The 57,671-nt window shown below is 40.3% G+C and carries 47 protein-coding genes, 1 pseudogene and 1 riboswitch (1 of these 49 running past the window's edge); of the genes and pseudogenes, 36 read left to right on the top strand and 12 right to left on the bottom strand.

Going from position 1 to position 57,671, the window contains the following annotated elements; translation table 11 throughout:
• From Q0779_RS10960 to Q0779_RS10945, 4 genes are all read left to right on the top strand, one after another.
• Window positions 1-591, top strand: partial view of a Gfo/Idh/MocA family oxidoreductase gene (locus tag Q0779_RS10960; RefSeq protein WP_298772547.1) — the 3' portion only. The gene continues 423 nt to the left of window position 1, outside the view; only the last 591 of its 1,014 coding nucleotides appear in the window; its start codon lies beyond the left edge, outside the window; it ends in the stop codon at window positions 589-591.
• Between the two features lie 379 nt (window positions 592-970).
• Entirely contained in the window at window positions 971-2,698 is a 1,728-nt protein-coding gene (locus Q0779_RS10955) for a hypothetical protein (RefSeq protein WP_298772545.1), read from the top strand.
• 123 nt (window positions 2,699-2,821) lie between these two features.
• Window positions 2,822-3,238, top strand: a complete 417-nt coding sequence (locus tag Q0779_RS10950) for a DUF3010 family protein (RefSeq protein WP_298772543.1) — start codon at window positions 2,822-2,824, stop codon at window positions 3,236-3,238.
• 53 nt (window positions 3,239-3,291) lie between these two features.
• Window positions 3,292-3,825 (top strand): redoxin domain-containing protein, encoded by a 534-nt coding sequence (locus Q0779_RS10945; RefSeq protein WP_298772541.1) that lies wholly within the window; start codon window positions 3,292-3,294, stop codon window positions 3,823-3,825.
• A gap of 41 nt (window positions 3,826-3,866) precedes the next feature.
• On the opposite strand, the gene Q0779_RS10940 is transcribed toward Q0779_RS10945, so the two are convergent.
• The gene (locus tag Q0779_RS10940; protein WP_298772539.1) at window positions 3,867-4,859 is read right to left on the bottom strand and encodes an MBL fold metallo-hydrolase; all 993 of its coding nucleotides are present in this window, start codon (window positions 4,857-4,859) and stop codon (window positions 3,867-3,869) included.
• Window positions 4,860-5,103: 244 nt separating this feature from the next.
• Between Q0779_RS10940 and Q0779_RS10935 the strand changes: the two genes are divergently transcribed.
• From Q0779_RS10935 to Q0779_RS10900, 8 genes are all read left to right on the top strand, one after another.
• Window positions 5,104-5,847 carry a carbonic anhydrase gene (locus tag Q0779_RS10935; RefSeq protein WP_298772537.1) on the top strand — a complete coding sequence of 248 codons (744 nt, stop codon included), beginning with the start codon at window positions 5,104-5,106 and terminating at the stop codon, window positions 5,845-5,847.
• A 352-nt stretch (window positions 5,848-6,199) separates the two neighbouring features.
• The gene (locus Q0779_RS10930) at window positions 6,200-6,907 is read left to right on the top strand and encodes a DUF3581 domain-containing protein (protein WP_298772535.1); all 708 of its coding nucleotides are present in this window, start codon (window positions 6,200-6,202) and stop codon (window positions 6,905-6,907) included.
• Window positions 6,908-7,131: 224 nt separating this feature from the next.
• Window positions 7,132-10,812, top strand: coding sequence for an ATP-binding protein (locus tag Q0779_RS10925; protein ID WP_298772533.1), 3,681 nt, complete (start codon window positions 7,132-7,134; stop codon window positions 10,810-10,812).
• Window positions 10,812-11,465 (top strand): hypothetical protein, encoded by a 654-nt coding sequence (locus Q0779_RS10920; protein WP_298772531.1) that lies wholly within the window; start codon window positions 10,812-10,814, stop codon window positions 11,463-11,465. The genes Q0779_RS10925 and Q0779_RS10920 overlap by 1 nt, the downstream gene beginning before the upstream one ends.
• Window positions 11,466-11,522: 57 nt before the next feature.
• A complete protein-coding gene (locus Q0779_RS10915; RefSeq protein WP_298772529.1) occupies window positions 11,523-12,743 on the top strand; it encodes a phosphoenolpyruvate carboxylase in 1,221 nt (406 codons plus the stop codon).
• Complete coding sequence (locus Q0779_RS10910; protein WP_298772527.1) at window positions 12,731-12,895, top strand: hypothetical protein; 165 nt, start codon at window positions 12,731-12,733, stop codon at window positions 12,893-12,895. Before Q0779_RS10915 ends, Q0779_RS10910 begins: the two co-directional genes overlap by 13 nt.
• Before the next feature lie 372 nt (window positions 12,896-13,267).
• The gene (locus Q0779_RS10905) at window positions 13,268-14,530 is read left to right on the top strand and encodes a dicarboxylate/amino acid:cation symporter (protein WP_298772525.1); all 1,263 of its coding nucleotides are present in this window, start codon (window positions 13,268-13,270) and stop codon (window positions 14,528-14,530) included.
• A gap of 344 nt (window positions 14,531-14,874) precedes the next feature.
• Window positions 14,875-15,555 carry an alpha/beta hydrolase gene (locus Q0779_RS10900; protein ID WP_298772523.1) on the top strand — a complete coding sequence of 227 codons (681 nt, stop codon included), beginning with the start codon at window positions 14,875-14,877 and terminating at the stop codon, window positions 15,553-15,555.
• Window positions 15,556-15,589: 34 nt separating this feature from the next.
• On the opposite strand, the gene Q0779_RS10895 is transcribed toward Q0779_RS10900, so the two are convergent.
• Entirely contained in the window at window positions 15,590-16,624 is a 1,035-nt protein-coding gene (locus Q0779_RS10895; RefSeq protein ID WP_298772521.1) for a class 1 fructose-bisphosphatase, read from the bottom strand.
• 313 nt (window positions 16,625-16,937) lie between these two features.
• Between Q0779_RS10895 and Q0779_RS10890 the strand changes: the two genes are divergently transcribed.
• Window positions 16,938-19,127, top strand: coding sequence for a S9 family peptidase (locus Q0779_RS10890; RefSeq protein ID WP_298772621.1), 2,190 nt, complete (start codon window positions 16,938-16,940; stop codon window positions 19,125-19,127).
• Window positions 19,128-19,254: 127 nt separating this feature from the next.
• On the opposite strand, the gene arcA is transcribed toward Q0779_RS10890, so the two are convergent.
• Complete coding sequence (gene arcA / locus Q0779_RS10885) at window positions 19,255-19,971, bottom strand: two-component system response regulator ArcA (protein WP_298772520.1); 717 nt, start codon at window positions 19,969-19,971, stop codon at window positions 19,255-19,257.
• A 585-nt stretch (window positions 19,972-20,556) separates the two neighbouring features.
• Here arcA and Q0779_RS10880 point away from each other — a divergent pair.
• The 3 genes from Q0779_RS10880 to Q0779_RS10870 all read left to right on the top strand — a co-directional run bounded on the left by Q0779_RS10880 (window position 20,557) and on the right by Q0779_RS10870 (window position 24,023).
• The gene (locus Q0779_RS10880; RefSeq protein WP_298772518.1) at window positions 20,557-20,979 is read left to right on the top strand and encodes a DUF3293 domain-containing protein; all 423 of its coding nucleotides are present in this window, start codon (window positions 20,557-20,559) and stop codon (window positions 20,977-20,979) included.
• 206 nt (window positions 20,980-21,185) lie between these two features.
• A riboswitch (Lysine riboswitch) is annotated at window positions 21,186-21,378 on the top strand.
• Between the two features lie 141 nt (window positions 21,379-21,519).
• The gene (gene lysC / locus Q0779_RS10875; protein ID WP_298772516.1) at window positions 21,520-22,884 is read left to right on the top strand and encodes a lysine-sensitive aspartokinase 3; all 1,365 of its coding nucleotides are present in this window, start codon (window positions 21,520-21,522) and stop codon (window positions 22,882-22,884) included.
• Between the two features lie 20 nt (window positions 22,885-22,904).
• Window positions 22,905-24,023 carry a succinylglutamate desuccinylase/aspartoacylase family protein gene (locus tag Q0779_RS10870; RefSeq protein WP_298772514.1) on the top strand — a complete coding sequence of 373 codons (1,119 nt, stop codon included), beginning with the start codon at window positions 22,905-22,907 and terminating at the stop codon, window positions 24,021-24,023.
• 73 nt (window positions 24,024-24,096) lie between these two features.
• Here the strand turns inward: Q0779_RS10870 and Q0779_RS10865 are convergent, their stop codons facing one another.
• From Q0779_RS10865 to Q0779_RS10845, 6 genes and pseudogenes are all read right to left on the bottom strand, one after another.
• Entirely contained in the window at window positions 24,097-25,302 is a 1,206-nt protein-coding gene (locus tag Q0779_RS10865) for a NupC/NupG family nucleoside CNT transporter (protein WP_298772512.1), read from the bottom strand.
• Between the two features lie 218 nt (window positions 25,303-25,520).
• Window positions 25,521-26,459 (bottom strand): LysR family transcriptional regulator, encoded by a 939-nt coding sequence (locus tag Q0779_RS10860; RefSeq protein ID WP_298772511.1) that lies wholly within the window; start codon window positions 26,457-26,459, stop codon window positions 25,521-25,523.
• An 87-nt stretch (window positions 26,460-26,546) separates the two neighbouring features.
• Window positions 26,547-27,305 (bottom strand): amidohydrolase family protein, encoded by a 759-nt coding sequence (locus tag Q0779_RS10855; RefSeq protein ID WP_298772510.1) that lies wholly within the window; start codon window positions 27,303-27,305, stop codon window positions 26,547-26,549.
• Between the two features lie 423 nt (window positions 27,306-27,728).
• Window positions 27,729-28,046 (bottom strand): annotated as a pseudogene (locus Q0779_RS24010) (aminotransferase class V-fold PLP-dependent enzyme); the annotation flags it as partial.
• A gap of 65 nt (window positions 28,047-28,111) precedes the next feature.
• Window positions 28,112-29,212, bottom strand: a complete 1,101-nt coding sequence (locus tag Q0779_RS10850; protein ID WP_298772508.1) for an SDR family oxidoreductase — start codon at window positions 29,210-29,212, stop codon at window positions 28,112-28,114.
• Between the two features lie 78 nt (window positions 29,213-29,290).
• Complete coding sequence (locus Q0779_RS10845; RefSeq protein WP_298772506.1) at window positions 29,291-30,097, bottom strand: ferritin-like domain-containing protein; 807 nt, start codon at window positions 30,095-30,097, stop codon at window positions 29,291-29,293.
• A gap of 509 nt (window positions 30,098-30,606) precedes the next feature.
• Between Q0779_RS10845 and Q0779_RS10840 the strand changes: the two genes are divergently transcribed.
• From Q0779_RS10840 to Q0779_RS10790, 11 genes are all read left to right on the top strand, one after another.
• Entirely contained in the window at window positions 30,607-31,446 is an 840-nt protein-coding gene (locus tag Q0779_RS10840; RefSeq protein WP_298772504.1) for a methyltransferase domain-containing protein, read from the top strand.
• Window positions 31,447-31,485: 39 nt separating this feature from the next.
• Window positions 31,486-32,295 carry a phosphate ABC transporter substrate-binding protein gene (locus Q0779_RS10835; RefSeq protein WP_298772502.1) on the top strand — a complete coding sequence of 270 codons (810 nt, stop codon included), beginning with the start codon at window positions 31,486-31,488 and terminating at the stop codon, window positions 32,293-32,295.
• 23 nt (window positions 32,296-32,318) lie between these two features.
• Window positions 32,319-33,134, top strand: coding sequence for a phosphate ABC transporter permease subunit PstC (gene pstC / locus Q0779_RS10830; RefSeq protein WP_298772499.1), 816 nt, complete (start codon window positions 32,319-32,321; stop codon window positions 33,132-33,134).
• A complete protein-coding gene (pstA, locus tag Q0779_RS10825) occupies window positions 33,118-33,966 on the top strand; it encodes a phosphate ABC transporter permease PstA (protein WP_298772497.1) in 849 nt (282 codons plus the stop codon). The genes pstC and pstA overlap by 17 nt, the downstream gene beginning before the upstream one ends.
• A gap of 10 nt (window positions 33,967-33,976) precedes the next feature.
• Window positions 33,977-34,792, top strand: coding sequence for a phosphate ABC transporter ATP-binding protein (locus Q0779_RS10820; protein WP_298772495.1), 816 nt, complete (start codon window positions 33,977-33,979; stop codon window positions 34,790-34,792).
• Window positions 34,793-34,795: 3 nt separating this feature from the next.
• Window positions 34,796-35,209 (top strand): arsenate reductase ArsC, encoded by a 414-nt coding sequence (locus Q0779_RS10815; RefSeq protein ID WP_298772493.1) that lies wholly within the window; start codon window positions 34,796-34,798, stop codon window positions 35,207-35,209.
• Window positions 35,210-35,348: 139 nt separating this feature from the next.
• Window positions 35,349-39,350 (top strand): TOMM system kinase/cyclase fusion protein, encoded by a 4,002-nt coding sequence (locus Q0779_RS10810; protein WP_298772491.1) that lies wholly within the window; start codon window positions 35,349-35,351, stop codon window positions 39,348-39,350.
• Between the two features lie 27 nt (window positions 39,351-39,377).
• A complete protein-coding gene (locus Q0779_RS10805; RefSeq protein WP_298772490.1) occupies window positions 39,378-40,205 on the top strand; it encodes a BMA_0021/BMA_0022 family TOMM bacteriocin in 828 nt (275 codons plus the stop codon).
• 96 nt (window positions 40,206-40,301) lie between these two features.
• Window positions 40,302-41,543, top strand: coding sequence for an amidohydrolase family protein (locus Q0779_RS10800; RefSeq protein WP_298772488.1), 1,242 nt, complete (start codon window positions 40,302-40,304; stop codon window positions 41,541-41,543).
• A complete protein-coding gene (locus Q0779_RS10795; RefSeq protein ID WP_298772486.1) occupies window positions 41,533-43,926 on the top strand; it encodes a YcaO-like family protein in 2,394 nt (797 codons plus the stop codon). The genes Q0779_RS10800 and Q0779_RS10795 overlap by 11 nt, the downstream gene beginning before the upstream one ends.
• 128 nt (window positions 43,927-44,054) lie before the next feature.
• Entirely contained in the window at window positions 44,055-45,023 is a 969-nt protein-coding gene (locus Q0779_RS10790) for an FHA domain-containing protein (RefSeq protein ID WP_298772485.1), read from the top strand.
• Between the two features lie 58 nt (window positions 45,024-45,081).
• Here the strand turns inward: Q0779_RS10790 and ettA are convergent, their stop codons facing one another.
• A complete protein-coding gene (gene ettA / locus Q0779_RS10785; protein ID WP_298772483.1) occupies window positions 45,082-46,749 on the bottom strand; it encodes an energy-dependent translational throttle protein EttA in 1,668 nt (555 codons plus the stop codon).
• Window positions 46,750-47,176: 427 nt separating this feature from the next.
• Between ettA and glyA the strand changes: the two genes are divergently transcribed.
• From glyA to Q0779_RS10740, 9 genes are all read left to right on the top strand, one after another.
• Entirely contained in the window at window positions 47,177-48,433 is a 1,257-nt protein-coding gene (gene glyA / locus Q0779_RS10780) for a serine hydroxymethyltransferase (protein WP_298772481.1), read from the top strand.
• A 129-nt stretch (window positions 48,434-48,562) separates the two neighbouring features.
• Entirely contained in the window at window positions 48,563-49,012 is a 450-nt protein-coding gene (gene nrdR, locus Q0779_RS10775; protein WP_298772479.1) for a transcriptional regulator NrdR, read from the top strand.
• A gap of 109 nt (window positions 49,013-49,121) precedes the next feature.
• Complete coding sequence (gene ribD, locus Q0779_RS10770) at window positions 49,122-50,240, top strand: bifunctional diaminohydroxyphosphoribosylaminopyrimidine deaminase/5-amino-6-(5-phosphoribosylamino)uracil reductase RibD (RefSeq protein WP_298772477.1); 1,119 nt, start codon at window positions 49,122-49,124, stop codon at window positions 50,238-50,240.
• 325 nt (window positions 50,241-50,565) lie between these two features.
• Window positions 50,566-51,231: a riboflavin synthase gene (locus Q0779_RS10765; RefSeq protein WP_298772475.1), complete on the top strand. Its 666-nt coding sequence runs from the start codon at window positions 50,566-50,568 to the stop codon at window positions 51,229-51,231.
• A 134-nt stretch (window positions 51,232-51,365) separates the two neighbouring features.
• The gene (gene ribBA / locus Q0779_RS10760) at window positions 51,366-52,469 is read left to right on the top strand and encodes a bifunctional 3,4-dihydroxy-2-butanone-4-phosphate synthase/GTP cyclohydrolase II (RefSeq protein ID WP_298772473.1); all 1,104 of its coding nucleotides are present in this window, start codon (window positions 51,366-51,368) and stop codon (window positions 52,467-52,469) included.
• 157 nt (window positions 52,470-52,626) lie between these two features.
• Entirely contained in the window at window positions 52,627-53,103 is a 477-nt protein-coding gene (gene ribE, locus Q0779_RS10755; protein ID WP_298772471.1) for a 6,7-dimethyl-8-ribityllumazine synthase, read from the top strand.
• A gap of 15 nt (window positions 53,104-53,118) precedes the next feature.
• Entirely contained in the window at window positions 53,119-53,526 is a 408-nt protein-coding gene (gene nusB, locus Q0779_RS10750; RefSeq protein ID WP_298772469.1) for a transcription antitermination factor NusB, read from the top strand.
• Window positions 53,527-53,591: 65 nt separating this feature from the next.
• The gene (gene thiL, locus Q0779_RS10745) at window positions 53,592-54,548 is read left to right on the top strand and encodes a thiamine-phosphate kinase (RefSeq protein ID WP_298772467.1); all 957 of its coding nucleotides are present in this window, start codon (window positions 53,592-53,594) and stop codon (window positions 54,546-54,548) included.
• Window positions 54,549-55,043, top strand: a complete 495-nt coding sequence (locus Q0779_RS10740) for a phosphatidylglycerophosphatase A (RefSeq protein WP_298772465.1) — start codon at window positions 54,549-54,551, stop codon at window positions 55,041-55,043.
• 109 nt (window positions 55,044-55,152) lie between these two features.
• Here Q0779_RS10740 and Q0779_RS10735 read toward each other — a convergent pair whose 3' ends face one another.
• Together Q0779_RS10735 and Q0779_RS10730 are read right to left on the bottom strand one after the other, a co-directional pair.
• Entirely contained in the window at window positions 55,153-55,653 is a 501-nt protein-coding gene (locus Q0779_RS10735) for an ankyrin repeat domain-containing protein (protein ID WP_298772463.1), read from the bottom strand.
• An 84-nt stretch (window positions 55,654-55,737) separates the two neighbouring features.
• The gene (locus Q0779_RS10730; RefSeq protein WP_298772461.1) at window positions 55,738-57,243 is read right to left on the bottom strand and encodes a catalase; all 1,506 of its coding nucleotides are present in this window, start codon (window positions 57,241-57,243) and stop codon (window positions 55,738-55,740) included.
• Between the last annotated feature and the right edge of the window lie 428 nt (window positions 57,244-57,671).

The raw sequence follows: 57,671 nt of genomic DNA, 5'->3' as shown, positions 1-57,671 counted from the left end.
TCCTTAGCGAGCAGTCCTGAGCTGAAAAAAATGCAAGGGATTATCGATAGTGAGGAATTAGGGGGCTTGTCACATGTGGACATTAAATTGCAATACAGTATGTGGCCAAGGCATTGGCAGCAAGGTGCTGCGACTTGGCTCAGTCAGTCTGCTCAAGGAGGATTTGTTCGCGAAGTGTTGACTCATTTTGTGTTTATGCAGCATCGATTATTAGGTGGAATGCAGCTTAAGCATAGTCATGTGAGTTATCCTGGCGGTGATGAAAGCCGCGCGGAAATTGCTGTGATGGCGGAATATGATTGTCAGGGGATAGCGGTGAGACTGGTTGGCACTGTGGGTGGCAATGCGCCGGACGTCAATGAATGGATTTTATACGGTGAGCAGGGCTCATTGCGGTTTAAGGATTTCTCTATGCTTGAATTAGGGTCACAATCTGGATGGAAATCGATTGAGTTTTTACGGATACACGGATCGGTTAGGTCACAACTGAATGGGCTAAGCTTGATGATGCAAGGGAAACCTCACCCACTAGCGAGTTTTAAAGAAGCCCTTGCTGTGCAAGATGTTATCGAGCAAACATTATACCCGTGATACTTCAAGATGCATGTTTTCAGAGTGCGTAAAAGTGCCTAATTCAAGGCGTGTTATTGCCGAAATGCTTATTGCCTTTTAAGATGATACAACATAGAAGTAGGTGCTTTTACACACTCCCAAAGGGCAGGTTTAAAAGCCATTTATACTGTGTTATTAAACAACGACTTAGAATGACTAGGCTCGATGTTCAATGCCTTGTCTAAATGGCTTTTAATTCCAGCTGAATCCTTCAGCTTGAGGTATCACGGGTATAGAAGGTAAATAATCCGTCTTTTAGTGTAATACAACCCTTTTTTGTGCCGCATTTCGGTGCGTTATAGCGTAAGATTAATTTTATTATACTTTTTAATAACTAATAAAAAACATGGAGTTTTACATGAAAAAAATCTTGATTGTTGGGGCCATTGTCGCCGTTGGGGCACTGGGATATTGGCTGAGTCAAGACAAAGGCAATGATGCGCAATTCCAGCAGAGCTCTGCGCTGACTTATATTCCTCGCGAAACACCACTGTTTTCTGCTCAGTTGACTCCTTTTCCGATTAAAACTTACGTTAACTCATTGTCAGATGCAGATAAGAATGCGACGGCAGAATTATTTGAAGGTTTATCTGTTAGTGATGATCCAAGGGGAAAGTTTTTTAATGCGTTATTTAATGAATATGTGGCGAGTCTTACTTCAGGTGACACTTTTATTCAAACTTGGGGACTGGCTGAAGCCATTCATGGGTATTTTTATACTTGGGGAGCGATCCCTGTATTAAAAATCGATATTGCGGATGAAGCGGCTTTTTGGCATCAACTTGATAAAGCAGAAAGCCAAAGTGGCATGACGCATGATAAAAAGCAATTACAACAGATCCATTATCGCGTCTATGGCTTAGGTGATGAGGATACTCAGCTGGATATGCTTGTTGCGGTGAATCATAACCGATTAATCATCACGTTTAATACTGCTTTAAATGATGATGATTTACTCACTTCAGCGTTTGAGTTAACACCAGTGACTGACTCGCTAGCGGGGTCGGACTTGTTAGAGAAAATTATCGACAAGTACCAGTTTTCACAATCCAGTATTAGCTTTATTAACCACGAGGCATTAGTCAAAGGGATCACGACCTTTGATGGCAATCGATTGGCGAAACAGCTTGCCCGTTATGCTGAAATAGAAGGGGAAGATGGATTTGCAGAACTTAAAGCAGAGCAATGCAGTCAAGAACTTCAAGGGGTCGCTGCCAATTGGCCTCGCACTGTCATGGGCCTAAATAGCTATTCGGTGACAGAAGAATCAAGTATGTTTGATTTGTCGACCATAGTTGAAAGTAATAATGCCGAGATCTTGACTGCGCTCGGTGCGATGAGAGGCTTTATTCCTCATTATGTCAATCATCTCAATGGTGCAGTAGCGGCAGTGGGGCTTGGACTGGATACGTCAGAAATATCGACGTCATTAGCTGATATTTGGGACAATTTACTGACTCCTGAATATCAATGTGAGCCCTTAAATCAATTTCAGGTGCAATTGTCTCAAAGCGATCCAGCCATGCTCGGTATGATGACTTCAATGGCGAAAGGTGTGATGGGGGCCAGTGTGTCTTTACTCGATTATCAACTGGGAGAGGGGGATGAAGGCGCTGAACTTAAACAGCTTGATGCGATAGCCAGTATCAGTAGTGACGATCCTGCTCTATTGGTGAATATGGCTAAAATGTTTTTGCCAACACTTGCACAAGTGAGCATTCCTAGTGATGGCAGTGCCGTTAATATTACTCAGGTATTAGGCTTACCGACTGAGTGGCCCTTAGCATTAAAAATGGCGATTAAGGGCAAGCATTTAGTGATTTATAATGGTGATAAAGGGCAAGCCGCAGCAGCTTTGCTAGCAAAGGAAGCTGTGGTTAAAAATGATTTGGCTATGGTGTCATTTGATTCCAGTCGAATGTTAGCACCATTGCAAGCTTATGCAAAAATGTCAGGAACCCATGATATGGTGGATCTTTCCCAGATTGAGCCACAGAATATGGATGTTAAGTTGGCATTGGATGTGGATGAGAGAGGTATTTTATTGCATTCGTTTGTGCAGTCTTATAAAAATGATAAGCAGTAGTTTTTAGAAGTGTTCTTTTTTAGCGCACTCTTTTTTAGTGACGGACGGCGGTCTGAGAGGCTGCCGTTTTTTATTTATTAGATTGAAATGTTTGCAGAGTGAACACTGAGGGGGAAAGATACCGTGGTAGTTGCAGGATTATTATTAAAGGCTAACGATATTAGAATGGTGACCTTGTCGGGTACGCGAGAGCAGCATGAATTAAGCACTATTAAAGAAAATAAATTGAGCCTGCCTAAACACCCTTCTCAGAAGGATGTTGCGAAGTTTGTGGCAGACATCAAGGCTTATTGCCAAGAATGTAATGTACAGAAAGTGATGATGAATCGCCGCGCGACCACAGGGCAAGGTGCGGGAGGGGCTGGAACATTTCTTATAGAAGGGGTTTTACTCGCGGTGATGCAGTGTGAAGTGGCATTTATTCATCCTGCTACACTCAGAGCGACGGATAAGCGTGAAAAAGACCGTAAAGCTTTACAACCTAAGACACAAGATTTGGCCAAGGCTTATGATTTAGCCTATGAAGGATTGGATGGTTAAGTATCATGGCTATAGTGATTCAATTAAGAGGATTTTAAAATGAAGGGGTTAATATGATTAAGTACATTACAGTGAATCGAGTGTTAATACTCTTATTATCGATGATGAGTTTTTTTGTGAATGCAGCATCACTCAAAGTCGGTGATAAGGCACCTAATTTTAAATTACAAGCCACTAATGGGGAGTTTTATCAGCTGAGTGATTATTTAGGTAAGCAAACCGTAGTGCTGGCTTGGTATCCCATGGCGAATACCAAAGTCTGTACTCAAGAGTGCCGTTCTTTAGTGCAAAATGGCGCGTTAATTCGAGCGTATAATGCGGTATATATGATGGCAAGTGTGGATCCTTTAGAAGATAATCAAGACTTTGCTAAAAAAGAGAGTGTTGATTTCCCCATGCTAAGTGATCCCACTAAGGCAACAGCAAAAGCTTATGATGTGCTTAATTTTTTAGGGGTTGCTAGCCGCGAAACTTTTTATATTGGCAAAGATGGCACTATTTTGAAAATTGATGATGACATCAATGCCAACACGGCCGCGGAAGATATTGCGAATAATTTAAAAAAGCTGGGTATTGAAAAGCGTTAATTTAAGAATAAGGGCTTTAAGGCCCTTATTTCAGCGTGTTGTTATGTGTTAAAAAACCGAAAAATGTCACTCATTGTTCGTTGGAAAAAGCCCATTGGCTCTACAATGAAATTATCGAAAACTAATGCATTATCTGGCGCCTCTTCTTGATACTTTTCAAGCGTAAAATTGAGTTTATGTAAGTCTGAGACGGATAAATCCAACGGGTGCTCATTAGGTTGATATTGAGTGCCGATAGGGTAATCACGACCGGGCTGGTTTGTCATTTCAATATGGGCGCCTAATATGGCTTTAATCACATGCTGGTTTGAAAAATCAAGCAAGCGGCGAATGCTTGTGTTGTAGGCTTGCCAGTTTTTAATGTAAATTTTACCTGGGTATAAACTGTCGCCTGTTAGCAGCCATTGGGTGGTCGGATCGTAAATACTGATGGCTTCTTCTTGATGCCCTGGGGTGGGAATTATGGTTACTTTTCTTTCACCTAATTCAACGTGAGCAATTTCATTTGGCCAACTTTGAAAGCCGAAAAATTCTTGAATATCGGTGGCTTTAGTACCAACGAGCTTCACTTTAGATTGAGCAGAAAAAGCCTGATCGCCAGCAGTATGATCGCGATGGGAATGCGTGTGAATGACGAGCCACTTTTTATCTTGATGCATCAAACCAATAGCTGATTTTATTTGGGCATGTAGCGAGAATTCCTCTGCTTTTTCGATAGCACCAGTGTCTATAACCAATATTCTTTCTTTTCCGATAAGGATATAGATGAAGGGGGCCTCGTAGGTTAAGCACTTATTTTGTCTGATGATAAAAGTATCAAGAGTATGTTGGTAAATATCCAAAATAGGATCTTGGTTGCCATCACAGTTTTCTGCGCCGTGAGCCCATTGTTTTTTAGACAATACCGAAGTGTTATGTGACGGGTTATTGCCATCTGTATTGCTATTGAGCAGCTTGTTATCATCGCTGGGTTGAGGAAATGCATTACACCCCAAAACAATCAGTAAAAGTAATAAAGTCAATAAATTGCGCATGCACATTCCTTTTCATTATATTGATTTAACGACATCCAATCTATGTCAGGGATAGGTAAAATGATAATAAAGTTTTATTTTTAAAGTTTTTAATGATCTTAATGTATTTTATAAGTATTTATAGTGTTATCACTACTTATTTATAATCGATAATTTCTTTTAGGTTTTGCCTTCTTAATCAGGTGGTGATTAAATTATCACCGCGTTTGTCATCTTTCACTAGTGTATACAGGAGTAAAATTGTATGAAGAATGTTTTGTCCGTGTTTTGTGCTGTTTCAATAGGTTTAGTGTCACATGTGACCTTGGCTGCCGATCAAACACATTGGGGGTATTCTGGTGATACTGGACCTAACCATTGGGGAACATTAGCGCCTGATTTCACGACCTGTGCTAAAGGTGTCAATCAATCACCCATTAATTTAACGGGAATGGTTAAGGGTGAACTGCCTAAATTGAATATTCAGTACCAAGCAGGGGGAACGGAAGTGCTTAATAATGGTCATACCATTGAAGTTGTGTATGGCAAGGGGAGTCGTATTAATATTGAAAATGAACAGTTTGATTTAAAGCAGCTTCACTTTCATTCACCGAGTGAGAATACGATTGAGGGTGAATCTTTTCCAATGGAAGTACATTTCGTGAATGCAGATAAAGCTGGCCATCTAGCGGTGGTGGGGGTGATGTTTAAAGAAGGCGCTTATAATCCAGAGCTTGAAAAAATTTGGAACAGCATGCCGAAAAAAGTCGGGCAAGAGGTTGCGTTAAGTGCAGCTGTGAATATCAATAAGCTTTTGCCGAAACAAGATAAATATTACCGCTTTAATGGGTCATTAACGACACCCCCTTGTACTGAAGGCGTACAATGGTTTGTGATGAAAGAGCCTATTACGGCGTCAAAAGCACAAATTAAGCAATTTTCTCAATTGTTCCCCCATGGCAATAATCGACCCGTTCAATCAGTAAATGCCAGAATGATCATACAGTAAACAAATGGTGTAAAAGTTTTACCTTAATTGAGCCAGAGTGCCCTTTGGTGCTCTGATATTTTAGGAGGATTTAAAGGCCTTTTGTGTCAAGTTTTGTGGGTCTCAATCATTAATATCATTTCATGATTCTTTCATCACTCTCTCATGACAATACCACTTTGTGTGTGACTTCATTGAAGTCCTTTTTTCTATTTTGTTCAGTGATATCATTCTTTTTTCAAATGTTTTAGACGATTGTTGACTGTTTTACTGGTGATTTCCTGCTTATTTAGCTCATCGGGTGAGTAAAGAAGAGGAATTGCTGTATACTTCGCGGCTATTTTTTGACTTATATTAAGTGTTAATAAGCAGTATGTTTTTAAATCCTTATTTTAATAAAAAAAATCAAGTTATTTCGGTTAGCCAAACTCAGGCGAGTGCGTTCGCTAAGAGTGTGGCTCAAGATTTTAATCCTATTCATGATGTGAATGCGAAGCGATTTTGTGTGCCTGGAGACTTACTTTTTGCCTTAACTTTAACCGAATATGGTTTAAGTCAAAAAATGACCTTTAAATTTGAAGGCATGGTAGGTGATAACACACCTTTAGTCTTTCCAGGGCATGAAGAGAAAGATTTCACTGTGTGTGATGATAAAGATAAGCGTTATTTAACGGTTCATCGCAGTGGTGAAGTTACCCATTGCTCAACACAAACAGAAGCTTTTATTCGCAGTTACGTGGCTTTTTCTGGACTGAATTTTATTCATGTTCTGGTGCCTATGATGAAAGCGCAAGGGGTAATGGTGAATCCTGCCCGCCCTTTGATTATCTATGAAAGTATGTCAATTGACCTTCACACTTTAGTTTTTTCTGATGTTCGTTTAAGTTTGATTGAGAAAACGTTAAAGATCGATGGTAAGCGAGGTGATGTGATATTAAAATTTGAATTGCACTGTGGCGATCAGTTGGTTGGTACGGGTGAAAAAACACTCGTCTTAAGTGGCCTAAGAGCCATTGATGAAGCCCAAATGCAACAAATGTGCGAACAATATGAAGGTTTTAGATTAGCCGCGAGTGCGTAACTCTTTACACAAGTGAGCTTTTGCTCACTTGTGCTTGTTTTTCCCTCTTTTTTTTCATTTTCTTTTTAGTGACCTTTTCTTTAGGTTTGCTAAGCGCGTCATTTTGTTTTAATTTACCCCCCTTGATTATTACCCGCTCAATCTCATTTTACTCAACTGACTGTTTTATTTTTAGTTGAGCCAAGGTTTCGCTGCAGTTTTGCAGGCGTTGGAAAAGGAAAGAAATGCCAAGTTTACATCGCATCATACTCATCGACACTCATTTACCTGGCGTGGTCGAACTTAAGTTGAATGGACATACCAATATCTGCGGCACCAATGCATCAGGAAAAACAACATTACAACGTTTGGTTCCTGTTTTTTATGGTGAATATCCAAGTCGAGTGGTCCCGTCGACTCGAGATAGTTTTGAGCGCTGGTATTTACCTCATGAGTCCAGTTATATCATTTTTGAATATGAGAAATCTGATGGCTTGTTTTATCAAGGTATTTTGGCATCGGCGGGTGATGGAAAAGGGGTGAACTATCGCTTCGTTGCGAAAGGTTTTGAACTTGAAGATTACACCAAGAGTCGTGATAGTAAGCAATTGCTTTGCTATACCATGGCAGAATTGGGGCGTGAATTTAAGCGAGGGGGAGTAAGCATAACTAAGTTGCTTAACACTCGAGAATATCGTGCCATTATTCAAAATGATAAAGCTTTATTGAGTGCGGGAGGTCAGCGTGGAGAATTGCGTACCTATGCGAAGCAGTTTTCCTTATGTGATCCTGAACATGGATTGCGCCACATAGAGAAACTGGCTAAAGCGGTGCATTCTAAAGAAGGGAAAATGGAAACCGTGAAGTCCATGGTGGCGGCTATTTTAGAAGAAGAAGGTGTTGTGCCGCCGAGTTCACGTCTTAACCCTCAACATGTCGAAGCTTGGATCCGTGAAAGTCAGCTTATTCAAGAGTTTGAAAAAATTCGGCCGGAGTTTAATAAGCTAGAACAAGAGTTTGATCAATTATTGAGTGTAGAGCTACGTTTAAGTGGTTTAAGCCAAGGTTATGTTCAAGATGAGTGCGCCGAAATTGAGCGTCAAGAAGCGAATCAAGCATTATCGAAACAACACAATCATGCTTTACAGCAGCTGGATAAGCAGTGGAAATTTCAGCGTGATGAGTTGAATTTAGATTTATCGGCGGCAAAAGGTGATGTGGCTAAATGTGAAGATGAGCTCGAGTCCATTGAAAATCAGTATGATGCCTTTCTTGAAACTGATATTGAACAGGCTAAAGCGAACTTAGAACAGTTATCCACTTGGCAAAACGATAAAACCGCTTTTATAGAGCAACATAAATTACAAACTGAGCAGCATCAAGATGTGGAAGCGGCTTATAACGCAAGACGCAGTCAAATTGGTGAGCAGTTAAATCAGGCCCTTGAGCAGTTACATGCTGAGCAAGACACGCAAAGAGTGACATTAGACAGTCAAAATCATCAAGCTCGTACCGATATTGAAGCATTAGAAAAAGAATGGCGTCAAACCTTTGATGACAAAAAAGCTGAATTTAGCGAGCAAGGTTATGAGCTTAAAGTCACTCAAGCTCAGCTATCTTTGGCTGTGAATAATCTGGCTTACACAGAAGATGAGAAAATGGCATTGGCTGTGTTTGATGAGCGTATTGCGCGGGCGGATGAAGATCAAGAAGCCTGTAATGCTCACTTTGAGCGTATGACAAATGAAGAGCGCAAGTGTCAAAAAGCGCGTGAGCAATCCCATGAAGTGTTGCGTATTGCCACGCTTCGAGTGAGTGAATGCCAAGCTGAGCTTGATAAAGTGGAGCATGTGCTGTTTCCAGGTTCCCATACGCTACTGGAGTTTTTACGCTCGAATGTCAAAGAGTGGGAGACCCATATAGGGAAAGTGATCAATGAATCATTATTACATCGTAGTGATTTAAACCCTCAAGCATTAGAAGAGAGTTTGAGTGGCCTTTATGGTATTGGTATCGATCTCAACACTATCAATACCCCTAGTTTTGCGCAATCAGAGCAGGCTCTGCGTGTTGAGCACTGTAAAGCCGAAGAAGCCCTTGAAAGTGCAAAAGAGCGGCAAAAAGAGGCTGAGAATAAGTTAATTGCGGCGACAGAGCTGCTTGAGAAAATCAGCCGGGAACAGACAGTTGCCAGAACAGCTTATCAAAACAGTCGTGAAGATCTGCGCCGTTTATTAGATGAGAAACGCAACGAGCAAGAAAAAATTAATCAAGCCTTGGCCGTTAGAAAAAAGGCATCGCAACAGCAGCTCACTTTAATCAACACAGAGATTAAACAGTTAAAGCAAAGCGAATTAGACTGGCAAGCTGATCATAAAGAACAAATGCTTAGCTTAGTGATGGAGAAAAAAGCCTACTGGCAAGATGTGATAGGGGTGATTGAAACGGCGCTTAATCAAGTCAAAGTCAGTATTGAGCAGCGACGCGCTGCGGCGAAAGACGATAAGAAAGCGTGTGAGAAATGGTATAAGAATGAACTGAAATCTCGTGGTGTTGATGAAGCCCATATTCTTAAACTGAAACAAAACATTGCCAAGCTCGAGGAGAATATTGCGGCAGCAGAGTTACGCCGCAGCGAAGTATTGCGTTTTGATGACTGGTATCAACATACTTGGCTTAAGCGTAAACCGAAATTGCAAGCCCAGCTAAATGAAGTGAAGAAAGAATCGGCTCAATTAGAACACGCATTAAAAGCCCAAGCCAAAACCATGAAAATAGAGCGAGATGAGCTTGATGCGAAACGTAAACTGTCGGACTCTGCTCAAGTCGAAGCGTCTGAAAATCTCAGTAAATTACGCCACCTCTTGCGTAAATTGGCAGAACTTAAGCTACCGAAAAATGCAGATGGAGCAGAAGGTCTGTTATTCGAACGCTTAAGGCAAGGTGAAGAATCATTATTAAAGCGGGATAATTTACTGAGATCGGTGAAGCAATATGTCGACCATTTTGATTCTGTTATTGTGAGTCAATCAGGCTCTGGTCTTGCTGAGTTTTGGGAGCGAGCCCGTGAAGAGTCAAGCTCAATTAATGATAAGTCTATTCGTTTACTGGATTATCAAAAATTAGTGCCTCAACTGGCTCAGTTACTCAATGTAATGGTGCCTCAATCTGTGATGGCACTGCGAGAACAAGGACGTATGTTTGGTGTGGATTTAACCGCATTTTATGATGTGCTCGTGGATATCGATAGACGCATTGTGACCCAAAGTGCTCGAATTACTCGTGAAGTCAGTGAAGAGTTGTTCCTTGATGGTGTATCAGGCTCGCAAGTGAAGATCCGTTCGCGTATTAGCGAATTGGAGTTTTGGCCAGAATTGGGGGCCTTTGTCAGTGCTTATACTCAGTGGAAAAATGAGGGCTTTATTGGTCTTCCTAATGAAGATTACATTGTGAGTATGCGCCGCGCCTTAGATATTATTGGCCGCTCTGCACTGACAGGTGGGATCGCGAAATTATTGGAAATCGAGCTGCGTTTAAAAGAGGGCAACAGTGATTTGATCATTCGCACCGACAGGCAATTGAATGAATCTTCCAGCCATGGCATGGCTTATCTGATTTTATGTAAGTTTTTATTGGCCTTTACGCGGTTATTGAGAGGAAAAGCCGATGTGGTGATCCATTGGCCTATCGATGAGCTAGGCACCTTACACCATGGCAATGTGAAGAAAATATTTGATGCTTGTGGCAATAATAATATTGCCGTATTAGGGGCGTTCCCTAATCCTGAGTCAGAGGTACTGAACCTGTTTTCAAATCGTTACATTATCAATAAGCAAACGCGGCAATTACAAGTTGTGAAACCCCAAGTGAATGCTATCAGCGAAAAGTTAAAGCAGAGAAAGATTTTGAATAAGGAAGCAAGCTGATGCCTGAGTCAAATGAAACCGTATTAGTGGGCACGAGCGCTGTGATTGAATCATTGCTGCGCGGTGAATTTATTTGCCGAACAACCAATGAAGAGGCTTGGCGTGCATTGCAAAATGCGGCGACTCGTGAGCGAATTGAAGCTTACCTTAATCAAATTAACCGAACTTTAAGTACGGCAGCGGAAGGCGATGTCTTTTTTTGCGGCTATTTACAGTTAGGTGAGAAAGAGCAAAAAGTTATCTCTGGACAATTTAAGACTATTTGCACGAGTTTAACCCCCTTGGTGGAATGGCTAGTCTTGGTGCAAGAGTCCAGTGGTCAAGATGCCCCTTTAACGCAAGGTGCCACCATTCGTTTGACAGAGTTACAAGAGCGCATTGAAGATACGCCAGCCTTTCGCGAACAATTGGCAAGGATCAGCCATTATCGATTATTTGGCTCGACCAGTAGCCAAACCGATGTTCAGCTTAAGCTTGTTTTTAAGCGTTTGGTTGAACTGGGCTATTTGATTAAGCCTAATAGTGAGAAGCAAATCTACATGGCGACAGGTAAGCTGGATTACTTGTATGAGGTGATACGTTTTATTGACGAAACGGAAAGTCTTAGCTTAGAAGCACAAGCTGAAACCGCGACTCAACAGGATTTATTATGATGTTGTTTGTGTTATTGAATGCGTGTGTTGAAGGGGCGAGTGTTAAAGGGGTTAGTGATGAGTGATCATTTACATCAAGCCGGTGTGAAATTACTGAAGTTACTCAGTCGTCACAGTGAGCTCATCATGGATGTGTATCAACAAGGTGAGATATCTCTTGGGGACTATGATGCCAGTACGTTGGATAAACTCAAAAGTGCTGGCGTGTTATGGCGCCCTGATGAAGAGCAAGGCTTACGTCTGAAAGGGACCATTCGTGCTTTATTAGAAGAGAATTTGAGCGATGAACGTCATCGGCAAATCGATGCCAATACCGGTTCGGCGATTGCTAGCATTAAAACCTTAGCTGCCCACTATCAAGAAGCGCGCCATCAAGCTGATTTTAGCAGTAGTGAAGCTTATCTGAATGAACTTAATGAGCATGTTTATCGTTTTTGTGACAGCTTACGTTATGCCATTCGTGTGCTTTGGGGGCGTATTAATAATGAATTTGGTTATGTGGGCAGTATTAATGCCAAAATTCGTGAAAATGAGTTAGCGCAAACTCAGGTCACAGAATTATTGAATGGCCTATCTTTGGTTCAATTTGATGAGTTGACCGACATTGCGGGCGATATACGTGAGTTACGCAAATTATTAGTGATCAACATGCAGCGCACCTTGAGTGATTGCACTCAAGAACTCAGTGTTGTGCAAGCAAGGTTACTTGAATTATTAGGCCGCTTTAGGCAAATTCGAGGTCGTACACGTTTATTAAAAGGTTGGTTATTACACACCAATTTACATCCTGACTTTAGGCCACTTGATCATGTGGCGCATAAGCAAGTGCCAGTATTGTTTAATCACGCAGAGGCGTTATTGTCTTCGGCCTCCGTCGATATTTACAATACCAGTCAAGAACCTGAATTACTTGATATCGTCACTAAAATCAAATCAATTCGTCATATGCAAACTGAGCCTTCAGTAATAGAAAGCCAAGCGTCCGTGTTGCTCAGTGAAAGCGACGATTTTGCGATCCCTAATAACCCGTTAAAGCAAGCGGTTGACGGGTATTTTGTGAGTGTGATTGAGTCGGGTCAGGCCCAATCAGCCCTGGATTACTTGCTTGAACAGTCTCTGCCTTGGGAGCATGAAGCTTGGCTTTATCAAGTGATTGGAGGATATGAGGCTTTGTCAGAGGAACATAAATGTTACTTTGAGCTAGCACCGATAGGAGAGAACGATCCCGTTTATAATGGGAATTTTATTATTCGTGATGTGGAATTGTGGCTGTCTTAGGGCAGTCTCTATGCGAGTGTTTGGCCGCTGTTTCTGCTTACAAGGAGGATGGCAATGGTATGGAAGCAGAGGCCATTAATGAGCTCACCTCAATGTTTCTCATTCCTACCGTTGCCTTCATTGTGAGTATGATAGATATGGGTGTATTTTAGTTATTTATTTTGATTGTGTGTAAATATCTTTATTTGTATTCAGTATGTTTTCTAATTGTTTTTTAATTATCATTTAACGCTTTTTTTATCTTTATATTTACTTTGATTACATATCTGTAAACTTTACTTTTTTAGCATATTTGACTTTTTAATGATCTTTTCATCATTCGATGCTTTTTATTTGTAATTTTGCTCAGCATGTTTCACTATTTGCGCTCACAAATTGAAGGGATGCCTTTTACGGCTATGATAGCGTGATATGAAGGCAAAATAATCAGGGTTGATGACATTAACATTGAGTACAATTTATGCGCTCAATGAACAAGACGTGCCTTAAGGCATGCTTATTGATTTTTGAAGTTAGGTAAATATATGACAAGTTCACTTTCAACACGGATCTTTATCGGTTTATTTTTAGGCCTTATATTGGGTTCGTGTATTCAATACTTTTTACCCGATGTCGCCTTTTTTTCACAGACATTGGTCGACATTGCCTCCGGCATTGGGACCATGTTTGTGCGCATGATTATGGTGCTAGTAGTGCCATTGGTGTTTGTCAGCATTGTGTGCGGCGTGTGTGATTTAGAAGAGTTAGAAAACTTTGGTCGTCTTGGCGGTAAAACATTTGGCTTTTATTTGATTAATACTGTGATTGCCATTGCAACGGCAGTGGCTGCAGCGCTGATTTTTTCGCCCGGTGCTGGCATGTCTTTAGCAGGCAGTAATGAAGTTAAAATCACGACGACAGAACTGCCTAATCTGTTGGACTTACTGGTTAATATTGTTCCAAGTAACGTCGTTACCGCCTTTAGTTCGGGTAATATGCTACAAGTGATTTTCCTCGCGTTGCTGTTAGGTGGCGTGATTAAATCCTTGGGCGATAAAGCGTCTGGGGCCGTATCGGGTTTTCAGGTGGCGAATGCCATTATGATGAAGCTTATCACTGTGGTGATGAGTCTGGCTCCCATTGGCGTTTTTGCCCTCATGCTAAAACTTGGTGCGACCTTTGATGCCGGCATTTTTGCGAGTGTATTAGGTTATGTGGCGATTATTTTAACGATTCTTATTTTGTGGATTTTTGTGGTGTACCCTGTGGCGGTGGGATTATTTACGCCAGTTTCAGCGAAGGAATTCAGACAAAAGACCCGTGAGCAGATCATGTTTTCGTTATCGACAGTCAGTTCTAACGCGACAATTCCTGTGACCATGAGAACCTTAACCGATAAATTAGGTGTGAGTCGTTCAATCGCAGGCTTTGGTGTGCCATTAGGGGCGACAATGAATATGGGCGGCGCGTCCATTTATATTACGATTGCGGTGTTTTTTGTGGCCAATGCCTTTGGCACACCGATCACTTCTGAGCAGCTACCGACGTTAATTTTTAGCGTGTTTTTATTGTCGGTGGGCGCTGGAGGGATCCCTGGTGGCGCTTTGGTGATGATTGGCGTCCTTATTCATCAATTGGGGCTACCGGTTGAGGCTTTTGCGATCATTGCGGCACTGGACAGGTTATTGGATATGGTGCTCACTTCTTGTAATGTGGTGGGTGATGCTGCTGTGTTGACGATTGTGGATGCAACGGAGAAAAAAGCGGGACATGAGCCTGTAGCTTCTGCAGTGAAGGATGATGTTTAACGGCCATTGTATTGACGATTGTGGATGCAACGGAGAAAAAAGCGGGACATGAGCCTGCTGCTTCTGCAGTAAAGGATGATGTTTAACGGTATTGTTGACGATTGTGGATGCAACGGAGAGAAAAACGGGACATGAGCCTGTAGCTTCTGCAGTGAAGGATGATGTTTAACGGCCATTGTGTTGACGATTGTGGATGCAGTGGAGAGAAAAACGGGACATGAGTCTGTTGCTTCTTGCTTCTGCAGTGAAGGATGATTTTTAACGGCCATTGTGTTGACGATTGTGTTGATAATATTGACGACAGCCGCTTATTGCGGCTGTTTTGTTTTTAAGAGGACAGTGCTATGACGTTAACTCCTTTTGAATGTGTTGCTTCACACCATGTGTTAAAAGGTGATGTGAACGCTGATGTCTGTGACACCTTAGTGATGCATGGCGCGGGTCAATCTTCTCGAGCACGGTTTGTTAAGCTGAGACAAGCGTTATTGGCAAGAGGGGTTGCAAGCGCGGCATTTGACTTTATTGGTCATGGTGAAACGGGTGGTCAAATGAGTGCAAGCTCATTAACGTGCCGTGAGGCGCAAGCACAGAGTGTGATAAAGGCACTGAACATATCACCTAAGAGGCTGATAGGTTCAAGCATGAGTGGTTATACGGCGATTAAATTAACCGAGCAATTGCAGGTTGAACAGTTAGTCTTGTTGGTGCCTGGTGTTTATACGCCCAGAGCCTATAGAGTGAATTTTGGGCCTGCGTTTTCCAATATTATACGGCGAGAGAATAGCTGGTATGATTCTGATGCTTTTGACGTGTTAGCACAGTTTACGGGAGAGGTTGTGATTGTGGCCGCTGATAATGATCATGTGATCCCACGTTTGTTAGTCGAGCGACTTTATGAGGCGGCCTGTCAGGCCAAGCGCCGAGTAATTAAGGTTATTCCTAATGCAACGCACCTTAATTTATATCCGACTCAAGCAGATTTTGAACAAGTGTTAGATTTAATTAAGCCCTCACTAAAAGAGTGACTGAGTCACTCTTAATGTACATTGCTTGAGAAAGCTAGACTAAAGAAGGGGCGACTTGATCGCTGAGTTCATCACCATTATCGCCTTGGTTCCCACCCTGATGATGGCTCAAGCAGATATCCACTTCATTGGATGAGCCTAAAATAACCGGGACTCTTTGGTGAATATGACTAGGCTGTATATCAAGAATATTTTCATAGCCCGTTGAGGCTTTCCCACCCGCTTGTTCGACTAACCATGCCATTGGGTTAGCTTCATACATTAAGCGTAGCTTATAGGGTTTGTTTGGGTTTTTATGATCTGTGGGGTAGGTAAATAAGCCGCCTCTGGATAATACTCTGTGAACATCACCTACCATGGCGGCAATCCAGCGCATGTTAAAGGCTTTTTCTCTCGGTCCGATTGCTCCCTGCAATAACTCATCAATATAGTTTTGCATGGGTTTTTCCCAAAATCGTTGATTTGACATATTAATGGCAAACTCGCTGGTATCGGGAGTGATAGTGACCTTTTCATTGGTGAGTAGGTATTCTTGGGTTTTGTGATCTAATGTGAAAAACTGTACCCCTTGACCTGTGGTGAGAGCCATCATCGTCGATGGGCCATATAGCATGTAACCAGATGCGATTTGCTTGCGGCCACTTTGTAAAAAGTGTTGTTCAGATAGTTCTCCTTGAGGCACCTTTTCTTGCATAGATAAGGTTGAGAATATCGTGCCGACAAGAGAGTTAATATCGATGTTAGATGAGCCATCTAAGGGATCGAAACACACTAGATATTGCCCTTCGCTATTGGCTTCAACGATATTGTCTTCTTCTTCTGATGCGATACCCCTTACTGCTAAATTATCATGCAGCGCATTTTTGAGCATATCATTGGTGATAATATCTAATTTTTTTTGTGTTTCACCTTGCACATTTTCTTGCTCTGTTGCGCCTAAAACACCAGCTAGTGCCCCATTGCGGACAGCGAGACTAATGGCTTTTGAAGTGTCGGCTAAGGTGAAAATCAGGTTTTCTAGGGCGGGATTAAGCGATTGTGTTTGTAGGTACTGAGCAAGGGTTTGCATGGTTTTTCCTATAACAGTGTCGAGTGTAACTCGAATGAGGGATAACTTTTTTGTTAATCATACCCGAGATAGATTCTTTTTTCAGTTTAGAATGTGTATCAATATAAAAACACTGATTTTGTTTTTATATTCTGGATGTCGTGACATAACAGTATTAAGGAAGAAAATGAATATAAGAGGCGTTAGCTTATCAAAGGCAGTTGTTTTACTGTCAGCGTTCTTAGGACTACCCGCATGTGTGACAGGTGTCAACAACCTGCCTACAAGCAATGCTTTATCTAAAAATCAATTATCTATGAGTGAAACATCGACAATGAAAAAAGAGAATAAAGACGTTGTGCCCTATGGAGGGCAAAAGGCCTTAACCATTGAGCGCTTTAATGCATCTCCTGCATTAGCGGGGGTGACACCAGTAGGGGTGAAATTGTCACCTGATGGGTCTCGAGTGACTTATTTAGTTGGGCGGCCAGATAATCAGCATTTTTATGATTTATGGCAAATGGATGTTAAATCTGGTCAAAAAAGCAAGTTGATCGATGCAGATTTATTAGCGGCATCGGAGTTATCAGATGAAGAAAAGGCCCGTCGTGAACGTCAGCGCGTATTTGGGCAAGGGATCATGGCTTATTATTGGTCTCAAGATAGTCAGGCTATCTTATTGCCTATGTCTGATACCCTATATTATTTTTCTCTAGAAAACGCTCAGGTGACAGCATTAACTATCGGTGAAGGTTTCATTACCGATGCGAGGTTGTCGCCGAAAGGACATTATGTGTCGTTTGTTCGTGAGCATAATTTATTCATTTATGATTTACAAAAAAATGCACTCACCCAGCTGACTCATGATGGCAAAGGGGTGATTAAAAATGCCATGGCAGAATTTGTCGCTCAAGAGGAAATGGACAGGATGACGGGGTATTGGTGGTCCCCCGATGAATCTAAAATAGCCTTTACCCAGATAGATGAGTCCGGTGTGGAGCTGATCACTCGCAATGAAATTTATGCTGATGGAATTAAGTTGACACAGCAGCGTTACCCTTATGCAGGGAAAGCGAATGTTGAGATTAAGCTTGGAATAGTTGCTATTTCAAGTAGCGCGATCAATTGGGTGCCCTTAGGCGAAGATAAGGATATTTATATCCCTCGAGTGAAATGGCTGCCTGATAGTCAAATGTTGTCTTTTCAATGGCAAAGCCGCGATCAGCATGAATTGGATTTAAATCTAGTGTCAGCGACAGGACATGCATTACCTCATTCAATTGTTGAGGAACGCAGTCATGCTTGGGTGAATGTTAATAACGATTTATTTTTTCTAAAAAAACAACCTTTCTTAATATGGGCTTCTGAACGTGATGGTTTTAATCATCTGTATTTATATGATTTAAAAGGGGGACTGAAGCGACGCTTGACTCAAGGTCCATGGGCAGTAGATAGACTTGAATATGTTGATGAGGAAAATGGCTGGGTTTATTTTACTGGGCGTAAAACGGCTGTCATCGAAAAACAACTCTATCGTGTTGCCTTGAGTGGAGGAGAGATCGAAGCTATAACCCATTTGTCAGGGGAGCACAATATAACTTTTGCTGAGCATAGCCCTATTTATTTAGATAACTTTAGTCGTTTATCTCAGCCTCCTCAGGTGAGTTTGCATGATGCAACAGGTAAGCGATTAATGTGGATTGAGCAAAATGCGGTGACTTCTTCTCATCCACTTTATGCTTATTTCGGTCGTTGGCAGCTTCCAGAGTGGGGGAATATTGAAGCAGAAGATGGTCAGAAGCTGGTTTATCGTTTATTTAAACCGACAGATTTTGACCCTAATAAACAATATCCTGTTGTTGTGCGAGTATATGGCGGCCCTCATGCACAATTGGCAGTGAATGCTTGGAGTGAGCAAGATTACTTTACTCAGTATTTATTACAACAAGGTTTTATTGTGTTTCAGTTAGATAACAGAGGTTCTGCCCACAGGGGAACGCAATTTGAGCAAGCTCTCTATGAGCATTTAGGGGATGTAGAGCTGAAGGATCAGTTATTAGGTGTTGAGTATTTGAAGGGACTTCCTTTTGTTGATGGTGATAATATTGCTATTTATGGTCACAGCTATGGTGGGTATATGGCATTAATGGGAATATTTAAGGCTCCCAATATTTTTAAAGCTGCTATTGCTGGCGCACCCGTATCAGATTGGCATTTGTATGATACTCATTACACTGAGCGCTATTTAGGATCGCCAATCACAAATGCCAAAGGCTATGAAGCCAGTAGTGTTTTTCCTTATGTTAAGGGGTATCAGTCGGGCTTACTCATGTATCATGGCATGGCGGATGACAATGTATTATTTGAAAACAGCACGCGAGTTTATAAAGCATTACAAGATGAAGGGAAATTGTTTCAAATGATAGATTATCCTGGCTCGAAACACTCTATGCGGGGAGAAAAGGTTCGCAATCATTTGTATCGCTCGTTAGCGGATTTTTTAGACAGGAAACTCAAGCAGTAAGATAATACCCGTGATACTTCCAGCAGAATCCTGCAGCTTGAAGTATCATGGGTATAAAAAAGCCAGTCTTATGACTGGCTTTTTAGTGATGAATAAAGAAGTGATTATTCAGCTGTTATTTTTTATGTTACTCGTCTAAGGTACCGCAGAAACGGTAACCTTCACCGTGGATAGTGGCAATGATTTCTGGTGTATCAGGAAGACTTTCGAAATGTTTACGAATGCGGCGAATAGTCACGTCAACAGTACGGTCATGAGGCTTTAATTCACGTCCAGTCATTTTCATCAACAAGTCGGCACGACTTAAAATTTTACCAGGGTTTTCAACAAAGTGAAGCATAGCTCTGAACTCACTACGCGGTAATTTATATGATTCACCTTGTGGACTGACTAAAGAACGGCTATTGATTTCAAGACTCCATCCATTGAAACGATAATATTCAACGGCACTTTTCTCTTCAGACTCTTCTCCCGTACTATTGACGCGAGTTAATAAGTTACGTGCACGAATGGTCAGTTCACGAGGGTTGAAAGGTTTAGTGATGTAATCATCGGCACCGATTTCAAGACCTAGGATTTTATCGACTTCATTATCTCGACCCGTTAGGAAGATAAGACCGATATTATTAATTTCACGTAATTCTCGCGCTAATAGTAATCCGTTTTTGCCTGGTAAGTTGATATCCATGACAACTAAATTAACTTTGTTTTCTTGCATCGCTTTATGCATTTCAGCGCCATCATTGGCTTCACTTACCACATATCCTTCAGCTTCAAAAATACTTCTTAGCGTGTTTCGGGTTACAGCTTCATCTTCAACGATCAGAATGTGCGGGTTTTGCATATTAATTTACCTAATTTCTGTCAATCTATTCTAACCATGAGCGCCTGCTACTTAAAATGCGCCCGAGCTCATTATGCTAACAATTTACTGTTTCAAGACTAATCTTTCTCTGTAATTGTTCTTGAAACGGTAACATACCTTCTATTGAGTAAAGTATGGGTATCTCACAAAAGAAAATGTGAACTGTATTACTGCTACTTTGAGAAACAAAAGTAAAGAAAAGTTCCTTAGCAATTGTTTTTTTTTAAAGTTTAAATGTTAATTTAAGCATAATTTACATTTAATACAAGAATACAGTGATACAGCCAATACTTAATTTTATTCTTTTAGATACTCGTAACTTTTGTACCCCAAATAGCATTAAGTTGACTGGCTTACATTTCTATTGTACTCGTTTTAGGCATTTGTTAACAAATAAAATGTTAAAAAAAACTGATTTAATCTGGATGGAAAACGTTTTTTTTGATGTAACTTATTGATTAATAATAATTGTAAATCTAAAATTTAATTGGCCCAACCTCTTGGGTGGTTATAAAGTGCACAATTGCTATAATTAAACAGGTTTAATTATAAAAATATATTATTATGAATAGCTTAGTTAATAATCTATGGCAGTGTTATCAAGAAACTGAATTCTTCTTTACTCAAGCGCTTTCTCCTCAATTATCCTTTGCTATTATTACTGCACACAACCCCAAAGGGGTCATTTTATCGTCGAGTCAAAATAGGCTATTAGATAAAAAACTGCAAAATGAACTTGAACATTTGGGGTTACTCTATCGCGAAATCATGGGAGCATCAGTGGATTTGTGCCATATGGAGAAGAGTTGGGCGATAGCAGTGGAAAGAGAAATAGGGGTAGAAATTGGGCTTAAGTTTAATCAAAACGCCATTTATTACGTTGAAACGGATATGCTTAAACTTATACCTTGCCTTTTTCAAAAAAAAGAAATTTGTTTGGGGTCATTTTCTAAAAAAATGAAATTGGTATCTGAATTACCAGAATAAAATGGATGGAAGTCAATCTATTTTAATGAGTGTTAATTTTACTTTGAGTTAATTCTTTATTTTGTTTGCTCACTTGTTTGTTGTTGGTTTCATTGTGTAAATATATTGTTTATTTTTATTTTTGTTTTTTATACTTTTTTATTTACATTGACTTTATCTTATTGCATTTGATATTTATTATGCCTATTAGATCCTATAAAGATTTAAGTTACAGAAGAGGAGCGTTAACTAGGTAGTAAGTTATGGGTGAACTAACACCAAAGATAACTTATGAGGGAGATTAGCGCCGAGGTAATGAATATTTAGTGGTGTTTATTATCGGTTGTTCAGGCTGAATCCTGTCAATTGTCACCTATACTCAATAATTTGGGTATAACTGGGTGGAGGGCTTCTGGTGATGATCGCTATTTCCCGATTTCGAGAAACTCGTCTTACACCAGGCTCTTCGAACAATATTAAGTTCGGAGCTTTTTTCATGTTGGCTGTGTGGTTTATTTTTTATTCTCTCTTTTCTTGCCGTTTGACTATGGAGAGAAAAGCATGTCTTTAATCGTTGCTAAATTTGGTGGAACCTCAGTGGCTGATTATGATGCAATGCATCGTTGCGCCAGTATTATTATTGATAATCCTCAAACTCGACTTGTGGTCGTGAGCGCCTCCAGTGGTGTGACTAATTTGCTGGTTGAATTGACACAAGCGGATACAGGATCTGAAAGACGACAAACGTTAATTCAACAAATTTCTGTTATTCAGCATCAAATTTTAGAGAAGCTTGGCTTTCCAAGTGGAGTTGTTGCGCATATTGAAGCAGTGCTTGAGCGTATTAAAACATTGAGTGAGCAATTATTCATGCAGCGTTCGAAAGCTGTGATGGATGAATTGTTAGCCCAAGGAGAGCAGTGTTCATCTGTCTTATTTGCGGCAGTATTAAGGGAAAAAGGGGCTAAAGCCAGTGCCTTTGATGTTAGAAATATACTGAGAACCGATAGCTTTTTTGGGCGGGCAGAGCCGCAAATAGAGCATATTTCAGAACTGACTCAAGCACAGTTAGCCCCTAAATTAATTGAAGAAGTTATAGTGACGCAAGGTTTTATTGGGGCTGATTACCAAGGCTATACAACGACCTTAGGTCGAGGGGGAAGTGATTATTCAGCGGCTTTATTAGCTGAGGCGTTACAGGCGGATGCGGTACAAATTTGGACGGATGTGGCAGGCATTTATACCACAGATCCAAGGCTTGCTCCTAACGCTCGTCCCATTAAGGAAATTAGCTTTAATGAAGCGGCTGAAATGGCGACATTTGGTGCTAAGGTATTGCATCCGGCAACTATTCTACCTGCTGTGAGACAAAAAATTCAGGTCTTTGTGGGGTCGAGCTGGGCGCCGGAGAAAGGCGGCACTTGGATTCGACATCAAGTGAATGCTGAACCCGTTTATCGTGCTGTTGCCGTTAGGCGAGATCAAACCTTATTGAATTTACATAGCTTGCAAATGTTACATGCTCAGGGGTTTTTAGCTGAAACCTTTGCGACTTTAGCCAGACATAAAATCAGTGTCGATCTCATTACTACCTCAGAGGTCAATGTAGCGCTAACCCTTGATAAAACCGGATCGGATTCCAGCGGTCATGGCCTATTGAATGAGTCTCTATTACAAGAGCTTTCTCAACACAGCCGTGTGAGAGTTGAAGAGCACTTAGCTTTGATTGCGATAGTGGGCAATAAAATTGCGACAACAGCTGGAGTATGTCGCCGTGTATTTGAAGTTTTAGAGCCACATAATGTGCGAATGATCTGTCAAGGAGCCAGTCCACATAATTTATGTGTTCTCGTTGCAGAGTCAGAAGCTGCGCAGGTGGTTAATGCGTTGCATCAAGATCTCTTTGAAACACAAGAAGTCGCTTAAAGGCACTTTAGGAGCGAGTGATGAAGTATCGCCAAACACAGTTAACAGTAGGAGAGCTTGCCACAGGCCAACCGCTAACTGTGCCGATTTTCGAATTTAAAGGGCGAGATAGTAGTGCGCCAGCGGTGTTTATTCAAGCCAATGTGCATGGTGCTGAAGTGCAAGGTAATGCGGTTATTTATCAATTAATGTCAATGCTTGAGCAATTTGATATTTTAGGTGATATTCGGTTGTTGCCTTTAGCCAATCCACTGGGCATTAATCAGAAAAGCGGCGAGTTTACGTTAGGGCGATTCGATCCTATTACTGGTGTGAATTGGAATAGGGAATACCAAGCACCTTTGATTGATATCCCCAAATGGGTTGAGGCGCATAAAGATTTAGATAGCGCATCATTTATCCAAGCTTATCGAGCAACACTTATCGGGATCTGTGAAGAAGCTTTGGATAATGAGTGGGGGCTGAGTACGGGTAAACGTTTGGCATTAAACCTTCAAGCTTTGGCGTTGGATTCTGAAATTGTCTTGGATTTACATACTGGCCCTAAGTCGTGTAAGCATTTGTATTGCCCTGAATATGATATTAACGCTGCGCGCTATTTTTCTATTCCTTATACTTTAGTGATGCCAAATGAGTTTGGTGGAGCAATGGACGAATCTATTTTTTGTCCTTGGTGGCAATTAAGCGATTACTTGCAATCACAAGAAATAAATTTTGATATACCCATGTCAGCTTTTACGTTAGAGCTGGGAAGCCAAGAGTATGTTGATTTGGCGGAAGCGAAAATTGATGCTAAGGGGATTTTGGCCTATTTAAGCCATCGAGGTGTGATTAAAGATACAGTTCTGCCAGAGCAGATGCCAAGATACGCGTGTTATTTGAAAGATTATAAAAAGTATCATGCGCCTTTATCTGGATTGGTTGAATATAAAGCGCCTTTAGGAAGAGTGTTACCCGCAGGCGGGGTATTGGCGAATATACTCAGGCTTGATTTATATGGTACAGAGCAAGCTTTAACGCCATTGTCTTTAGAGCATACTTGCGTGCCTCTTTTACATTTTGCTTCGGCATCAGTTCATCAAGGAACTGAGTTGTATAAAGTGATGACGCAAGTGTTTGAGTTGTCCTATTTAACCTAGAGCTTCTGCTCAACATGTTTTTTGCTTAGCGTATTGTATAAAATGGGCATCGTATTGATGCCCATTTTATGGGCTAAAGAGACAGAATGAATCCAGCAATGGCTGCGCTCATTAGGTTCGCGAGAACGCCTGCCGTGATCGCACGAAAACCATAGGTCGATATGAAGCTGCGTCTTTCAGGAATGAGGCTACCTAATCCGCCGATTAAAATGGCCATGGTTGAGATATTGGCAAAGCCACATAATGCAAAGGTTGCAATGGCGACAGAATGGGGAGCGAGTTGATCTTTGATATCGATTAACTGAATAAAAGCCACAAATTCATTGACGATAATTTTATTACCAATTAACGAACCAGCCATAATGGCATCATGCCAAGGAATGCCCAGCAGCCAAGCCACTGGAGCGAATAAATAGCCTAAAATCAGTTGAAAGCTTAATTGCATACCAAATAAATCACCAACATAGCCCAGCATGCCATTTAATAATGCAATGACCCCGACAAAAGCGAGTAAGGTTGCACCCACTGCGACAGCAATTCTCAAACCAGACATTGCTCCATCGGCTAAGGCCTCAACTACATTGGTGGCTCTTGGTATTTCAACGGAGGTGATTTCATCTTGATGTTGCTCGCTTTTGTGTGGCGGGAAGAGCATTTTAGCCATCAATAACCCCGCAGGCGCAGACATGAAAGCGGCTGCAATGAGATAGTTTAAATCCACACCTATGGCTGCGTAACCGACCATAGTGCCGCCAGCTACAGAGGCCAGTCCGCAGGTCATGACAGCAAAGAATTGCGAGTCACTCATTTTTTTCAAGTAAGGCTTGATAACCAAAGGGGCTTCTATGAGGCCAACAAAAATATTGGCTGTAGCAGATAAGGATTCAGCACGTCCAGTGCCGAGTAATCTTTGTAGTCCGCCCCCAATGATATTAATCACTTTTGGCATTAACCCAATATGATAAAGGCCTGAAATTAAAGCGGAAAAAAAGATAATAATGCCGAGTACATTAATTGCGAAGACAAATCCAACATTGCCTGTTGCTAAGCCACCAAACACAAAGTTAATGCCTTCTTGTCCATAATTAATGACACTTGATACCCCGTGAGTGGCGCTATCGAGTACCGCTTTGCCTGCAGGAATATAAAGCACTAATAATGCAAAGGTTACTTGTAAAATAAAAGCTAATGTGACAGTACGAATGGGAATGTGTCGACGATTATTGGATAACAGCCAAGCAACCAGCAAAATGACAGCAATACCAAGCAAGGATATCATGGAAACCTCAATAAGTAATATAAAGAAAGGCGCATTCTAGGCTTATAAAGTGATCATGCAATCTTACTTTATGAATTAAATGTAATGAGAAATTATTCTGTTTATTTTTGAATTTTTTTATCATTTATTTACATTAACTTACATGTATTTAATGGTTTTTATTTTCCATATGGAAATAATATTTTTCTCCTTAAAAAATAAATTGATCACGTGTTGGCTTATATTTTTACGTAAGATCGTAAGTGAGTATCCCAATATGGCTCATGACCGATATGTTTTTTAAAGAAGTTTAAAGCGGCTGATGTTTTTTTAGGTAAATGTTTACGGCTGGGGTACACGGCATAGAAAGGCATGTGTTGACAGGCTTTCCAGTTTGGTAAAAGTTGTACTAATTGGCCATTACGGAATTCATTCTGCAGTAAATAACTGGCTAGATAAGCAACTCCCCAGCCTGAGATGGCTGCATCTCGAACCGCTTCTGCTAAATCGACACGGTAATTACCTGAAACTTTAATGCACAGGTTTTCATCATACTTGGAGAAAGCCCAGTGATGATAATTTCTCAGACTACTTTGATAAATTAGACAATTGTGTTGCAGTAGATCATTGGGATGATGAGGCGGCTCATGATTAATAAGGTAATGTGGGGATGCAGCTAAAATAAAGCGGGTATTGGCCAATCGTTGTGCGACATAACCTTCGGGGATTTCTTCAAAATTAGTCAACCAAAGATCAAGGTTTTCTTCTAACATATTGGCTTTGTGATCGAATAAACGGATCTCGACCGTTAATTCGGGGTATTGCTGACGTAGTTTGTCTATGGCAGGAATGATATGTAATGTGCCAAATGATTGTGATACACCTAACCTGAGTACGCCTGAGACATCGTCTCGTGCACCATCCATTAATAAGTTTGCTTCTTTTATATGATAAATAATTTGTTCGCAATGATGAGAAAAGCGCTGGCCTGCTTCTGTTAATGTGAAGCTACGTGTCGTACGCTGGACCAATTTTATATTGAGGTCGTTTTCGAGTAGAGATAATTGTTTACTGACATGAGAGGTGGATACTTGAAGATTTTCTGCCGCTTTGGTAAAACTGCCAACCTTTACTAAGGTATGAAATATGACCATTTGACTGGCTCTGTCTTGGATCATTTAAGAGCTCTCTATCCAGTAAAGTGTATATTCAATAGTAGAGTATGACAATTTTTTGTATAAATACCTATGCGCATTTTGGCGAAGTTAAGGAAGTCGATAAAATGTTTTGGCATTACCGCTAAATACATTTTGGGCGGCGCTTTCGCCCAGTGTATCTATAACAGTGAAGAAATCGTCGTCTTTATAGGGGCGCGGTGCACGGGTAGAAGGCATGTCAGTACCAAACATGAGCGCACTTGGGTTGGCCAAATAGAGATTTTTTAATGCATTTTTGATATTAAAATCAACTCTTCCAAAGCCAGTGGCTTTGACTTTAATACCTTGTTCAACCAGTTTCAGTAAGGTTGGATACCCTGCTTTACTGAGCCCTAAATGATCAATGCTGACGGCGGGAAGTGAAATGATCTGTGAATATAACGGCGGTAAATCTTGACTGTCTATGTACAATTCAATATGCCAACCAACGAGGTCATAAACACGGTGAGCCATACGACTTAAGTGGGTGATGTCCTCTGAACCGCCCCGCTTCAAATTAAAACGTAAAGCATGAATGCCAGCTTTATTGAGTTGGATGATCGCTTCATCCTTTGTATCGACTGGGAGTTGAGTGACACCGACGAAATTTGGCCCTAATTGTGTCAGTGCATCTATTAAGTAGCTTTGATTAAAGCCTTGAAAAGAGCCAGAGACGATGGCTCCACCGCAAACCTGATACTGACTGGTTCGATGACGATAATCTGCCACGGTAAAAGAGTCGGGTAAATAACCTTGATTGGGAATTAAAGGGTACTTGTTATCAATGATGTGAAAATGGCTATCAAATAGTAGTAGAGAATCTAGCATCAATGACTCCTTAAGGAAGCCGATATTCTCCTATAATAGTGGATCTGTTAAGTGGGTCAACTTTCTTTAACACTACTTTCTATTTGTCAATTCTCTGATGATTTTGTTTACTGATTTTTCTCCAGGCAATTAATCCCCCTGTGAGTACGTGAATATGTCGAAAACCGGCATGAGACAATTAGTATGTGAATATCATGGCTTTCATTCCAGAATAACAAATTAAAATGAGTTTATCGTTTTTATCAAAAGTGCGTATGATAGACTGACAATTAACAGCATTATACTCATGAGAGTTCGGAATGCTTTCCATCGACAGCCTTTCTAATTGACTTCGAATATCGAGTAGACAACAATCCGTTTTTTGTAAGAATGTATCATCAATATGTTGAGGAGGTATTAGGGTAATATTTTGTATGTAAGTGTCTAAGAAAGTATGTGATTTTTTATGAAATACTTGATCTCTTTTTCAGTTGTTTGTGTGGATAAACTGACTCGTATAGTTTCATTGATTTGTTTTTTATTTAATCCTATAGCAATGAGTACATGTGACGCTGTAGAAGGGGTACTGCAGCATGCTGAGTCAGTGGATATGCAAATATGATGATGATCTAAAAATGCGATAAGGCTTTGTTTGTCTATATTTGGAATGGTAATACTGAGTGTATTATTAAGCGTGTTTTTGTGTTTAGCATTAAACGTTATTCCTCTATTCATTGATGTTAATTTTTCTTTTAATGACTGCTGGAGAAAGTGGCGTCGTTACATTGTTGTCTAAATACACTGTTCGTTTGAAGTTAAACATACTATTAGAGATTAAGTAAGGTTGATTGCTTAACAAAGCTATTTTGACAGCGTAAGAGGGAGGTCAAAGTGACATCATTTATTTCAATCCCTTTGGCTTGTATTTTTTGGCTTGAAGTTGTTTCAAAAAACCAAGAAGCAGTTGCTATTTCGGTATTGGTTTTTATTAAGTTAAAAAACATTCTTTCTTTTCTGGATAGTTTGCTTAGTGGGAGAGAGTCATAATCATCATAGTAGGAAATGGATTTGGGTTTGAGTACTCGCTTAAACCACAAATCGACAGCATCACGATAACTGGGTAACGTGCTTGATTCAGAAACAATATTAACGTGTGTGTTCACTGGTAATGTTTCTATTGCTGCAAATAGCATATTTTCAAAGCTATCACAATGAACTAATTGGAGCTTTTTTCCATTGGCGACATAATGCCAGTTCGCAATATAGTGGTTATGAAAAAGCTTCTCCATTAACATCCATTGTTGATAAAGACCGTAACGTTTACCTCTATAATAGCCTGTTTTACTGTGCCCAATGACAATGGAGGGACGCATAATGAAATAAGGTATTCCACTTTGTTCAACTAAAGTTTCTGCATGACGTTTTGATGTGACATATGCAGTAGGATCTTTAAAGGGAGGACAACAGGCTTGCTCTAAAATGGGCATATCTTTGTAGCCAGATGAAAAAGCAGTTGATACATAGATAAATTGTTGAGCGTGACAGCGCTTAGCAAGTTGGATAAGATTACTTGTGTATTGCACATTACCAATGTGTAATTGCTCTGTGTCGAAGTAATCAACATTACCTGCTGCATGAAAAATGGCATCAATTACGCCTATTTTTTGTTCAACCCCCCCAGGTAAGCTTTCTCCTGGTTGAGAGACAAATATTGGCGTAACTCTATCCCATTGATTGTTATCTATGGAAATATCACTATTTTTAAGATAATCTTCTACATTATTTTTGAGTTGTTGTAGTTCTGCTCCTGGGCGTAATAACATGATAATGTCACACTGATAATCGGCTAGCAGTCGAGATAAGATAATATGACCTAGAAAGCCTGAAGCGCCAGTAAGAAGGATTTTGTTATAACGTTCGCTTTTCATATTACCTCTTCGAATATTTGTCCTAAGTGGATGATAGGCTTAATTAATGTTGATTACTGGTTTGAGTAACAACAGCATTTAGCAACAGCATTGCTGCTGCATTGCAGAATCTTTGTTGTTAAACCCTGCAACATTTAACATTAATCGGCTAATGACCTCTGGTTCAACGCCAGCTTCATCGAGCGTTTCCATATACCGGTCAAGCGCATTTAACCTTAATGTGTCGAAATCGAGACCAATTTCTTCAGGGCCAAAGGTACCGCATTCTACATTCATTTCACTGCACAGAGAATCACACCCATTACGGATTAAATTATAAACTTGGGGTAATACTTTATCATTGACTTCACTTAACTTTTCATAGGTAAGCGTTTTGTTCTTGCGTAGATTATCTTTGAGGTAATTGATCCCAGAGTCGACGTGCTCTAGTTCATCGGCTAGAATGCGTTTTGTCACTTTTGCGGTGATATTATCCACTTCAGAACCTTCACCTGACATGGTTTGGTAGAGTACAATCGCCATACTTTCTAAGACTATTTCTTGAGCAAGAAAGCAACTCATATAATCATTGTTATTTGCTTTTTCTTTGATAAAAGCAAGAATATTTTCCCATTCAGGTTCGATTATACGATTAACAAAAGGGACATTAAGTTGTTTAGCTAACTTTTCTAGCATATCAGCATGCATTAGCTCTTCTTGGCCTTCTTTTAATAGCATCTTCATTTCGATCCTATTTCCTGTTAAAAGGGACATTTGAGCGTAAGCTTTTGCCGCGACAATTTCTCCTGCAATTGCACTGGAAATTAAGTAGCCAATTAAATGACGGTATTTCTGTTTAGACAGCAATTCTTGGGATAAATTTGCATCAGGATCTGATGTGTTCATTTCAACCTCCTTTTAGACTACTTTTCTACTTAAACGACTTATTTAAACAATGATGGTGAATAAAGTTTGGATGGTTAATAAAGTATGTAGATACTATACATTAAAATAATGTAATAACCGCATAACCCCATTCTTTTTCATACTAACTTTCATACTTGTCTAATACTTTTTTAATACTTAAAAGACATTTTCTGGTTGAAAATGTATTAAAACTAATACTAAACTAATACCAAAATATCGATTGTTTTTGTAAAATCATACTTGCATTGTTAATGAGTTAATTTTAGTTTTATCTGTTTTTACATTGGTTTTATTAGGTTTTAATTTTTTGTTACCTTCATAAATAATATACTGGGTTGAAAATTTATTCAGTAAAACTAAAATGTAACTTCAGATGATAAGTTAACTAACGCATTAAAATATTTCTAAGCGAATAATATGAGGAAGAGAATTTATAATTTAATAATGGGGATGTTTCTTTAGACAAACAAATTAAGAGGTTGATTAATATGCAGCATAAAAAGGATAGCTTTGATAAAGATTCAATTAGAAATGCATATGCAAGCGCACTCTCCACACATTCATCTTTTAGTGAGAATGGAAGGGTAATTGCCACGGAAAGTGATGCTATTTTATCTCTTTCAGGATACTCTATTGATGGACTTGCTGATATTGATAGTCAAATATTAGAGCATAATTTTTCTTGTGGTAACCCCATTGATATTGCCAAAATTAAAGAAGGAGAAACAGTACTTGATTTAGGTTGTGGTACTGGACTGGATGTTATTCTTGCAGCTGAAAAAGTGGGACAAGATGGGCGAGTTATAGGCATTGATATGACTGATGAGATGTTGTCTATTGCGCAAAAAAAAGTTGATAGTTTGCAACTTAACAATGTTGAGTTGAAGAATGCGTTAATTGAGGCTATTCCACTTGATAATATGAGTGTCGATAGAGTGATTTCCAACTGTGTGATTAACTTATCGACAGATAAAGGTAAAGTCATGGGGGAAGTCTATAGAGTGTTAAAACCAACTGGAAGTATTTCATTTAGTGATATAGTCATTGATGAGAATATTCCTAATTGGATATTAAAACAAGCGGCCTTATATGCAACTTGTGTGTCTGGTGCAACTCAACTTGAACATTATTTAAAAATTATGAAATCCGTTGGTTTTAAAAATTGCAAAGTGATGGGATTTAAAACTTATACAAGTGAAGAGTTACTATCTGTACTTGATTTAGAAGCGACAGAAATAAAAAAAGGTGTAGGGGATTTTATGTTTAACCGAATGTTGAATGCCGTTTCAGGAAATATTCATAGTGTACACCTTTATGCTGAAAAATAGTCTTTTATTTTGTATAAATATTAAATATGGAATAACAAAATGAAATCATTTTATTTAGTCATAGTGCTGATTTTCATTATCGGTTGCCAGCCTAATGATGAAAATATTAAAGAAAAGATTACGATAACCGGTTCAAGTACCGTCGCTCCTTTGGTTAGCCTAATGGCAGAAGCTTATGAGAAACAGCACCCCAATGTCTATATTGATGTACAAACTGGGGGGTCATCTCGTGGTATTGCTGATGCCCGTTCCGGTATGGCCGATATTGGTATGGTATCAAGGCAATTGAAGTTAAGTGAGGCGGACTTATCTTCTTATGTTATTGCTCTAGACGGTATTGCTATGATTGTTCATCGAGATAATCCTATCGTGTCTTTAGATAGTCAACAAATTCAAGCTATTTATGCTAATCAAGTGAACAATTGGGCAGAGTTAGGAGGGGATGATCGAGCGATCACCGTTATTCATAAGGCTGCGGGTCGTTCAACTCAAGAGTTGTTTTTAGATTATTTTAAATTGAATGAAAGTGATGTAGAAGCGGATATTATTATTGGGGATAATCAGCATGCCATTTTATCGGTAATGCAATCACCACAATCAATAGCTTATGTATCCATCGGCGCGGCTCAATTTGAAATTAATCATGATGCTCCCATTAAGTTATTGCCAATGAATAACATAGAAGCTTCGATTCGTATGTTAAAAAGCCATACATTTCCAATGATGAGGGAGCTTAATTTAGTCACTTTAGGCGAGCCCTCTTTAGCTGTTAAGCAATTTATTCAATTTTCGCAATCGTCAATTGTGTTGCCGATTGTTCATGATCAATTTTTTGTTGTTGCGCAATGAATAGGCCGTGGATGTTGACATCGATGTTGCGATTTACTGCTTGGATATCGGGCGGTATCCTCATTTTTATTGTGATATTTTTAGCATGGGAAAGTGGGAAACTATTTGTCAATGTTTCCCCTATACAATTATTGACGAGTGATGCTTGGGATCCTGCAAGTCAGCATTTTAATCTAGTGCCCATGTTAGTGGGGAGTCTTTATACGGCGTTAGGTGCAATATTGCTTGCCATCCCTTTTGGTTTAGCTTTGGCTATTTTTGTACGTTTTTATGCACCTAAATGGATTGCTCATTTTTTCCGTGTGATAACGGAGTTATTAACTGGGGTTCCTTCTGTTGTTTTTGGACTTTGGGGCTTATTGGTTATCGTGCCCTTTATTAATCAAATTGCTCCTCCTGGTGCCAGTTTATTAGCGGGTACTTTAGTATTGGCATTAATGATTTTGCCACTTATTGCGATTACAGCAGATAGCGCATTGGAAGCAGTGCCAAAGGATTATTATATTTCTGCCTATGCAATGGGGTTACCGCGTTACAGTATTATTTCTAGTATTATTTTACCTTCCGCTTCACCTGGTATTTTTTCGGGCATGATATTGCAACTTGGTCGTGCCTTAGGCGAAACCATGGCTGTATTGATGGTTTGTGGAAATGTCGTTCAAATTCCGCATTCAATTTTTGATCCTGTCAGAACGTTAACGGCAAATATTGCTTTAGAGATGTCTTATGCAATGGATATCCATCGTTCTGCATTATTTGTGAGTGGCTTTATCTTGTTATTAATGACTAGTTTCTTAGTTCTCATTGTGAGTCGATATAAGCATGAATATACACAATAGAGTCTATGTCTTTGAGTGGTTTTGGCGCCTCACAATTTGGTTGATGGCAGGTTTATGTTTATTGTTACCCTTAATGCTTGTACTCGATGTACTCTATCGTGGATTACCTTCCTTAACGTTTAATTTTTTACTGAATAACCCAACGAATGCTGGCACCCAAGGCGGGATCTACGCCATCATAATATCGACTTTTTGGGTGCTTTTTGTGTGTTTCTTAGTCGTGATCCCTGTGGGCATCGGCAGTGCGTTATATTTGAGCGAATGCCTAAAGGTGAACAGTAAAAAAGGTCAAGTTATTCGACTGAGTTTACGTATTTTATCTTCTGTGCCTTCTATTGTGTTTGGCTTATTTGGATACGCGATGTTTGCTATTTATTTTAAGATGGGATTTTCTATCTTATCGGGAGGATTAAGTTTAGCTTGTATGGTGCTGCCGTTATTTATTCTTATTTCAGAGCAAGCTTTTCAAGCGGTACCCAGTGAATACAAGAAATCCTCAGAGGCATTGAATATATCACTTGGAGCCTATATCGCAAAGATATTATTACCTATGAGCAGTTCAGGCGTGATCAGCGCGTTAATTATCAGTGTGGGAAGGGCACTTGCTGAAACTGCGGTACTTATTTATACCGCAGGTTATGTGACTAGAGAGCCGAGCACATTGCATGACTCTGGGCGTGTATTGTCTGTTCATATTTATGATTTATCTATGAATGTGATTGGTGGCCAACAGAATGCGGCAACGACGGCAGCTTTCTTACTGATTTTATTAATTTTGCTAAATATATTAGCAAGACGAATAAGTCATAGATTAACTCGGCATTCAAGATAAGGAGAGGAAAATGCATTTTTTGAGTCGATTGATGAAAAAGAGTGAAACCTTGATTGGACAAACTGCTGCCGCTAGTCTTGAAATCAATCAGTTATCTATTAAGTATAGTAATAAACAAGCTATCAATAATGCTTCGTTAATCGCAAAGCCTGGGAAGATAACAGCGCTTATTGGCCCGTCAGGCTGTGGTAAAAGTAGTTTGTTAAGTACCATTAATCGTATTCATAAGTTAGTGCCTGAATGTTGCGTAGAAGGAGAGATTAAGCTTGATGGTGTCAATATTGATACCATACCAGATAGCATACTCAGACAACGCATTGGTATGGTTTTTCAACAGCCTAATCCATTTCCTCTTTCAATTGAGGATAATATTCAATTTCCTTTACGTCAGTACGGTATTACTAAGAAGTCCATTTTGAAACAAAAAGTAGAGAAAGTACTGCGAGAGGTTAATTTGTGGAGCGAAGTTGAGCAGGATTTAAAGAAGGGGGCTTTTATGCTCTCTGGTGGGCAACAGCAAAGACTGTGTATTGCACGCTCATTGGCTTTAGAGCCGGATATCTTGTTACTTGATGAACCTTGCAGTGCACTTGATCCACTTTCTACTGCAAGTATTGAACGTTTACTATTAACATTAAAAGAGAAGGTGACCATCATTATTGTGACACATAATTTAGGCCAAGCAAGGCGTATTGCTGATCAAGTTTGTGTGTGTTGGGTGAATGAAAAGGGGGGGTGTATTGTTGAAAGTGGCAGTAATGACAAAATATTTAATCACCCAACTCATTCTGCGACACATTTATTTTGTAATGGTTTACAGGGGTAAATAATGAATATTCTCGTTGTTTGTACTGGGAATGCATGCCGATCTCAGATGCTACATGGTTTCTTAAAGCAGTATTTAGGTTTTAACGTATATAGTGCTGGTATTGAGACTCATGGAGTGAATCCGATAGCTATTCGTGTGATGAAAGAAGTCAATATTGATATTGCTGATCATCAGTCTAACTTGATAGATGACTATCAAGATATGAGGTTTGACTACCTTATTACTGTGTGTAATAGAGCCAATGAAATGTGCCCCACATTTTCTCATAACTTGAAAAAAATTCATTATAGCTTCGAGGATCCTAGTTTGTCTTTGGGGACAGAGAGTCAAGTAATAGATGAATTTCGTCGAGTCAGAGATCAAATTAATCAATTTGCGAAGCAATTATCGATAAGGTTGCCAATAGCACTTTGAGATTGCAGACTTCTCGCTTAAAGTTACATATTGTTTACATTACCTTATTTATCCTGTAGGTTTAACTAGTTTTAGATAAGTTAGGGGCTGAGTCTTACCTTTTCTGGCAAATTTGTCATGATTTGAGAGGCGCAGAAAAATGAACTTATGTCAGTTACCCAATTCCAATATTCCAGCAAAATTTCATTCCACAGATTATAAATTACTCGATAAAATTGGTCAGGGGGGCTTTGGACAAATTTATCGCGCGATTCATATTAAAACTGATCAAGTTGTAGCCATTAAATTTTTGACGTTAGTGTCAGATTTTGATGAAGATAAGCGTCACCGTTATCTTGCTCGGTTTGATCGTGAAACGCAATTAAATAGTCGTCTTTCTCACCCCAATATCGTGCGTTTACTCGATAAGGGTTGTATTGATGATGATTTGATTTTCGCAGTATTTGAATATATTGATGGCAGATCTTTAAAAGAAGTCTTATTTGAGCAAGGCCCACTGAGGCCAGTACAAGCGGTTAATGTGATGTCTCAAATACTCGATTCTTTGTCTCATGCCCATGAGCGAGGCGTGATCCATCGAGATCTTAAGCCTGCCAATATCATGTTGATGAAATCGGATGTGAACCACCATGTCAAAATTCTTGATTTTGGTATTGGGGCGCTCACTAATGAAGCCCGTCAAGCTGATGATGTCAGCTTGACATTAACTCAAGAAACTTTAGGGACACCTTCATACAGTGCGCCGGAGCAGTTAAGAGGGGAGCCACCTACAGTTAAAAGTGATTTGTATGTATGGGGGCTGGTGTTCCTTGAATGTTTAACGGGGCAGGCTGTGATGGCTGGCTCTAATTTAGCCTCTATTTTTCATAAACAATTGAGTCAGTCTAATGTTCCTATTCCTGCAGCGTTAGCGGGTCATCCCGTTGCCAATTTATTACGTCGTGTCTTAAATAAAAAAGTGCAAGATAGGGCGGGTGTGGCAACTGACATTTATCATGAGTTGAATCAGTTAAACTTTCTATCTTTGGTTGGGCAGTTTAGCCCTTCAATGGAAGAGGCGCATGAAGCGCTGCCTCCTTCCGCGTCTGCTCAATTGGTGGATCATGATGAAACACAATTGGATCTTGATGTCTTTGCTTTTAGTGGTTTGATTGAGCGCAAACAGATCTCAGTATTATGCTTATGTTTAAATATTGTGTCTGTTGTTGAAGATCGGTTGGACTTAGAAGTCATTGATGCCATTCATCGCGATCAAAAATCACAATGCTCAAATGTTGCCGTGAGCTATGGTGCTTTTCATGTTGGGGATTTAGGAGATACTCAACTGTTTTATTTTGGTTACCCGAAAGTGAGTGATAATGACAGTCGTTTATGTGCGCGTACGGCATTAGAAATAAGCAGTCGATTGAATAAATGCAATGCTTTATTGAAGTTGAGTGTCGGTATTGAAGTGCAAGTCAGAATGGCAATCAATACGGGCGTGGTGACCCATTATCGAGATTCTGTTCCTGAGGGGGATACAATCAATCGTGCTATGGCGTTAATGCGTCATGCCTTGCCACAACAAATATTATGTACTCAAGCCAGTGAACGACTGCTGGGCAATCATATTGAGTTTGCAGTAACTAAAACAGAAAGTGATGTTTTGGGAGCATATAGTGCTTTCTATCAATTGATCGGTGAGCGTAAGGTTGAAGCGTTTAGCTTTCTTAGGGTTAATGGAAAATATCATGATTTCATTGGCCGAGAGCCAGAAATGGCACTGTTATTGTCTTTAGCCCAAGAGAGAAAATCAGCATTTATTTATGGTGAAGCAGGAATAGGAAAATCACGTTTAATGTTCGAATTAAGGCAAGGAGTAATGACACACCAGCCAATCATTATTCAGTGTTTACCAGAGCATCAATTTAATGCGTTATACCCTATCTTATCTTCGCTAAAACATGCCTATGCGGTTGAGGGAGCGTCTTCCACTTGCCTTATTCAACAGTTCACATCCATATTAAATCAATATGATGAAATTGATACAGAACAAGGTATCGCTGTTTTGTGGATCTGGTTAGGGTTCACTTTACCTGAGGGGCAATGCGTGATGGAGTTAAACCCCGATGAGCAGAAAAAAATTTTGTTTAATGTCTTACTTATTCTGTTACTGAATATTGATGATAAAGAGGATGACAAACCTTTTTTGTTGATTTTTGAAGATTTACATTGGAGCGATCCGACGAGTGTGGAGTTTTTGGCTTCTTTATTTCAGCATACCTTACTTGTTGGCGGAAGCATAACCGTATTAATGACTTCTAGGGAAGAGTTGCCGCAATATTTGGATGGGAAAGAGATAACACCAGTGAAATTAGTGGGACTGACACAAACGCAAACTCATTATATTGTCAAAAGTATGTTTGAGCGTGAGAGTGTGGCGGCGCGGGTATTAGCACTTGTTTGTCAACGTACCGATGGTATTCCATTATTCATTGAAGAATTGGTTAACATGCTGCGGGATAAAAAATGGATACAAGTGCTTAATGGGCAAGTGGATTTTGTGAGTGATGCGGCTTTATCTGACATTCCCCATACGTTACTGGACTCTTTGCAGCAAAAATTGGATGCTTTAGTGTATGCAAAAGAGACGGTGCAATTGGCGGCTTGTATCGGTCGTGAATTTGATTATGCTTTACTGGTTTCAACGTCGGATCGCACAGAAGAAAAAGTACAGAATGATATTGATGAGTTATTAAGCCAAGCATTAATCTATCAATTGAGGAAAGTGAAAGGCGATCGTTATATTTTTAAACATGCTTTGGTGCGTGAAGCGGCTTACGCAAATATCGATAGCCGCAATAAAAAACACTTCCATGGTGTAATCGCCCATGAATTACTGCAAACTGAAGTGCCTAATGCAATGGAGGTAGCACTTCATTTTGCTCATGCAGAGCTTTTTAGCCAGGCGACATCTCAGGGGCTAATGGCATTAAATCGCTTAGCTGTCGCGGGAGCAAATGCGGAAGTGTTAAGCTTGTCTACTCAATTACAAGTGTGGATAGAACACATAGCAGAGCCTGATCTTCGAGACTTATCGATATTGAAATGTTATCAGATGAGCCTTTCTTCGGAGCTGGTGGTGAACAGTTATACTTCAGAGAACGCTCAGCGATGGAGTGCGGATATTCAGCGTATTTTGCCGACTCTCTCAAGAAGTATGCAACAAAGTGATGCCCCTTTGTGTCATCGATTGAAGATGACCAGTGAATTTCTGCATTTTTTGCATTTGCATCATTCCTCTCAATATCAAGAGGCAAGAGCATTAGGTGAGGCATTATTGACACGTTATGATGTAGCTGATTTCCAAGAGTATCATGTACCGACTTTGTGCTTTCTGGCGCAAAATTATCAGTTAACGGGCAGCTTTCATCATTCCATTGAACGGTTTGAAGCAGCGATAGCTTTATATGAATCGGTGCCACAACAATTGTTTATGGAAAACAATACCGACTTTAAACCTTATTGTTTGGGCATGTTATCTTTATCTTATTTACATATTGATCAATTGGATAAAGCCATTGTTTTAGCGCATTCTGCGGTTAACTTATCTGGTGAAGGTCATTATTCAGTGTCTTGTATTGCGTCACACATTTTTTATGCTTTGTGTATGAGCTTCAAGGGGGATGATGATGAAGTGATTAATATTTGTGAGAATTATTATCGGCAATATTACCAAGTTGACAACCCAGTATTTTATACCCTTTATATTGATATTTTACTTGAAACCGCAAAAGGGAATTTAAATAAAGCCAAGCAGAGTGTCATGAAGTTATGTGGATCCGATTATGATTTTGCTACGGGTTGGTACATTCATTTTATTGCTAAAAAATTGCTGGCTCAATCTCGTTTTGATGAAGCGTTATCATTAATGGAGCTATCTTATAATAAATCTATTAAAAACAATGAGAAGGCAGCGTTGCCTATTGTAAAAAACACCTTGGCATTGGTGTTGTTTAGTCAGGGGAAAGGGCCGTGTGAGAGGGGAGAGGCGCTCTTACATGCATCGATTGAATTAGCGAAAAAGCAAAAAGCCTATTTATTTTTAAAAGAAGCATTATTAATAAAAAAACAATGGGTGAGAAAACTTGATGTTATTTAATAATACTTATCAAAAATAAGGTGAGCTATGAGTAATACTATTCTAAGTTTTAAAACAGCTTATTTATCGGCAGTGGCAAAATCATGGGTTGACCCTAAGTTTTCAGATTCATTTTATAAAGAAGGTGAAACTAATATTTTAACGTTTTTAGAGGATCATTCAGGTACGCCGAAGCAGTTTATTAATCCATGGAAAAATTTAGTGATTAATTTCTTGAAGGATGATGGACATGATTTACATTGGGATCCGATTAAAACCGGTCGCTGGGTAGGAGACGACGATCGTTTAATGATTTATTTTCCAGAAGATCCAGGTGTTGATCATAGAGTGGAAGCTTTAGCAAAGTATAATTTTATTTTTCCGACTTTTATGGGAAAAATAAAATCTAACTTTGAAATGTTGTTTGATGAAGCAAGTCAGCAAGTGATTATTGATTTACTTAATGAAAAGCATATTCCTATTCCCAGTCTATTGACCATGGGAGTTGCAGACTTTGATTTGTTAGACTTCTCGGCTGTGGTATTACGGGCCATTTCACTTTATTGGGAAGATGATGATTTCAAAGCTAATATTATAAATGGAAAGGGAAATTTTTTAGATAAAACGCCGATTTTATCTAAGTGGTTTGGTTATAATAATCCTTGGAATTTTAGTCTCAATTTTAAAGATAATAAACGGTTTGATCTTAAGAGTGGATGTGATTGTGATAGTCAATACCCCGCGAATGTTATTTCACTTGGTAAGCCGAAAAAGCCACACAACCTTAATACAAAGCAAAGTGATAAGGCGATGCTTCCTATCGCATTAGCCGCTTACAATGATGATGGTAATTCCTACCCTTTTACTTGCTGTTAATCACTCTATGAAAAAAGCCTTTTAGCACGTTGGAAAAAAGGCTTTTTGTATCCGCTAGTAAATTACCAAAGAATAATAAAATAAGGATGTTATCAAATGATTCTTTATGATGCTGACAGGCATGTCATTGAGCCCATTGAAATGTGGGCCAAATATGTTGATCCTATTATATTTAAGCAATTTCCCCTTCATTTAATTGAAGAAGTGACTGAGTCGTTGACACATGTCAATCATAGTGGGCAAACATTGCCGGTATTGCCCACCTTTGCCATTGGACCTTTTCCTTTGTTGTTTCACTGGGGGAGTGCATTAAAACTTGCCAGTAGCCAATTAAACAATCGCAGTATTGAACAACGGCTTAACGCCATGTCAGCATCGACGCAATTGGACAGTATGGATAGTGCTCAAATTCAATGGGCTTGTTTATTTCCCACTTTTGCCATGTATATTGTGAATCATGCCTTACTTCCAGCTGAGGTGTCTTTGGCTTATGCCGATGCCTATAATCGTTGGTTAAAGCAATATTGTGCAATGGATCCGCAGCGGTTAAAAGCGGTGGGGCTTATCAGTCGTCATCAACCTGATAGTCTATTAAAGCAGCTCACTCAAGTCATCGACAATGGCTGGACAGCGATTACCTTGAGGCCTGAAGTGATCGCCAAGCGAAGTTTAGGTCACAGAGATTATGCGCCGTTTTGGGAAATGGCTGAGCAGCATAACATTGCCATTGCTATTCATGGTGGGACAAATTTGCATGCATCGACCGTTGGCACAGATCGTTTTCATTCCAGGTTTGCATTGCATGCGTGTTCTCACCCCATGGAAGCGCAAATGGCTTTTGTGTCTTTATTAGAGTCAGGTGTCTTTGAGCGTCATCCTCGTCTTAAGTTTGGTTTCTTAGAGGCAGGTGCTTCATGGGTACCTCATTGGTTATGGCGATTAGATAATATTTGTTTTCCAGAGTTTCCAAGCCTAGTGGATGAAAATATTAAGATGCGGCCTTCCGCTTATTTTAAACGCCAATGTTGGGTGACGCTTGAGTTGGGAGAGCCTTGTCTGTCCGAAGTCATTAATGTGATTGGCCACAAAAAATTGCTATTTGGTAGTGATTTTCCTCATCCGGATCATCAGCATTTTTCGACATTGGATATGCAAGAGCAGCTCTGCGAATTAACGGCTCAAGAACGGCTTGATATTCTTGAAAATAACGGAAGGGATTTTTATGAACTCGCCATGGATGATGCTCAACGTGAACAGGATTCGATACCAGCAGGCCAAGATGCTGATAAAGAAATGCAAAAAGGGGAAGTGTGTGAGGGAGCGCTAGATGATGCTTGATGCTATTTGGGATGAGAAGGCGCCGAATACTGTAGACTTTCCATTGTGTCAACTTGGCGCCACTCTCGCCAATAGTATTCAATGGCACCCTAAGTTTAATGTTTATGTGCTGAAAAATGATGATGTTTTTTTGGTGTCATCAACACAGCAGTGGCTATTAACGGCGCAGCAATTTCCTTTTTTTGCTTTGATTAAAGATGAAAGTAAAATGGGGGGAATTTATCAGTGCATTAAAAGGCATTATGAGTCTATTGATGTTGCTATTGTGCGTAAGGCTATGATGCAATTTGATGAACAAGTGACCCAACTGATCAATCAATCACTCCTGCTTGAAGACAATGTGGTGCCAGAGTATTGTAAACCAGAGTATTGCCAGCCTGAGTATCGACAAGACAAGCGTATTAAGCCACTGATTAAGTGCGTTACCGATAAAATTCAACTCCTGAGTTTATCGGCATTGCCTAAGCGAATAGTCGATGAATGGATGTTAGGGTTTTACCGTGAATTAGGTTCGCTGGTTGAGGGGTGGCAAGCGTTAGAGATTAGTCTTGTTTTAGTGGATGACATGCTGGATCCTCGCGTGGTCAAGTTAACCTTAAGCTCTTGTTTTTTTGTGGTGCAAATTGATCCTGACAGGTTATGGCTTAGCCCTTGTTTTACATTAAAAAACATTGAGTTTTTTTTGCGCTTTCAAAGACGATTGCTGGCTAATCAGCCCATTAAGCAATGGCTTGAACTCAAATGGCCTCATGTTTGTCATGTTTATCCTGTATGTGCAGACATGTCAGTATTGAATCAGTCTTATCAGCAAAAGGGTTTTTTGGCTCGAATGGCGAACAAGGTGAGTCAACTGTTAGCTAAGCAGTTAACCTTGGACGAGGACGTGCTTTGGGCATATGAGCCTGAGCATAATACTTTTTTATCTCACCCTGTTAACCATGAATTAAAAAGCCGTGAACTATTTTACCCGGATCTGCAATCTCCTATTCATCTGGCGCAAGAGTTGAGTTGTCCTGATGTCGAAGGGGGATTAAGAGTGGTGAATGCGCGTTGCAGCGTTAATCGTTTAATGACATTAGTGAGTCCTATCACGGGTGTGATTAATCATTTAACCCAGTTAAATCAAAAGAGCAGTCATCCCATTCATGTTTATAGAACGGGCTTTTTTCGTCCCCTTAATTTAACAAATAGTGAGGCTAATGAGCGTTTTGTGCAAATTTGTCTAGGTAAAGGGGTGTGTACAGAACAATCTAAAGCCAGTGGACTGTCGGAAGCCATTGAGCGTTATTGCGCGATTTATCAAAAAGAGTTACCTGTATTGCGATGCTCCCTTCAAGCACTGAAAGCGGCTAACCTGCGGTATTTTGATTTTCATTGCTTGCATCCTTTTAGTGAGTCTCAATATGATGCATTTGAGCAGAAACAACATACAAAAGTAGACAAAGATCACTCCGTTAACCGTTATAAGGGACAAGCCATTCATTGGTTACCCAGTTGGTCTCTAACTCATAATGAGTGGGTCTATTTCCCCATGAGTTTAGGGGCGAGTCAGTTACCCTTTGATGATATGCAATATGGTCGATGGCATTCTAATGGTTGCGCTGCAGGAAATACCGTTGAAGAAGCCATTTTACAAGGTTTGTTTGAACTCATTGAACGAGATGCGGTGGCGATTTGGTGGTATAACCGATTAGTGTGTCCTGAGTTTGATTTATCGCGTATTGATCAGGCAAGATTTAATAAATTGAAAGTGACGTTATCATCAAGTACAGGAAATAGTGAGGATTGGGATAATATTGATAATCAGGATATTGTCAATCAACAAGCCCGTAACGGGGGGTATGATTTTTGGGTATTAGACTTAACCCATGATCTGGGTGTACCTGTGATGGCCGCAATAGGGAAACATGTGTTGACTGGGCAGTTTATTTTAGGCTTTGGCTGTCATTTACAGCCTGAAATAGCCGCTGAGCGTGCGTTGACAGAGTTATGTCAATTACAGCTCATTGCCAATAGACACAGTGCGCCATTTGATTTTAATGCCATTATCGATGCAAAGTACCTTTATCCTCAAGGGCAAGCTCAAGAAAACCTGCATAGACATAGTGTTTGTTGTCCGATAATTGACCAAGCAGATCAGACATTGGATAAGATTATTGAGGCGCTGGTATCCAGATTTAAAACGTTAGGGTTTGAGATCAGTGTTTATAATTACAGTCATGGTGAGATCATGCTGAAAACGGTGAAAGTCATGGTACCTGGTTTATGCCATATTTGGCCACAACTGGGCAATCAGCGTTTATATCAATTACCCGTAGCATTAAAGTACAGACAGCAGGCCCTAAATGAAACATCGATAAATCAGCATTGGCTGTACATTTAACATGATGGGTATCAAGTGTAATAGGATGTAATAGGATGTAATAGGATGTAATAGCTTACTTTAATCAGATCTCACATAATATAGGGTAATAAAATTCAGTAGAAAATGAGTCCAGTTAGGGAGAGATTATGGCGAGCATGTTTAATGAAGCCACAGGCAATAGCGTATTATTACAACCTCAGCATGTTTTTGGTCGTCATCCTACCGCTGCGACCCAGTTAACTAATATGGAGGCCTCTAGAACACATGCGGTTGTGATTTGGGATGGAGAGCGTTGGATTTTACAAGATACCAGTACCAATGGCACTTTTGTAAACAGCCAGCGGCTTGAAAAAAACAGTAAAACTCCATTAACCCAAGGTGATATCATTAAATTTGGTTCTTTAAATGTGGAAGGCTGGTTCGTGAAAGAGTTAAGCGCACCTAAGAGTGTGTTATTGCCCTTAACCTTAGGATTAGAGACCATTCATCTTGGTGCAATTACGGTGTTGCCATCGGAAGCCTCCCCTGAAGTGTCGATTTATCCTTCTCAAGGCCAATGGTTATGTGAAACCCAAGCCGGTACTGTGGCTTTAAAAACAGGGGATTGTGTCGGCACCTCTCAGTGTCAATGGCGTTTTGTGGATGGTACGGCGAGTATTGAGACGGATATTGTAAATGATGATAAGCCGTTACTATTTGAAGATATTCGTTTTATTTTTGATGTGAGTCAAAATGAAGAACATGTGTCGGTCACGCTTTTATTAGATGAGACGCCTATTGATTTAGGCGAGCGTAATCATCATTACGTACTCTTATTATTGGCGCGTAAATCACTCGAAGACAGTCAATTGGGCGTTTGTGATGCAGAAAAAGGTTGGTTAGATAAAACCGTACTCTGTCAGATGTTAGGCCAAAGCGAAAATCACATGAATATCCATATTTATCGATTTAGAAAGCAATTATCGGCCCGTTATCCTGATGCTGAGCAGTTGTCGACATTAATCGAGCGGCGTTGTGGGGAAATTCGTTTTAGGCCCGTTGGAATGGATATTTTTGGTGGGTTAACCTTAGAACCCAGTATTCAGCAGAAAGGTAAGCCAGCGAGATTGAATTAAATGATTAAACCACTTGAAAACAGGCATCTTCAAGTGGTTTGGTTATAACAATTATTGTTTATTTACTCATGCGTTTATAGCGTAAACGATGGGGCTCAACAACATCGCTACCCATAGTGTCTTTTAACCAAGCAGAGTATTCAGTGTAATTACCTTCATAGAAGTTGACTTTACCTTCATCTCGATAATCGAGAATATGGGTGGCAATTCTATCAAGGAACCAACGGTCATGAGAAATCACCATGGCACAACCGGGAAATTCCAATAGGGCTTCTTCTAGTGCCCTTAAGGTTTCGACATCTAGATCATTGGTTGGCTCATCGAGTAATAAGACATTGCCGCCCGCTTGAAGCAATTTGGCTAAATGCACTCGGTTGCGTTCACCGCCGGACAAGGTGCCGATGATTTTTTGTTGGTCTCCTCCGCGGAAGTTAAAGCGTCCAACATAAGCACGGCTGGGGATTTCGGTATTATTGATGCGCATAATATCTTGCCCATCTGAAATTTCCTGCCAAACTGTGTTCTTATCATTCATGGAATCACGGAACTGCTCAACCGAAGCAATTTGGACTGATGTACCCAGTTCAACACTGCCGCTGTCAGGGGACTCGGTGCCTGAAATCATTTTGAACAGGGTTGATTTACCTGCGCCGTTGGCACCAATAATGCCGACAATTGCCCCTTTTGGTACTGAAAAGCTTAAATCATCAATGAGAATACGATCGCCATAGGATTTTGTCAGGTTAGTGACTTCTATGACTTTATCGCCTAAACGAGGTCCAGGCGGAATAAATAGCTCATTGGTTTCATTTCGTTTTTGGTAATCATTGGTGTTTAATTCTTCAAAGCGAGCCATACGAGCCTTGCCTTTAGATTGTCGACCCTTACTGCCTTGACGCACCCATTCAAGTTCTTTTTGAATGGTTTTTTGACGAGCACTTTCGGTGGCCGACTCTTGTTGTAAACGCGCATCTTTTTGTTCAAGCCAAGATGAATAATTGCCTTCCCAAGGAATACCTTCACCCCTGTCTAACTCTAATATCCAGCCTGCTGCATTGTCTAAGAAATATCTATCATGGGTAATAGCGACAACCGTACCGGTATAATCTTGTAAGAAGCGCTCTAACCAAGCGACGGATTCTGCATCTAAATGGTTGGTGGGTTCATCGAGTAATAACATGTCAGGGCGCTCAAGCAGTAAGCGACAAATTGCCACACGGCGACGCTCACCGCCCGATAACACGGCAATTTTCTCATCCCAATCAGGTAAGCGAAGTGCATTGGCGGCTCGCTCTAATGCGTTATCTAGATTGTGAGCATCTTGCGCTTGAATAATGGCTTCGAGTTGGCCTTGTTCTTTCGCAAGGGCATCAAAATCGGCATCAGGTTCGGCATAAAGCGCATAAACTTCATCGAGGCGAGTGAGGGCATTTTTAGCTACAGATACGGCTTCTTCAACGGCTTCTCGAACCGTTTGCTGCGGATCGAGTTTTGGCTCTTGTGGTAAATAACCAATTTTAAGATCTTGCATAGGACGGGCTTCACCTTCTATTTCGGTGTCCAGTCCAGCCATAATCTTTAACAGTGTCGATTTACCTGAGCCATTAAGGCCTAACACACCAATTTTGGCGCCAGGGTAAAAACTAAGGGAAATATCTTTTAGAATTTGTTTTTTAGGGGGGACAATTTTACCGACCCGCAGCATGCTATAGACAAACTGAGCCATTTGAATTCCATGGTAATGAATAGTGATGATCTCATCTTCTCATATTGACATGGATTGACTCAAGTTCAGCTTTAAAAAGGTGCCACACTAAGCCTGTTAGCGACAATTTTATTTAGTCGAGCCGGTGGAGTGAAAATGTGGTTTACTTTTGAGGTTTGGCTTTAGTTTACTAATGAATTGGGTTTTAATTAAGATTTTGACTAATAGTGATATTTATCGTTTTGTCTATTTTGATTTTGATGGGTTATAAAGAAAAATACTTGCACTGTTTTTACAGGCGAATATTGAGTTTGTTATTTGCTACGCAACTTGAATCAAAATCAGGTTAACTAGGCGGTATTTTCATGTGTTAAGGCTGGGATTGTGTTCAATTGCGGAGTAGAATAGCGCGCAACCTTATCAAGAGAATTGACAGCTGGAGTGAGCAATGCTGAAAAGAGACATGAATATTGCGGATTTCGATCCCCAATTATTCGAAGCCATAGAAAATGAAACCCGTCGTCAAGAAGAGCATATTGAGCTTATTGCTTCTGAAAACTATGCGAGTCCTCGTGTGTTAGAAGCACAAGGCTCACAGTTAACCAACAAATATGCGGAAGGCTATCCAGGTAAACGTTACTATGGTGGTTGTGAGTATGTGGATATTGCTGAAGAATTGGCTATTTCCCGTGCTAAAGCGCTATTTGGTGCGACTTATGCCAATGTGCAACCTCACTCTGGTTCTCAAGCCAATGCAGCTGTTTTTATGTCGTTACTTGAAGGTGGCGATACCGTGCTTGGCATGAGCTTAGCCCATGGTGGTCATTTAACCCATGGCTCCCATGTGAGTTTTTCTGGCAAATTGTATAATGCCGTGCAATACGGCATTGATGAAACCACAGGTAAAATTGATTACGCTGAAATTGAACGTTTAGCGGTTGAGCATAAGCCGAAGATGATCATCGGTGGTTTTAGTGCTTATTCAGGCATTATTGATTGGGCTAAATTTCGTGAAATAGCGGATAAAGTCGGTGCTTATTTATTTGTTGATATGGCACACGTAGCGGGATTAGTGGCGGCAGGTATTTATCCCAGTCCTTTACCGCATGCGCATGTCGTGACAACGACCACGCATAAAACCTTAGCCGGTCCACGTGGTGGACTCATTTTATCGGCTATTGATGATGAAGCGATTTATAAAAAATTAAATTCTGCCGTGTTTCCTGGTGGTCAAGGTGGACCTTTGATGCATGTTATCGCAGCTAAAGCGGTGGCGTTTAAAGAAGCATTAGAACCTGAATTTACCGTTTATCAAAAACAAGTCGTGGTTAACGCACAAGCGATGGCTAATACTTTTATTGAACGTGGTTTTAATGTTGTCTCAGGTGGCACAGATAATCATCTATTTTTGCTCGATTTGATCAATAAAGATATCACAGGTAAAGATGCCGATGCGGCATTGGGACTTGCCAATATTACCGTGAATAAAAATTCGGTACCGAACGATCCTCGCTCACCTTTTGTGACTTCAGGTCTACGTATAGGTTCACCGGCAATAACCCGTCGTGGTTTTAAAGAGGCACAGGCGATAGAATTGGCAAATTGGATGTGTGATATTTTAGATGATATCAGCAATACAGAGACGATTGAGCGCGTTAAGCAGCAAGCTTTGGAATTATGTGCGCAGTTCCCTGTTTATGCTTAAGCTTCTTTAATGGTTAAATAAGTACCGTAAATAAGGTAAACTGTTATAGCCGCATTTATGCGGCTATTTTTTTATTTAATTCGGCACTCAAGCCGGTAGGTTTGGATTGTTAATTGGCTGGAGGCTTGAATGCATTGTCCATTTTGTAGTGCAACGGATACAAAGGTTATTGATTCACGGTTGGTTGCTGATGGTCATCAGGTACGCCGCCGCCGAGAGTGTGTGAAATGTCATGAGAGGTACACGACATTTGAAGGGGCTGAGCTGGTTATGCCTCGCGTAGTGAAACAAGATGGCAGCCGACAACCCTTTGATGAAGCGAAGTTAAGAGCGGGAATGTTGAGGTCGGTAGAAAAAAGACCTGTGTCGATGGATCAAATTGAAAAGTCCATTACGCAAATTAAATCGACCTTAAGAGCCACAGGTGAGCGTGAAATTAAGTCGCAAATGATTGGTAATTTAATGATGGATCAGCTGGTGGATCTCGATAAGGTGGCGTATATTCGGTTCGCTTCAGTGTATAGAGCGTTTGAAGATGTGTCTGAATTTGGTGATGCGATTGCTAAATTACAAAAATGAGTACAGTGTCAAAAGGCTTAGGGATAAGTATCTGGCATTGTATTTAAGGTAAACTTTGATACCCATTTGCTATATAGAGTGAAGTATGGGTTTGTGACATGGATTAAAAATGTGGTCAATTCAAGATATTAAGATGATGAGTCGTGCGTTAACCTTAGCACGTAAAGGTATTTATACTACTCGGCCTAATCCGAGTGTTGGCTGTGTATTAGCGCAAGGCGACGAAGTGATAGGAGAAGGATATCATATCAAAGCGGGTGGCCCTCATGCTGAAGTCCATGCTTTGGCTCAAGCCGGCGTTAAAGCCAAAGGTTGTACGGCTTATGTCACTTTAGAACCTTGTAGTCATTACGGCAGAACCCCTCCCTGTGCTAAGGGGTTAATTCAGGCTGGTGTCACTCGAGTGGTGATCGCAACAGAAGATCCTAACCCTAAAGTGAAAGGACGTGGCATTGCGATGTTACAAGATGCGGGTATTCAAGTGTCTGTGGGATTATTAGGCCCAGAGGCGATAAAACTGAATAAAGGTTTTATGAAGTCTATGGCCAAAAAATTACCTTGGGTGACAGTGAAACTTGCCGCAAGTTTAGACGGTAAAACAGCTTTGTCTAATGGGGTATCAAAATGGATCACAGGACCTGAGTCTCGCCGCGATGTACAAAGACTCAGAGCAAGACATGGGGCGCTGGTGACGGGCATTGAAACGGTATTAGCGGATAATCCTCAATTAAATGTGCGTTATAATGAACTGGGGGAATTAACCCATGCATTATCTGAAAATGATTTAATACAGCCTATTCGAGTGATACTGGACAGTCGTGCAAGATTGCCTGAAAAAATGGCGTTATTTGACATTCAAAGCCCTATTTTACTGGTCTCTTGTATCCCTTATCCAGATGAGGTTCGTCAAGCATGGCCTGATTATGTAAGTCATCTATTATTGCCCTCGATTGATGGACGCGTCGATTTAGCGAAATTATTAGAACATTTGAGCACCTTATGCCATAGCGTGCTAGTCGAGGCGGGAGCGACCTTAGCAGGAGCATTTATGGCCGAGGGCTTAGCCGATGAACTGGTGCTTTATCAAGCGATTAAAATACTCGGCGATAAAGGACGAAATTTATTATCACTACCTGAATATGGCTCAATGGCGATGTTGCCTTCAATGACATTAGTTGATGAACGTAAGGTGGGACTGGATACCCGTTTAACGCTCAAACTGAGTTAGTGAAGAAAGTGATTAATGCTTATTTTGATTGTGGATTTACCGAGGACCTGTTGAACTTTGGTGATGATTTCTGCAGCAGATTGTGGGTTCTTTATACAAGGCAGAGCTTGTGTGGTGTAGTTATTCTACATAAATGAGCGATAACGCCGTAGAAAGGAGCCACAAATGCTGTCCGTAGGATCCGGCTAAACGTGTTTTACTCTTTGTTGGGAGGCATTTGCTTAGGTCACTAGGCGTCACCCCTCCCGCCGCGATTAAAACACGTTTATCTCGGACATAATTTAACCACGAAAGATCAACAGGCCCTAGAAACTGAGTAATTAATATGTTTACTGGAATTATTGAGTCTGTTGGAACATTGCGAAAAATAGAACGTCGTGGTGGAGATATTCGTTTAACGGTGGCCAGTGGGAAGCTTGATTTAAGCGATGTGAAATTAGGTGACAGTATTGCCACTAATGGCGTTTGTTTGACGGTTGTTGAGTGCTTAAATGACGGCTATGTTGCCGATATTTCAGCAGAGACCGTTGAACTAACAGGTTTTGCTCATTATCAAGTGGGCACAAAAGTGAACCTTGAAAAAGCCGTCACGCCTATGACGCGTTTAGGGGGGCATATGGTGAGTGGCCATGTTGATGGCGTCGCTCAAGTCGATGAGAGACAGTTTAGAGGTAAGGCCATTGAGTTTTGGTTGAGTGCGCCCAAGGAGCTTTCTCGTTATATTGCTCATAAAGGTTCGATAACCATAGACGGTGTGAGTTTAACGGTGAACGAAGTGGCTGAGCATCAATTTCGGCTAACCATAGTGCCTCATACCGCCGCAGAAACCACGCTGGTTGATTTAAAAATGGGTGACAGTGTTAATCTTGAAGTGGACTTGATTGCTCGGCATTTAGAAAGGTTGATGCAGTTTAGTGGTGACAATGCCGCTTCTAGTGGAGGAGAGGGGGTGACAATGGATTTGTTAGCACGCTCTGGTTTCTTGAAGTAGATAGTTTTTTGATAGCAAATTAATAGAAATGTATTTTTAATGACTGGTCTACGGCGATGAGAGTTTATTGATTTCGTGAAGATAATGAATAACACATTATTGTTTCGTAGCTAAATAACGATAAGGTTCGACTAATGGCATTACACAGTATAGAAGAGATCATCGAAGATATTCGTCTCGGAAAAATGGTGATCCTCATGGATGACGAAGACCGTGAAAATGAAGGCGATCTTATTATGGCTGCTGATTGCGTGACACCTGAAGCAATTAATTTTATGGCCACATACGGTCGAGGCTTGATTTGTCAAACGTTAACAGAAGCACGCTGTAAGCAGTTAAACCTTCCTTTAATGGTGAGTAATAATAATGCGCAGTTTTCGACTAACTTTACGGTATCAATAGAAGCCGCAAAAGGGGTGACGACCGGCATTTCAGCTCAAGATCGTGCCGTGACAGTCAAAGCGGCTGTTGCCAAAGATGCCAAAGCGGCGGATTTAGTGCAACCTGGGCATATTTTCCCCTTAATGTCTCAAGAAGGGGGCGTACTTATTCGTGCAGGTCATACGGAAGCGGGTTGTGATTTAGCGCGTTTAGCAGGATTTGAACCTTCTGGCGTCATTGTTGAGATTCTAAATGAAGATGGCACAATGGCGAGGTGTCCCGATTTAGAAGTTTTTTCTGAAAAACATGACATCAAAATGGGCACTATTGCCGATTTAATTGAATATCGCAATACGAAAGAAACGACGGTTGTTCGCGAAGGTAAGTGCCAATTACCTACGCGTTTCGGTGAGTTTGAAATGATCACTTTTAAAGACACTATTGACAACCAGCTGCATTATGCATTAGTGAAAGGTGAAGTGAAGGAAGGTGCATTAGTGCGGGTGCATCTGCAAAACACCTTTAATGACTTATTATATTCAGAAAGGAATCAGCAGCGTAGCTGGCCACTTGATAAGGCCATGCAGCGTATTGCTCAAGAAGGTGGTGTGTTAGTGTTATTGGCTAACCATGAAACTAATGATGATATTCTGTCAAAAGTAAAAGCCTTTGCGGCAGAAGATGGCGGCCAAGCTCCAAGCTCCGCTAAATGGACGGGGACGTCACGGCGTGTGGGAGTGGGATCGCAAATTCTAGCGGATATTGGCGTGACAACAATGCGTTTGTTGAGCTCGCCTAAGCGTTATCATTCACTTTCAGGTTTTGGATTAGAAGTCACAGAGTATATTGCAGATTAATTGTCTTTTGATTTGAGTTATTCCAAGTCTTAGGGATGATAAAAAGTCAGTTAACAGATTTCATATAAATTGCATAAGGATCACTGAGGATGGCTGTGGTATCATACCGCCTTCTCCGCCCTTATGCTGGGTAATTAAGCTAATTTTAGGTAGAATGATGAACGTAGTGCAAGGTAATATCGAAGCAAAAAATGCCAAGGTTGCGATTGTAATATCGCGTTTCAACAGCTTTCTTGTTGAAAGTTTACTTGAAGGGGCGGTGGATACACTTAAGCGCTTTGGACAAGTTGCAGATGAAAATATCACTGTAGTACGTGTTCCTGGTGCTGTTGAGCTGCCTTTAGCCGCTCGCCGTGTGGCGGCAAGTGCTAAATTTGATGGTATTATTGCACTGGGTGCAGTGATCCGTGGTGGCACTCCCCATTTTGATTTTGTTGCAGGTGAATGTAATAAAGGATTGGCTCAAGTTGCACTTGAATATGATCTTCCCGTTGCATTTGGCGTATTAACTACAGATACCATAGAGCAAGCGATTGAACGTTCTGGTACTAAAGCTGGCAATAAAGGCAGCGAAGCTGCACTAAGTTTGCTTGAAATGGTTAACGTACTGCAAGAACTTGAAGCACAGTTGTAAGATTAGGAACCAGTAATGAAGCCTTCTGAGCGCCGCAAGGCCCGCCGTTTAGCCGTTCAGGCTATTTATTCTTGGCAATTAAGTGGTAACAATGTTGCCGATGTTGAACATGAATTTTTAACTGAACATGTTGTAGAGGGCGTTGATGTCGCTTATTTTCGTGAGTTATTCACGGGAGTAGCGACGAAGAAAAGCCAATTAGATGAGCTTATTGCTCCTCATTTGGAACGTCCACTAGACGAAGTGGATCCGGTTGAAAAAGCCATTTTACGATTAACGACTTTTGAGTTAACTTATCGTAAAGACGTTCCTTATAAAGTGGCCATTAATGAAGCAATAGAGCTTACGAAAGCTTTTGGTGCTGAAGACGGCCATAAATTTGTCAATGGAATACTTGATAAGATAGTGGGACGTAAAAAATAAATGGAAACGGTATCTTAAGGATGCCGTTTTTTTTAGCTTAATATTTTATAAATGTGATTGCTATTGTGAAAGAATTTCAATTAATTGAACGCTTTTTTACCAGTCGTTCTTCCCCGCGTCGAGATGTTAGCTTAGGGATTGGTGATGATTGTGCTCTAGTAGAAGCAACAGAAAACAAATCGATTGCGATATCTTGTGACATGTTAGTGGAAGGTGTGCATTTTTATAAAGATATTCCTGCTCATGCGTTAGGGTACAAATCATTAGCGGTTAATTTATCGGATTTAGCGGCTATGGGAGCAGAACCTGCTTGGATGACCTTGGCCATCACATTGCCTGAAGTCGATGAATCTTGGCTGGGTGAATTCAGTGATGGTTTATTTGAAGCGGCTCAATATTATGGGGTATCTTTGATTGGGGGGGATACGACGCGCGGCCCGAGAAGTATTTGTATCACCATAAATGGTAAAGTGAGTAAAGATCAAGCGTTAACACGAAGTGGTGCTCGAAATGGGGATTGGATTTATGTGACAGGTACCTTAGGCGATTCCGCGTTAGGCTTAGCTATTTTACAAGGTAAAATTACAGCGAATGCTGTGGATGAGGCCTATTTAATAAAAAGGCATTACTACCCGACTCCTCGCGTGTTAGCTGGCCAGTCTTTACGTCAATTAGCCACGAGTGCTATTGATTTATCTGATGGCTTAGTTTCTGATCTTAAGCATGTCATTAAAGCTTCTCACGTGGGGGCGGTGATTGATGTAGATGCATTACCCTTGTCGGCTGCTTTGCAAAATGTGGTTTCTCTTGATGATGCGTTAAGCTATGCTTTAACTGGAGGAGAAGACTATGAATTACTGTTTACGGTGCCTGAATCGCAAAAAGGCGCATTAGAAACCTCTTTGGCCCAAGCGGGTGTGACATTTTCTAAGGTTGGTCAAATCACAACGGGTGAGCAATTAACATTACAGCGTAACGGACAAGATTTTGAAACCACTCATTATGGATTTGAGCACTTTTAAATGAATTTACTTTCTAAAGATAAAGCATTATTACGTCTATCCTTACGTAATCCTATTCATTTCTTGGCGCTAGGTTTTGGCTCAGGTTTAGCAGCGAAAGCCCCAGGCACTTTTGGTACATTAGCAGCGATCCCCCTGTACTTATTGATGATGCAGTTAAGTTTTTCTGTGTATATACTCTGTATTGTTGTGGGGACGATTGCGGGCGTTTATATCTGTGGTAAAGCGGCAAAGGATATGCAAGTGCATGATCATGGCGCTATCGTATGGGATGAAATCATTGGCTTATTGATCACTATGATTGCTGCGCCCGCTGGCTTGTTATGGTTGGTGATCGGTTTTGGGTTATTTCGCTTTTTTGACATACTAAAACCTTGGCCGATACGTTGGTTAGACAAACATGTTCATGCGGGATTTGGGATCATGATTGATGATGTCCTAGCCGGGATCCTTGCTCTGTTTTGTTTGCAAGTGCTGGCATTTAACTTTTCCTGATGCTGTCTACATAATAAAATACGCTCTCAATAACACAGTATCTTGCTTGTTTACTTTTGAATGAGGGACTCATTAATGATTGAGCGTTATTAATGTTGGTTCCTTGTTATTATTGAGTCACATTCAGTGCTTCAGATTGTCCCCAATATTGTGCAAATTCTTCAACAGTCAAACCTGATTTATTGGTTAATGTCTCATCACATTTTTGGGCGTAAAGTAGACGGGCAATACTCACTTCAGCCTTAATGAGGGCCCCCATAATGGCGGTGTTGCCTCGTTTATCTTGTATACATGCATTGGCGCCATGTTGTAATAATAATTGTGTTGTTTTGTATTGGCCATTATAGGCTGCAACCATTAATGATGTATAACTTTGATTATTGACTTGATTGATAGGAAAGCCTGCTTCTAAAAAGCGATTTATTACTGTATTGTCACCTGTTCTTGCTGCGGCAAAAAAATAATTAATCAGTTGATTAATATCAGCGTCATTAGTGTTGCTCGCGGCCGTGTTCTGTACAGGGATATTAACCGGTTTGGCTTGTACGATATTACCTAGGCCAAATAAGATCACATTAATGATGATGAGAGAAGTAAAAAAGTATCTCATAATAATTGCCCTTATTCATTTAGAGATGAAATATAAAGAGCCATTAAGTATATAGGCTCTTTATAGGAACTGAATTTATTGAGTTTATTTGCTCATTATTTTAACTTTGGATATGTCCTCATTTACTGCCTTAGTGAGTCGTTGACCGAAATCGCTATCAGCTTTGTAGAAATAGCTCAACATAATGTATTTTATTTTAGGGTTGTTAACTTGACCCAGATCACCTGCTAAGTTCGCAATTAAATCTGTTTGATCTTGTTTGGATAAACTTCGGTATAACACACCCGCTTGCGTGAAGTTATCTTGCTTTTTAATGGCTAATTGTTGGATGTTGCCACTCACTGGTGTGTTGACACTTTTATATTGTGCATCATCGGTTAAAGCAACTTGGCGACTAGGTTGGTAATTCACATTTGACTGTGTATAGCCATTATTGTTTTTTCCATCTTGATTGTAATTTGTTACTGGTGCAATTGTCTGATTCACTGGGATTTGTGATAAATTGGCACCTAAACGATATAGTTGAGTATCCGCATAAGAGAAAATACGGCCCTGTAATAAACGATCTTCAGAAGGCTCAATGCCGGGTATTAAATTTGATGGAGCGAATGCAGCTTGTTCCGTCTCTTGAAAAAAATTATTAGGTACGCGATTAAGAGTCATGGTGCCGACTTTAATTTCAGGGATATTCAGCCACATCTTGGTGGCATCGAGCGGATTATAGTCGAAATTAGTTAAGTCACGTGGTTTTAGCACCTTAACGTATAGATCCCATTTAGGGAAATTTCCTTTATTAATTTCAGTGTAGAGATCATCGGTTAGGTGATTGAAACTTTTCCCTTGAATTTTGGCGACTTCTTTACTATTTAAGCCTTTAACGCCTTGTTGACTCTTCCAATGAAATTTGACGTAATTTACGTCATTATTTTTATTTACCCACTTGTAAGCATGAACACCCCAACCATCCATTTTTCGATAGCTTGCTGGGGTACCTAAGTTAGTGTAAACCCAAGTGAGCATGTGGGTTGAACCAGGCTCATGACTGAAAAAATCAAAAAATCGATTGGGATCTTGTAAATTAGTGACTGGTGATGGTTTTAATGAGTGCACCATATCGGGAAATTTAATGGCATCACGAATGAAGAACACGGGTAAGTTGTTTCCTACCAAATCCCAATTGCCTTCATTAGTGTAAAATTTAGTGGCAAACCCTCGCGGATCCCTTAAGGTTTCAGGTGAGCCTTTGGAATGGATGACTGTTGAAAAGCGAACAAAAACAGGAGTGACTTTATCTGCTTGCGCAAAAGGTGCAGAGCGAGTGAGCTCACTAAAATCTCCACTTGAAACAAATTCACCATACGCGCCAGTACCACGTGCATGTACCACTCTTTCAGGAATGCGTTCACGTGCAAAACGCTGAAGTTTTTGGATGAGAGCCACATCTTGTAGTAGTACGGGACCATTGCTGCCTGCGGTTGTAGAGTTTTGGTTATCGCCAATTGGGGCACCATTGTCACGGGTGATCACATCTGCTTGCGCACTGAGTGTGAGGCCGATTGATAAGCAGGCCATACTTTTAGTTAGTTTCATAATGAATCTCCAAGCCAATATTTCGTAGTAATTTATGCAGGTAATTATTATCGATATAACAAATTAATTGCAGCGGCTTTTATCGATTATTCGAATATAAAAAATCGATTAGACACAAATTAAATCTTGGAGAATATTAGTAATATAATAAGACTTTCATTAATATAATAGTTAAAAATTTAATTATATTAGATGGTTAATTTGATTTTTCGGATGAGAAAAATATTTCGTTTGATAAAATTTAAGATTGAGATAAGCAATTGAGAGGAGGGGAGTCTGAGTAAACTCAATTTTTTTTTGGCGTGAATGTATTAACTATGTGTTATTTTGTTATTTTTTTGTGTTTTACTGTTTGTGTTTTACTGTTTGTGTTTTACTGTTTGTGTTTTACTGTTTGTGTTTTACTGTTTGTGTTTTACTGTTTGTGT

This window comes from uncultured Shewanella sp., from assembly GCF_947491715.1.
Taxonomy (GTDB): domain Bacteria; phylum Pseudomonadota; class Gammaproteobacteria; order Enterobacterales; family Shewanellaceae; genus Shewanella.
This window is presented reverse-complemented; position numbering and strand designations above follow the sequence as displayed.

Bases quoted from the DNA above. Each gene is read 5' to 3' on its own strand.
- Q0779_RS10955 (WP_298772545.1), top strand. From the start codon at position 971: ATGAAAAAAATCTTGATTGTTGGGGCCATTGTCGCCGTTGGGGCACTG.
- Q0779_RS10945 (WP_298772541.1), top strand. From the start codon at position 3,292: ATGATTAAGTACATTACAGTGAATCGAGTGTTAATACTCTTATTATCG.
- Q0779_RS10940 (WP_298772539.1), bottom strand. From the start codon at position 4,859: ATGCGCAATTTATTGACTTTATTACTTTTACTGATTGTTTTGGGGTGT.
- Q0779_RS10935 (WP_298772537.1), top strand. From the start codon at position 5,104: ATGAAGAATGTTTTGTCCGTGTTTTGTGCTGTTTCAATAGGTTTAGTG.
- Q0779_RS10930 (WP_298772535.1), top strand. From the start codon at position 6,200: ATGTTTTTAAATCCTTATTTTAATAAAAAAAATCAAGTTATTTCGGTT.
- Q0779_RS10925 (WP_298772533.1), top strand. From the start codon at position 7,132: ATGCCAAGTTTACATCGCATCATACTCATCGACACTCATTTACCTGGC.
- Q0779_RS10920 (WP_298772531.1), top strand. From the start codon at position 10,812: ATGCCTGAGTCAAATGAAACCGTATTAGTGGGCACGAGCGCTGTGATT.
- Q0779_RS10915 (WP_298772529.1), top strand. From the start codon at position 11,523: ATGAGTGATCATTTACATCAAGCCGGTGTGAAATTACTGAAGTTACTC.
- Q0779_RS10905 (WP_298772525.1), top strand. From the start codon at position 13,268: ATGACAAGTTCACTTTCAACACGGATCTTTATCGGTTTATTTTTAGGC.
- Q0779_RS10900 (WP_298772523.1), top strand. From the start codon at position 14,875: ATGACGTTAACTCCTTTTGAATGTGTTGCTTCACACCATGTGTTAAAA.
- Q0779_RS10895 (WP_298772521.1), bottom strand. From the start codon at position 16,624: ATGCAAACCCTTGCTCAGTACCTACAAACACAATCGCTTAATCCCGCC.
- Q0779_RS10890 (WP_298772621.1), top strand. From the start codon at position 16,938: ATGAAAAAAGAGAATAAAGACGTTGTGCCCTATGGAGGGCAAAAGGCC.
- arcA (WP_298772520.1), bottom strand. From the start codon at position 19,971: ATGCAAAACCCGCACATTCTGATCGTTGAAGATGAAGCTGTAACCCGA.
- Q0779_RS10880 (WP_298772518.1), top strand. From the start codon at position 20,557: ATGAATAGCTTAGTTAATAATCTATGGCAGTGTTATCAAGAAACTGAA.
- lysC (WP_298772516.1), top strand. From the start codon at position 21,520: ATGTCTTTAATCGTTGCTAAATTTGGTGGAACCTCAGTGGCTGATTAT.
- Q0779_RS10870 (WP_298772514.1), top strand. From the start codon at position 22,905: ATGAAGTATCGCCAAACACAGTTAACAGTAGGAGAGCTTGCCACAGGC.
- Q0779_RS10865 (WP_298772512.1), bottom strand. From the start codon at position 25,302: ATGATATCCTTGCTTGGTATTGCTGTCATTTTGCTGGTTGCTTGGCTG.
- Q0779_RS10860 (WP_298772511.1), bottom strand. From the start codon at position 26,459: ATGATCCAAGACAGAGCCAGTCAAATGGTCATATTTCATACCTTAGTA.
- Q0779_RS10855 (WP_298772510.1), bottom strand. From the start codon at position 27,305: ATGCTAGATTCTCTACTACTATTTGATAGCCATTTTCACATCATTGAT.
- Q0779_RS10850 (WP_298772508.1), bottom strand. From the start codon at position 29,212: ATGAAAAGCGAACGTTATAACAAAATCCTTCTTACTGGCGCTTCAGGC.
- Q0779_RS10845 (WP_298772506.1), bottom strand. From the start codon at position 30,097: ATGAACACATCAGATCCTGATGCAAATTTATCCCAAGAATTGCTGTCT.
- Q0779_RS10840 (WP_298772504.1), top strand. From the start codon at position 30,607: ATGCAGCATAAAAAGGATAGCTTTGATAAAGATTCAATTAGAAATGCA.
- Q0779_RS10835 (WP_298772502.1), top strand. From the start codon at position 31,486: ATGAAATCATTTTATTTAGTCATAGTGCTGATTTTCATTATCGGTTGC.
- pstC (WP_298772499.1), top strand. From the start codon at position 32,319: ATGTTGCGATTTACTGCTTGGATATCGGGCGGTATCCTCATTTTTATT.
- pstA (WP_298772497.1), top strand. From the start codon at position 33,118: ATGAATATACACAATAGAGTCTATGTCTTTGAGTGGTTTTGGCGCCTC.
- Q0779_RS10820 (WP_298772495.1), top strand. From the start codon at position 33,977: ATGCATTTTTTGAGTCGATTGATGAAAAAGAGTGAAACCTTGATTGGA.
- Q0779_RS10815 (WP_298772493.1), top strand. From the start codon at position 34,796: ATGAATATTCTCGTTGTTTGTACTGGGAATGCATGCCGATCTCAGATG.
- Q0779_RS10810 (WP_298772491.1), top strand. From the start codon at position 35,349: ATGAACTTATGTCAGTTACCCAATTCCAATATTCCAGCAAAATTTCAT.
- Q0779_RS10805 (WP_298772490.1), top strand. From the start codon at position 39,378: ATGAGTAATACTATTCTAAGTTTTAAAACAGCTTATTTATCGGCAGTG.
- Q0779_RS10800 (WP_298772488.1), top strand. From the start codon at position 40,302: ATGATTCTTTATGATGCTGACAGGCATGTCATTGAGCCCATTGAAATG.
- Q0779_RS10795 (WP_298772486.1), top strand. From the start codon at position 41,533: ATGATGCTTGATGCTATTTGGGATGAGAAGGCGCCGAATACTGTAGAC.
- Q0779_RS10790 (WP_298772485.1), top strand. From the start codon at position 44,055: ATGGCGAGCATGTTTAATGAAGCCACAGGCAATAGCGTATTATTACAA.
- ettA (WP_298772483.1), bottom strand. From the start codon at position 46,749: ATGGCTCAGTTTGTCTATAGCATGCTGCGGGTCGGTAAAATTGTCCCC.
- glyA (WP_298772481.1), top strand. From the start codon at position 47,177: ATGCTGAAAAGAGACATGAATATTGCGGATTTCGATCCCCAATTATTC.
- nrdR (WP_298772479.1), top strand. From the start codon at position 48,563: ATGCATTGTCCATTTTGTAGTGCAACGGATACAAAGGTTATTGATTCA.
- ribD (WP_298772477.1), top strand. From the start codon at position 49,122: ATGTGGTCAATTCAAGATATTAAGATGATGAGTCGTGCGTTAACCTTA.
- Q0779_RS10765 (WP_298772475.1), top strand. From the start codon at position 50,566: ATGTTTACTGGAATTATTGAGTCTGTTGGAACATTGCGAAAAATAGAA.
- ribBA (WP_298772473.1), top strand. From the start codon at position 51,366: ATGGCATTACACAGTATAGAAGAGATCATCGAAGATATTCGTCTCGGA.
- ribE (WP_298772471.1), top strand. From the start codon at position 52,627: ATGAACGTAGTGCAAGGTAATATCGAAGCAAAAAATGCCAAGGTTGCG.
- nusB (WP_298772469.1), top strand. From the start codon at position 53,119: ATGAAGCCTTCTGAGCGCCGCAAGGCCCGCCGTTTAGCCGTTCAGGCT.
- Q0779_RS10740 (WP_298772465.1), top strand. From the start codon at position 54,549: ATGAATTTACTTTCTAAAGATAAAGCATTATTACGTCTATCCTTACGT.
- Q0779_RS10735 (WP_298772463.1), bottom strand. From the start codon at position 55,653: ATGAGATACTTTTTTACTTCTCTCATCATCATTAATGTGATCTTATTT.
- Q0779_RS10730 (WP_298772461.1), bottom strand. From the start codon at position 57,243: ATGAAACTAACTAAAAGTATGGCCTGCTTATCAATCGGCCTCACACTC.